The following is a 55,898-nucleotide window of genomic DNA, read 5'->3' as shown; positions in this document are numbered from 1 at the left end:
CCTCGATGGGGCCGGGGGATCAGAGGTGCTTCAGGGCCTCGCGTACGGACAGCGGCGAGAGACGGGAGGTGTTCGCGGTGACGAAGGCGCGGACCTCGCCGGGGTTGGTCCTGCCGTACTCGCGCAGGCTCCAGCCGATCGCCTTGCGGAGGAAGAAGTCGGTGTCGGCGGCACGGCGGAGGCAGTGGGCGAAGAGCCGGTCGGCGTCGGTCGCGTCCTTGAAGCGGAGCTGGTGGAGGATCGCCGTGCGGGCCACCCACAGGTCCTCGTCCTCGATCCACTCGTCCATCCGGGCCCCGAGGGCCGGGTCGGCGGCGACGAGGCCGCCGACGACATGGGCGGCGAGGTGGTCGACGGTGTCCCACCACGAGACGGTGGTGACGAGCCGGCGGGCGACGGGCAGGAAGCCGGAGGAGCAGCGCTTCACGTGGCGGCGGAGGTAGTCGACGGCGAAGTAGTGGTACTCGCGCTCCGGCAGGGCGAAGCAGCGCAGGGCGATCGCGGCGCAGTCGTCCTCGTCGGGGCGGGGGGTGCCGTCGAGCACCGTGCGGGACAGGGCGCGGCGCTCGGGGGTCCGGACGCCGAGGAAGGGGGCGACGCCCTTCATGTACGCGACCATCTCCTGGGCCCGGAAGGGGTTCCCCGCGGCCGGGTAGAGGGTCGTGAGCCGCTCCAGGACGGTGTCGGCGAGGACGCTGCCGGGGATGTCGCCGGTCGGCGCGGTCTCGGTCATGGGGCCTCTCGGTCACGGCGCGGTCCGGGTGCGGTCCGCGCGGCCGCACCCGGGCGGGTCCCGTGTGCGGCCCGTACGACTCCCGGGGCGCTGCCCGGCGGACATGACGCACATTACGGCGATCATACGGACGCGTCCGCTACTCTCCCCGAATGCTCGCTCCCGTGCCCCGGCCGCCGGGCTCCCTCGCAGTCCGCTGTTCCCAGGCCCTGCTCGCACCCCGTTCGCGGCTCTCGCTCCTCGCTCTGCTGCTGCTCTCCGCGGCGGGTCTCGTGCTGCTGTACGAACCCCAGCGGCTGCTGTCCTCGGGCTGGCCGCCGCAGACGAACGGCGCGGGCGCGGTCCTGCTCTTCGGCCTCGCGTACGGCGTGTGCACGGCGGCTTTCGTGCCGCGCCCGGTGCTCAATCTGGCCGCGGGGGCGCTGTTCGGCTCCGTGGCCGGTCTGACGGCGGCGGTGGCGGGGACGGTGCTCGGCGCCGGGATCGCCTTCGCCCTCGGCCGGGTCCTGGGGCAGGACGCGCTGCGGCCGTTCGTCCGGGGGCGCTGGCTGACGGCGGCGGACGGGCAGCTGAGCCGGCACGGTTTCCGCTCGATGCTGGCGATCCGGCTCTTCCCGGGCGTCCCCTTCGCGGCGGCCAACTACTGTGCGGCGGTCTCCCGGATGGGGTACGTGCCGTTCCTCCTGGCGACGGCGATCGGGACGGTGCCGAACACGGCGGCGTACGTGATCGCGGGCTCGCAGGCCGGTTCGCCGGGATCGCCGGCCTTCCTCTTCTCCGCGGGGTTCATCGTCCTGTCGGGCCTCGGCGCGGCGGTGGTGGCCTGGCGCAAGCGCCACGCCCTGCGTGCCACGTCCGGGGCGCCGGCCGCGGTCCCGGACCCGGCTCCCGCGCAGGAGCGGGAGCCGGCCGGCACGGTCTGACGGGCCGGCCCGTCCGTCGCTCAGAGCGCCTCGACGATCATCGCGTTGGCGAGACCGCCCGCCTCGCACATCGCCTGGAGGCCGTAGCGGGCGCCGCGGGCCCGCAGGGCGTGGACCAGGGTCGTCGCGATGCGCGTGCCGCTGGCACCGAGCGGGTGCCCGAGTGCGATGGCCCCGCCGTGGACGTTGACCCTGGCCGGGTCGGCGCCGGTCTCCTGCTGCCAGGCGAGCACGACGCTCGCGAAGGCCTCGTTGATCTCGAAGAGGTCGATGTCGGCGAGGGAGAGGCCCGCTCGGCGCAGGACCTTCTCGGTGGCCGGGATGACGCCGGTGAGCATCAGGAGCGGGTCGGAGCCGGTGACGGCGAAGCTGTGCAGCCGGGCGAGAGGGCGCAGGCCGAGGCTCCGGGCGGTGTCGGCGGCCATGACGAGGACGGCGGAGGCGCCGTCGTTGACGGGGCTGCTGTTGCCGGCGGTCACGGACCAGTCGATCTGCGGGAAGCGGGCGGCGAAGCCGGGGTCCTCGAAGGCGGGCCGGAGTCCGGCGAGGATCTCGGGGGTGGTCGCCGGGCGCACCGACTCGTCACGGCGGACGCCCTCGTACGGGACGGTCTCGGCGTCGAAGAGTCCGGCCTCCCAGGCGCGGGCCGCCTTGGCGTGCGATCCGGCGGCGAACTCGTCCATGGCCTCGCGGCGGATCGACCACTTGGCGGCGATGAGCTCGGCGCTGACGCCCTGCGGGACGAGTCCCTCGGGGTAGCGCTCGGCGACGCCGGGGCCGAAGGGGTCGGTGCCGGGCGGCACGTTCGACCACATGGGGACCCTGCTCATGGACTCGACCCCGCAGGCGACGGCGATGTCGTACGCCCCGGAGAGGACGCCCTGGGCCGCGAAGTGGACGGCCTGCTGGGAGGAGCCGCACTGCCGGTCGACGGTGGTGGCGGGCACGGACTCGGGGAATCCGGCGCCGAGCCAGGCGTAGCGGGTGGTGTTCATGGCCTGCTCGCCGACCTGGTCGACCGTTCCGCCGATCACGTCGTCGACGAGGGCGGGGTCGATGCCGCTGCGTTCGATCAGGGCGCGGAGGGTGTGGGAGAGAAGGGCGACGGGGTGGACGTGGGACAGGGCTCCCCCGGCCTTGCCCTTTCCCATCGGTGTACGGACGGCTTCGACGATGACGGCGTCACGCATGGCCAACTCCTGAGTTGGAAAACTGGACCTACACTCGCCGGTAACATATCCCAGTGGGTTGCCTTTTCAAACCCTCCTTCTCCGGCTGCCCTAGGCTGACCCCATGAAGGCCGCCCCCCGCCCTTGCTCGATCGCCGACACGCTTGCGCTCGTCGGCGAGAAATACGCACTCCTCGTGCTCCGCGAGGTCTCCCTCGGCGTGCACCGCTTCGACCGGATCGCGCGCAACACGGGCGCCCCGCGCGACATCCTCACCGCCCGCCTCAAGCGGCTCGTCGAGGCCGGGATCCTGGAGCGGGTGCCGTACAGCGAGCGCCCGCAGCGCTTCGAGTACCGGGCGACGGCCGCCGGCGAGGAGCTCCAGCCGGTGCTCCTGACCCTGATGGCCTGGGGCGACCGCCACCTCAACGAGGACGACCGCCCCGTCGTCCTGGAACACGACTGCGGCGAGATCCTCAGCCCCCGCGTCATCTGCGCCCACTGCGGCGGCGAGGCCGACCGGCGGAGCCTCAGTGCCCACGTCCGGGCCCCGGGATGGACGACCGCGGGCCCCGCGGGGCCCGACGAGGCGTCATGAGGCCTGATCACAGGAGCGTCACGGGCCTGATCACGAGCACGTCATCTTGGGACGGTACGCTGCGCTCGACCTTCTGACCGCACACGTACATAACGGGACGGCCTTAGCCCCATGAGTTGGTTCGAATCGTTCATCCTCGGACTCGTACAGGGGCTGACGGAGTTCCTTCCCATCTCCTCCAGCGCGCACCTCCGGCTGACCGCGGCCTTCGCCGGCTGGCACGATCCTGGTGCGGCCTTCACCGCGATCACCCAGATCGGCACGGAGACCGCCGTCCTGATCTACTTCCGCAAGGACATCGCGCGGATCGTCTCGGCCTGGTTCCGCTCCCTCACCGACAAGTCGATGCGCTCCGACCACGACGCCCAGATGGGCTGGCTGGTCATCGTCGGCTCCATCCCGATCGGTGTCCTCGGCATCACGCTCAAGGACCAGATCGAGGGCCCCTTCCGCGATCTGCGGCTGATCGCGACCACCCTGATCGTCATGGGCATCGTCCTCGGCATCGCCGACCGGCTGGCCGCGCGGGACGAGGCCGGCGGGCGTCACCGGGTCGTCCGCGAGCGCAAGACGCTCAAGGAACTGAGCGTGAAGGACGGCCTGATCTTCGGCTTCTGCCAGGCGATGGCGCTGATCCCGGGTGTCTCCCGCTCGGGCGCGACGATCTCCGGCGGTCTTCTCATGGGCTACACCCGCGAGGCCGCCGCCCGCTACTCCTTCCTCCTCGCGATCCCGGCGGTCCTCGCCTCCGGCGCGTACGAGCTCAAGGACGCGGGCGAGGGGCACGTCTCCTGGGGCCCGACGATCTTCGCCACGATCATCGCCTTCGCCGTCGGTTACGCGGTGATCGCGTGGTTCATGAAGTTCATCACCACCAAGAGCTTCATGCCCTTCGTGATCTACCGGATCCTGCTGGGCATCCTGCTGTTCATCCTGGTCGGCACGGACGTCCTCAGCCCGCACGCGGGCGAGTCCGCCGGCTGACCGAGCCGCGAGGCAATGCGCGAGCACGAAGTCGGGATCCGCAGACGGGCCCGCACAGCGTCAGCTGTGCGGGCCTTTCTGCGCGGCGGCCGAGCGCGAGCACGAGGGCGGACAGCTGCCATGACCCAACTTCCCCTGCAGTCACGGTCTTCACGTGTGGTTGCATGGTCTACAACTACGAACATGTTTAAGCTGGTTTGGGAGGGGATAAGGGCGGCTCCACGTGATGGGAGCAAGTGCCATGACCAGGCGAACCTACCAATCCTTCGAAATCTATACGGCCGTAGCGGACAGCGACCGCGCGGCGAGAATCGCCAAGACCACCTCTCCGTTTCAGATCGACGTGCGCTTCATCCAAGGACTGACGAACGGCCAGAAGGACGTCTTCGCCGAGGCCGCCGAGCGCTGGGCGCGTGTGATCGTCGGAGACCTGGAGACCGCGATCGTTCATGACTTCACCGGCACGGTCGTCGTCGACGACCTCCTGATCGATGCCGAAGGCGTGCCGATCGACGGCGTCGACAACGTTCCGAACATTCTCGGACAGGCCGGCCCCACGCGGTTCCGTCGGCACAACGCGGTCAGCGGAGCGGGACTCCCCGCCACGGGGCGCATGAGGTTCGACAGCGCCGACCTGGCCCAGATGGAAGAGGAGGGTTCCCTCCTCGACGTCATCACGCACGAGATGGGACACGTGCTGGGCATCGGCACCGTCTGGACCGACTTCGGCCTGCTGAAGGACTTCCCCGACGGCACCGACCCCACGTTCGTCGGCCCCGGAGCCATGAAGGAGTTCGGCACGCTCGCCGGAGAACCGCCCGGCCCCGTGCCGGTGGCGAACGTCGGCGGCTTGGGCAGCGCGGGCAGTCACTGGCGGGAGTCCGTCTTCGACAACGAGCTGATGTCGCCGAGCATCGACGGCAGCAACAACCCCTTGAGCAGGCTGACGGTCGCGAGCCTGGCAGACCTCGGGTACGTGGTCGACCTGGAAGCCGCGGAAGCGTACGAGCTTCCGGACCTCCTCAAGATCGCCCGCTCGGGCCGCGCTCCGTCCCCGGCGCCGGAGCGCGTCGTGCTCCCGACCATCCCGACACGCATCCCCGCGGAGGCGCCGTGACGGAAATCGACACCGCCCGCACTGCCGCGGCCGGTTGACGACCGCGACGGGGGCCGCCAGCCATCGTTCCTTCCTCCGCGCGCCTCAAGGAGCACATGATGGGCCGGGAAGACGTACGCAAGCAGAGAAACAGGTCGGGACCCAAGGCCGACGAGCCCCTGAGGCTGGTCCCTGACGTCGGAGAACGGAAGGACTCCGGCGGTGTACTGCGGAAGTTCGTCGATCCGGGGGCGACCCTGGGCCGCGCGTCGAACGCCCGCAAGGCCATCGACTCGTTCATGAAGGCCCGCTCGAAGGACCTCAAGGCCGACAGGATGGATCTGCGAGAGGTGGACTCCAGCGAAGGCGCGGCCACCCTGCGCGTGCGCTTCCAGCAGTTCCACAAGGGCCTTCCCGTCCTGGGCGCCACCGTCCAGGCCGTCGCCGACATCGAGCAGGCCAGCGTCGTCCAGGTCGACAACGGGGGTGAGCTCACGGTCGCCGACGCTCCCGACCCGAGCGAGGCCCGTGACGTCGAGGACGTCGAACGGGTCGCGCTCGCGCCCTTCCGGAAGGACTACGAGACCGCCACCATCTTCAAGGACGAACTCGCCTACCTCCGGGACACGACCAGGCCCGGGCTGCCGGACGAGGACTACCCCACGGCCTCGGTCGAGCTTCTGAAGAAGGGCAAGAGGAAGCCGGACGGGACGCTGCATCTCGTACACGACCTCTCCGTCGAGACGACCGGTCCCTTCGAGCACTTCCGTGTGGTCGTCGACGCCATCTCCGGCAAGCTGCTGTGGATCGAGCTCCTGGGCAAGTACGTGACGGCGAGCCTCAAGGTCTTCGTGCCCGATCCCGTCACCGAGTCGAACGACGGCACGCTGTCCAGTGCGTCGACCGCGGCCGACCTGAACCCCTTCCGGCACGATGTCCAGGCCGAGATCGCCACGGCCGTCAACGGCATCTTCCAACTCGACGGGGACTGGTTCCGCTGCAACGACTGGGACACCCCGGCGTTCGCGCAGCCCGCCGAGAACACCGCGACCTTCTCCTACGAGACCTACCCCAAGAACCGTGCCTTCCTGAGCGCGAACGCCTACTACTGGCTCGACGCCGTTGCCCGCTATCTCCGCACCCTGGGCAACACGGAGCTCAACGGGAACATGGAGAAGGTCGACGTCGACCCGCAGGCGTACGACTTCGAGGACCAGAGCGAGTGGATCGGCTCGGCGACGCCCCCGCGGATCCGCTTCGGCGAGGGCGGCGTGCCCGACGCCGCGGACCTCGGCGTCATCGCGCATGAGTACGTCCACGGCGTGTTCCAGTGGCTGGGCGCCGAGCACGGCGGTTCCGGGGCGTACGAGCACAGCGTCTGCGACGCCCTCCCCGCCATCTACCGCGACCGGTTCAACCTCAGCGGACACCGCCGCACCGAGACGTTCCCCTTCGACAACAACGCGTCCGACCAGTGGAGCACGGAGCGCAGGCTCGATCTGACCCAGCGGTTCGACGACCCGGGATTCAACAGCTACAGCCGCAACCTGCGCAACTCGATGCTGGGCACGGCGCTGTGGCGGTGCTACCTGGGCATGGGCGGCGACTCGCCCGATGCCGCCGTCCGGGTCGCGGCGGCCGACGCCATGATCAAGACGATGATGGAGATGCTGCTCATCGTGCCCGACGACATCACGAGCAGTGCCGCGCACGCCGTCAGCATGGCCCAGGGCTGCATCACCGCCGACGCCGCGCTCACCGGTGGCCTCTACAGCAAGGTGATGGACGAGGCCTTCGTCAATCAGGGACTGTGGGCACGGCGGCCGGTGGACCTCTACATCTCGGACAGCGCCACGGACCTCGGCGCCCAGCCGAGCGGTGTGCCGTTCTGGACCTCGCCCGACATCTGGGTCCGCAACAACCACATCAGTACGGGAGACAATCCCGAGCTCGGCCACGAGGCGCCGATCAACAACCAGCCGAACTACCTCTACGTACGCGTCCACAACCGCGGGATCCAGCAGGCCGCGGCCGGCGGGTTCCAGGTCGAGACGTACCGGTGCGACCCCGGCACGGGGATGATGTGGCCGACGCACTTCCAGTCGCTGGGTACGTTGGTGATCACCGCACCGATTCCGGCGGGCGGTTCGGTGCGCGTCGGTCCGTTCGCCTGGACGCCCCAGATCGTCGACCACGAATGCCTGGTGGCCGTCGTCCATGGCGCGCAGGACCCGGCCATCACCGCCACCGTCAACGGGCCGGTGCCGAACGACCGCATCGTGCGCTTCGACAACAACGTGGGGCAGCGGAACGTGGCTCCGCAGATGGCCGCGCCCGGCGGCAAGACACGGATGACGATCACGCTGCGGGGCGGCCTGAAGGCCACCGACGGCTCCTGGGAGCTCGACGCGAGCGCCCTGCCCGAGGACACACGCATCTCCGTCCGCACACTGAGCCGGATGATCGAACCCGCCACGCTGACGGACCTGGTGGTCAAGGAGACCGGGGCCGTACGCAGCACCATCGAAATGAACGGCGGCAAGGTCGCCCTCGTCGACGGATACCGACTCGACGCCGACGACCACGTGACGGCGGAGATCACGATCGACTTCTCCCACCAGGCCGAACACCTGCGGCGCTACCCCTTCGTCGCCACGCAGTACCAGGACGGAGCCGTCGTCGGACGCATGACCATTCAGATCACCGCCGTCAAAGAGCTGGACGACTTCTTCTTCGGCAACCCACGCAGCGGCGAGATCCACGTCAACACCTGCCCGTACTGGCCGAAACTCGGGCCCGGCAGCAAAGTGCCCTTCATGCGAGTCGAAGACGCCCTCGCCCGCGGATACAACGGCTGCGCCTACTGCCTCCCCGAACACAACACCGGCTGAGGCGGAACGATGGCTCGCGTGGAACGTGACCGCGACGCGGTGGCGGGGGCGGGCATACCGCTCGTCTCCCCCGAGAAGGGGCACCCGCCCAGCCCCGCCACACTCGTCGCACCGACCCGACGGAAGTGGACGGGCACACTGCCCGACAAGTTCGTCGCCGCGCTCGTCGAGCTGGTGTCGACGGACGCCCTGAGAGGGACGGTCGAGGCCCTCGCCGCCTTCCACACCCGGCACACGTTCTCACCGCTCGTCGAGCAGGCCGCGGAGGAGATCGCGAACCGGTTCAAGGCCGCGGGGTACACGGACGTCACCTTGCGTACCTGGTCCAACGCCGGTCACAGCGCCGACAACGTGATCTGCACCAAACCGGGCACGGACGCCGGAAGCCCCGTCATCATCCTGTGCGGCCACTACGACAGCCGGATGGAGAACCTGAACGACGCGACGGCACGCGCCCCCGGGGCCGACGACAACGCGAGCGGAGTCGCGGCGATCCTCGAGATCGCGCGCCTCCTGGAGCCCGTCGCGCTCACCTCCACCGTCCGCTTCGTGGCGTTCTCCGGCGAGGAACAGGGCCTGTGGGGAGCCACCGCGTACGCCGCGGAGCTCCACGCGGCAGGCACACAGGTCTTCCGGGTCGTGAACCTGGACATGGTGGGCAGACCGCCCGCGGACGGCTCCGTGACCGTGGAACGCGACATCGGGAACGCCGTGGCCGGCAACGACGCCGCGTCCCTGGCCTTCGGCGCGGTCATGGCACAGGCCGCGGCGGACTACACGACCCTGCCGGTCAAGCTCGGCCCCATCTACTCCAGCGACTACATGCCGTTCGAAGCACACGGAGACGTGACCATCGGCGCGTACGAGGGCGAGGGCAACCCGCACTACCATCGCACGACCGACGCGCCGGCCACGCTCGACTACGGGTACCTCGCCGACGTCACCAGGATCACCCTGGCGACCCTGCTCGCCGAGACGCTGGAGGCCGTCGACGAGGCGGGTTCGGCGGTGGACCTGTACATCCGGGACAACCCGACCGACACCGGGGACCAGCCGAGCGGTGTGCCGTTCTGGACCTCGCCCGACATCTGGGTCCGCAACACCGACATCAGTGCGGGTGACGACCCCGAGCTCGGCCATGAGGCGCCGATCAACGACCGGCCGAACTACCTCTACGTACGCGTCCACAACCGCGGCACCGCGCCCGCGGCGGCCGGCCTCGCCGAGGTGCGGACGTACCGGTGCGATCCGGGGACGGGGATGATCTGGCCGACGCACTTCCAGTCGCTGGGTACGCTGGTGGTCAACGAGCCGATTCCGGCGGGTGGTTCGGTGCGGGTCGGTCCGTTCGTCTGGACGCCCCAGATCGTCGACCACGAATGCCTCCTCGCGATCGTCTCGGCCGCCGGCGACCACGCCCTCCCCGACATCTACCCGGGGGAGCTCAACCACGGTCTGCTGGCCAGGTTCGACAACAACGTGGGGCAGCGGAACGTGGCTCCGCAGATGGCCGCGCCCGGCGGCAAGACACGGATGACGATCACGCTGCGGGGCGGCCTGAAGGCCACCGACGGCTCCTGGGAGCTCGACGCGAGCGCCCTGCCCGAGGACACACGCATCTCCGTCCGCACACTGAGCCGGATGATCGAACCCGCCACGCTGACGGACCTGGTGGTCAAGGAGACCGGGGCCGTACGCAGCACCATCGAAATGAACGGCGGCAAGGTCGCCCTCGTCGACGGATACCGACTCGACGCCGACGACCACGTGACGGCGGAGATCACGATCGACTTCTCCCACCAGGCCGAACACCTGCGGCGCTACCCCTTCGTCGCCACGCAGTACCAGGACGGAGCCGTCGTCGGACGCATGACCATTCAGATCACCGCCGTCAAAGAGCTGGACGACTTCTTCTTCGGCAACCCACGCAGCGGCGAGATCCACGTCAACACCTGCCCGTACTGGCCGAAACTCGGGCCCGGCAGCAAAGTGCCCTTCATGCGAGTCGAAGACGCCCTCGCCCGCGGATACAACGGCTGCGCCTACTGCCTCCCCGAACACAACACCGGCTAGGGCGCTCCCTGTCCACGGGTCCCCGGGATGCTGACGGGGCCGGGCCCGGTCGGTCCGGACCGGGTCAGTCCAGGCCGAGCCGGTCCAGCAGGCCCCGGACGCGGTCGGCCAGCGCCTTCTCCGGGTCCGGGCCGATCGTGGCCAGGGCCACCGCGGCGGTGACGATGACGTCGCTCAGCTCCTTCTCGACGTCCTGCCAGTCGTGACTCGCGCCCTTGCGCGGGTTGGCGCCGAGGGCGCCGGTGAGGGCCTCGACGGCCTCGCCGTACTCCTCCCCGATCTTGAGGACCCGCAGCAGCCTCACGTCACCGGCCGCGGCCTGGCCCTCCGCGTCGAGCCACTCGCGCAGCTTCCGCACGCCGTCCCACGTCGTCCCGTCCACGCTTCTCCTCTCGCGGGCACGGAATGCCCCGGATCCTCCGCAGGCCGGCCCTCAGGCCTGGTAGGGCACCCTGGCGATCTCCTTGATGCCGCCCAGGGTGCCCCACTCGTTCTTGCCGAGCCGGGTCAGCGGGCGCATCAGGGCCATCTCGGGGTGGCCGTCGACCATGACCGACTCGTCGACCGCCGCGTGCACGACCCGGCCGAAGACGACCGTCGAGTCGCCGATCCGCAGCGTGCTGTGCAGCACGCACTCGAGGGCCACCGACGACCGGGCCACGCGCGGCGGCTTCACCCGCAGGCTCCGCTCCCGCTCGACCCCGCAGGCGTCGAACTCGCTCACCCCGTGCGGGAAGTCGGTCGCCGTGGCGTTGATCTGCTCGAAGAGCCCTTCGGGGGCGAGGTTGACCACGAACTCCCCCGTCTCCTCCACGTTCCGCAGGGAGTCCTTGCGGCCCACGGACGTGAACTGCACGACCGGCGGCGTGACCGAGGAGATCGTGAAGAAGGAGTGCGGGGCCAGGTTGTCCGTCCCGTCCGCCGAGGACGTCGAGACCCAGGCGATCGGCCGGGGCACGACGGTGGCGGTGAGCAACCGGTAGAAGGACGTCCGGTCGGTCCGTTCGGGATCTATGTTCACGCGCATGCCGGACAGTATGACGGCGCCGTGACGGCCCCCGGGAACTCACCACCCGCACGACCCTTGGCCTGGGGACCCCGCTGCCCGAGACTGAACCGATGACGCAGCGCGTGGACCTCGCGACCGTGATGGACCGGCTCGCCATCGACGACCTCATCACCGGCTACGCGGCGGCCGTGGACGACGCCGACTGGACCGGCTACCGAGCCCTGTTCACCCCGGACGGCCGGGCCGACTACCGGGGCTCGGGCGGGATCGAGGGCCCCGCGGCCGAGGTCGCCGACTGGCTCGCCGACACCCTGCACCTCTTCCCCGTACGCCAGCACCTCATCGTGAACCGGCGGGTCCTCTTCCGGGAGGCGGGCGGTTACCAGGAGTCCGGGGACGGCGCGGACATCCGCGCCGACTACGTGAACCCGATGCGCTTCGCGACCGGCGAGGACTTCATCTGCGGCGGCCGCTACGCCTTCGCGGCGGTGCGCACCGGCGACGGCTGGCGGCTCTCCTCGGTCGTCGTCGACGAGCGCTGGCGGCGCCACTGACCCGGCGGCCGTAGGGGGTACCGGTCGGTACGGGCCGCCGTGCCGCGCCGGGACCGGTCACGTCCCACACTTGAGGCAAGGGCGGGAGGCCGCCATGCGCATGCCGTTCGGGAAGAGGGACCGGGAGGACCGGGCCGCGCGCCGGCGCGGGCTCGGCCGTTCCCTGCTCGCCGTCGGCTGCGGCGCGCTGCCCGCGCTCGCGTTCCCCGCGCCCGGGCTCTGGTGGTGGGCGTACCTGGCGCTCGTCCCGTGGCTGCTCCTGATCCGTACGGCTCCGGGGGCCCGCCGCGCGGCCCTGGACGGCTGGCTGGGCGGGGCCGGCTTCGTCCTCGCCGTCCACCACTGGCTGCTGCCGAGCCTGCACGTCTTCCTGCTGCCGCTCGCCGCGCTGCTCGGTCTGCTGTGGCTGCCGTGGGGGTGCCTCGTCCGCTCGCTGCTCGGCGGCGTGCCGTCGCTCGCCCGGGCCGCCGCCGCCCTGCTCGCGGTGCCCTCCGGCTGGCTGCTGATCGAGCTGGTCCGGTCCTGGGAGGGCCTCGGCGGGCCGTGGGGGCTGCTCGGCGCGAGCCAGTGGGAGGTGCCGGCGGCGCTGCGGCTCGCCTCGGTCGGCGGGGTGTGGCTGGTGACCCTGCTCGTGGTGGCGGCGAACACGGCCGTGACCCTGCTCGTGGCGGTGCCTGGGCTCCGTGCCGTCGGGGTCGCGGGGCTCGCCGCCTGCGCGCTGGTGGCGGGTGCGGCGGCCTGGGGCGTCGGGGTGCCGCGCGAGGACGGGACGGTGCGGGTGGCCCTCGTACAGCCGGGTGTCCTCGACGGTGCGGACGGGGCCGAGCGGCGGTTCGACCGCGCCGAGGAGCTGACGCGCTCGCTGGCGGGGCAGCGCCTCGACCTGGTGGTCTGGGGCGAGAGCGGTGTCGGCTCCGATCCGGCCGGGCGGCCCGAGCTCGCTGCCCGGCTCACCGCGCTGGCGCGGCTCGTCGACGCACCGCTCCTGGTGAACGTGGACGCGCGCGCCGCCGACCGCCCGGGCATCTTCAAGACCGCGGTCCTGATCGGTCCGGCGGGGCCGACGGGCGAGCGGTACGACAAGATGCGGCTCGTGCCGTTCGGCGAGTACGTCCCGGTGCGTGGCGCCCTGGGCTGGGTGACCTCTTTCGGGAAGGCCGCCGAGGAGGACCGGCGGCGGGGCAGCGCACCGGTCGTGATGACGCTGCCGGCCGAAGCGGGGGCCCGTGGCCTGACCGTCGGGCCGCTCATCTGCTTCGAGTCGGCGTTCCCCGACATGAGCCGGCGGCTGGTCCGGGACGGTGCCGGGCTCCTGGTCGTCCAGTCGGCGACCAGCACCTTCCAGGACAGCTGGGCGCCCGCCCAGCACGCTTCCCTGGCGGCGCTGCGGGCGGCGGAGACGGGGCGGCCGGTCGTGCACGCGACGCTCACCGGGGTCAGCGCCGTGTACGGTCCCGACGGCCGCCGGATCGGTCCCGTCCTCGGCACGGACGCGAGCGCCGCCGTCGTCCGCGAGCTGCCGCTCTCGACGGCGACGACGGGCTATGTCCGCTGGGGCGACTGGCCGTTGCACGGGGCGCTCGCCGTGGTGGGCGCCGTGTGCGCCGCCGAGGGCGCGGGCGCCCTCAGGAAGCCTGGATCAGGGCCTCGCGGACCACGCGCTCGCAGAGCTCGTGGGTCAGCAGGGCGTCGCGCGCGCTGAGCGTCCGGCCCTCTCGTACGGCGTCGAGGAAGAGCAGAACGGCCTGCTCGATCCCGCGCTGGCGGGCCACCGGCACCCAGTCGCCGCGCTTGCGCACGGTCGGCTGGCCCTTGTGGTCGACGACGTCGGAGAGGTTGAGGACCTGGCGCTTGGTGTCCTGGCCCGAGACCTCCAGGATCTCCTCGGTCGAGCCGTTCAGCCGGTTCATCATGCCGATGGCGGTGAAGCCGTCGCCGGAGAGCTGGAGCACGACGTGGTGCATGAGCCCCTCCCGGATCCGGGCGCGCACGTCGATGTGCTCGATCTCGCCGGGGGCGAGGAAGCGCAGGGTGTCGACGACGTGGATGAAGTCGTCGAGGACGAAGGTGCGGGGGTCCTCGGGCAGGCCGATCCGGTTCTTCTGCAGCAGGATCAGGTCGCGCGGGTGCTCGACGCACTGCGCGTAGGAGGGCGCGAGGCGCCGGTTGAAGCCGACGAACAGACTGACCGAGCGCTTCTCGGCGAGCTCCACGAGCCGCTCGGAGTCCGCGTACTCGTAGGCGAGGGGCTTGTCGACGTACGTGGGGACGCCGGCTTCGAGGAGGCGGCCGACGATCTCGGCGTGGACGGCGGTCGGCGCGTGGACGAAGGCCGCGTCGAGTCCGGCGGCGAGCAGCGAGTCGAGGTCGCGGTGGCGCTGCGACGCCGGCAGGTGGAAGGAGTCGGCGACCCGGTCCAGGGTCGCGGCGGTGCGGGTCTGGAGGTGGAGCTCGACCCCGGGGAGGGTGGCGAGGACGGGGAGGTACGCCTTCTGCGCGATGTCGCCGAGTCCGATGCAGCCAACCTTCACGGGGTCTCCCTTGTCGTGTCGCTCGTGTCGCTCGTGTCGCCATCGGCCGTGCTCGCGCGGGCCGTTCGCGCTGGTCAGCTTACGCGGGCCGCCGGGGCCACCGGCGGGTGCCAGTCGGCGATGCCGTCGAAGCCGCGCAGGACGAGGCCCGGACCGAAGCGGGAGACCGCGCCGACGAGCGCGGAGCGCAGGGCGACGGCGGGCCGGGCGGAGAGCAGGGTGACGGCTCCGGTGCGGGCGGCCTTGCGGACGATCGCGGTGGTACGCGGCAGGCGGTCGGCGGTGTAGGCGGCGAGCGCCCGGCCGGGGTCGAAGCCGTGCCCTGAGCGGGCGTGGTGGGCGAGGACCACGGCGTCCTCGATGGCCTGGTTCCCGCCCTGGCCGAGGCTCGGCATCATCGCGTGCGCGGCGTCGCCGAGGAGCGCGACCCGGCCCTGGTGGAAGGCGGGCAGCGGGTCGGGCAGGTGGTGGACGTCGTGGCGCAGGACCTGGTCGAGGGCGACGGCGGCGAGGATCTCGGGGACGGGGTGGTGCCAGTCGCCGAAGAGGCGGAGCAGCTCGGCCTTCTCGTCGTCGGGCGCGCGGCCGCCGGCGGGGGCGGCGGCCATGGCGTACGCGTAGATCCGGCCGTCCTTGAGGGGCTGGGTGCCCCAGAGGCGTCCGGCGCCCCAGGTCTCGTGCGGGGCGAAGGGCCGTGCGGGGGCGGGGACGACGACGCGCCAGGTGGTGCAGCCGGCGTACCGGGTTCCGGGGTGTTCGGGGAAGAGCGCGTGGCGGATCGCGGACCGGATGCCGTCGGCGGCGACGACGAGTTCGGCCTCGATCTCGCCCTCCGGGGTGGTCAGCCGGGCGGGGCGGTGGTCGTCGCCGGGGTCGGCGAGCGTGGCGGCCGCTCCGGTGCGGACGGTGCCTTCGGGGAGGGCCGAGGTGAGGATCTCGACGAGGGTGGCGCGGTGGAGGAGGACGAGCGGTCCGCCGAAGCGCGCGGCGGCGGCCTTGGCGTTCGTCCGGGCGAGCCAGCGGCCGTCGGGGGCGCGCATGCCGCCGTCGCCCTGCCAGGCGGCGAGTTCGCGGACGCGGTCGCCGAGACCGATGACGTCCAGGGCGCGCTGGGAGTTGGGGGCGAGGCCGATGCCCGCGCCGACGGGGGCGAGGTCGGCGGCGCGCTCCAGGACGGTGACCTGCCAGCCGTCGCGGTGGAGGGCGACGGCGGCGGTGAGTCCGCCGATTCCGGCTCCGACGACGACGGCGCGGTGCTGTTCCATGACTGCCCCCGAGATGCGACTACAGATGTAGTAAACCCGACACCGGGACCGTACTACAGATGTAGTCAGCCTGGTAGTGGCGGGTAGGTTGTCCCCATGAGCGCATCGACCGCCCCGGCCGAGGAGTCCCCCGCTTCCCCTGCCTCACCCGCCTCCCTGCCCTCCTCCGCCGCCTCCGCTTCGCGCGCCGAGCGGATCGGCGACGCCGCCCTCGACCTCCTCGTCGAGCGCGGCATGCGGGGCCTGACGCACCGAGCCGTGGACGAACGGGCCGGGCTGCCGCAGGGGTCGACCTCCAATCACGCCCGCACCCGGCAGGCGCTCCTGGAGACGGCCGTGCGCCGCCAGGTCCACTGGGAAGCGCGCGTGCTCACCCCGGACGAGCTGCCCGGCGGCGGCCCGGACGCCGAGCGCGGCGCCGGTACGCCCCCGACCGCCGACACCCTCGCCGAGGCGCTCACCCTCGCCCTGCACCGCTATCTCACGGACCACCGCGCGCTGCTCGTCTCCCGCTACGAACTGGCCCTCGAGGCGACCCGGCGCCCCGAGCTCCGCGCCTTCTTCGACGCCGCCGGCTCCGCCTTCCACGGACCGCTGATCGCGATGATGACGGCGGCCGGCTCCCCGGCGCCCGAGCGGCACGCGCTCTCGCTCGTCGCCTGGTGCGAGGGCCTGATGTTCTCCTGCGCCGCGGGCTCCTTCCACGCCGCCGTGCCCGGCCGCGCGGAGCTGCGCACCGGCTTCGACGAGCTGCTGCGAGGCATGCTCGGGGCCGACGGAAGGGGGTAGGCCCAGGGTTGTCCGTGGGTTCCGTGGACGCGGCACACGGAATCCGAAAGCACTGGCGAGGCCGGGCGATCTTGAGGGACGATGCCGCTCATGACCACCGAACGCATCGAAACCGTCCCCCGCGTCGACCCGTCCACCACCTCGGGCGAGCGCGAGGCGCTGGAGCAGTGGCTCGACTTCCACCGCGCGACCCTCGCGATGAAGTGCGAGGGGCTCGACGAGGCCCAGCTGCGCACCCTCTCCGCCCCGCCGTCCGACCTCAACCTGCTGGGTCTCGTCCGGCACATGGCCGAGGTCGAGCGCGGCTGGTTCCGCCGTGTGCTGACCGGCGAGGACCTGGGCTGGATCTACTCCACCGAGGAGGACATGGACCGGGACATCCACGTCACCGACGAGGACACCTTCGAGGAGGCCTACGCCACCTGGCAGGCCGAGATCGACCACGCGCGCGCCGTGGCCGCCCCGCACGGCCTCGACGACCTCGGCGTGGGCAAGCACCGCACCGGGAGGACCTTCAACCTCCGCTGGATCTACCTGCACATGATCGAGGAGTACGCCCGCCACAACGGCCACGCGGACCTGATCCGGGAGCGGATCGACGGCGCCACCGGCGACTGAGGACCGTCCCGCGGGTCAAGGGTCCCGTGGCACCTCACCCGTGCGGGGCATTCCCCGCCGGTAGGGGCGCGAAGATCGCCGCCGGACCAGCAGAGTGGCGCGGTGCATGGAACCCGAACCACAGCGAAGATCCTGGTCGGGGCGGCGGTCGCCGCCCTGGCGGGCTGCGCCTCGGTGGACGCGCCGCCACCGGCGGCGCCCTCCCCCGCGCCCGCCGCGGAGAGCTCCGTCCTCCCCGCCCAGGAAGTGGCGCCGCAGATCGTCGAGGGACCGGCCCGCGAGGCCCTCGAAGCGGCGCTCCCCGCTCCCCCGCCCTCCGCCGCTCCCCCGCCGTCCGCCGCCTCCCGCGCGACACCCGCACCCGCGCCCGTATCCGAGCGGCACCGGCGAACGGCGGCCACGCCGCAACCGCCGGCGCCACGCCCCGCGGCAACACCGTGGCACCGCGAGGTTCCGCGGCCGGCGCCCCGGCCCGCCGTACCGGACCTGCCGGGACTGGCGGACCTGCCGAAGGAACCGCCGCGCTCCCGGGCGGACGTCTGCGATCTGGGCGAGCGGTACGGAGGATGGGACCACCGCAGCGAGCAGGCCAGGATCTGCCACGGCGCGTACGGCCGGTGAGCGGCCGCCCCGTGTGCCTCGCCGCTCCCCGTCACATGGCCCTGAGCCGCAGCTCCAGGCGCTCGATCGCGGCCCGGACCCCGTTCCCGTAACCGTCGTCGTCGAGCGTGTCGGACGCCGCGCGGGCCCGGTCCAGATGGACCCGCGCGGCGTCCGGCTGCTGGAGCTTGACGTAGTCGGCGGCGAGGTTGAGGTGGAGCGACGGGTACAGCGCGCGCAGCGCCACGGCCGAGTCGTGCGCGGCGAGCCGCTCCTCCGCGAGCCCCTCGGCCGCGCTCAGGGCCCGCAGGTCCCAGGCCAGCTCGGTGTCGGGATCGTCCTGGGCGTCGGCCATGTAGTGGGCGAGGGTACAGCGGTGCAGCGGGTCCCCGTCGGGGCCGATCTGCTGCCACAGCACCCCGAAGCGGTTACGGGCCTCCTCCCGGTCGCCGCCGTGCAGCAGCATCATGGCCTGCCCGATCCTGGTCATGACCCCGTCGTCCGCCGCCTGCTGCTGCTCGGTCACGCCGACCTCCGCCCGATCACCCAATGGGAGAGCCGACGCTAGCCGCACCCGGCCCCGATCCGGCCGAGGCTCAGCCGAGGTCCGGCACGCGCCAGTCGATCGGCTCGTGTCCCTGGGCCGCGACGGCCGCGTCGATCTGGGTGAAGGGCTGCGATCCGAAGAACTTCTTCGCGGAGAGCGGCGAGGGGTGGGCGCCCTTCACCACCACGTGCCGCTCCTCGTCGATGAGCGGCAGCTTCTTCTGGGCGTAGTTGCCCCACAGGACGAAGACGGCGGGGTCGGGGCGCGAGGCGACGGCGGTGATCACGGCGTCGGTGAACTTCTCCCAGCCCTTGCCCTTGTGCGAGTTCGCCTCGCCGGAGCGGACCGTCAGCACGGCGTTGAGCAGCAGGACGCCCTGCTCGGCCCACGGCATCAGATAGCCGTTGTCCGGGATCGGGTGGCCGAGCTCGGCCTGCATCTCCTTGTAGATGTTCCGCAGGGACGGCGGGGTCTTCACGCCGGGGCGGACCGAGAAGCAGAGACCGTGTCCCTGCCCCTCGCCGTGGTACGGGTCCTGACCGAGGATCAGGACCTTCACCTTGTCGTACGGGGTGGCATCGAGGGCGGCGAAGACCTCGTCCTTCGGCGGGAAGACCGGTCCCTTCGCGCGCTCCTCCTCGACGAACTCGGTGAGCCGGGCGAAGTACGGCTTCTGCAGCTCCTCGCCGAGAACACCCCGCCAGGACTCGGGCAGCATGCTGGTGTCGGTCACGGTCAACAACCTCCGGTGGACGTTCCTGTCTACGGCGGAAAACCTACCGGGGGCCACTGACAGTGGCCCCCGGCAGGTCTGCTGACCTCATGATCCTCCGGCCCGTCCGACCTGCCGGTCGTGCGGCCGTCCGCGTTCTACCAGCTGGCCCGGCGGTGCAGCTCCCACAGCTGCATGACCGTCTGCGGGTCGAGCGCGCGCTCACCGCCTCCGATGTCCTCGCCGGCCGCGATGTACAGCTTGCCCTGCCACAGGGGGAGCAGCCGGACGTCCTGGACCATGATCTCCTGGGCCTCGACGAACTCGTCCGCGACGGTCCCGCGGTCGCTCTCGCGGCGGGACTTCGGGAGGAGCTCGCCGGTGATCCTGGGGCTCACGTACGGCGTACCGAGGACGTTCTCCTCGCCGATGAACGGCGCCACGAAGTTGTCCGGGTCCGGGAAGTCGGGGAACCAGCCACGCCCGAAGACCGGGTACTCGCCCTTCTGGTAGCCCGCCTGGAACTCCTTCCAGGGCTTGCCGTTCAGCGTGACGGTGAAGAGCCCGGACGAGTCCAGCTGCCGCTTGAGCTCCGCGAACTCGGCGGCCGTCGAGGAGCCGTACCGGTCCGTGGTGTACCAGAAGGTCAGCTCGACCGGCTCGTCGATGCCCGCGTCGCGGAGGATCTTCTTGGCCTTCTTGACGCTCGGCGTGCCGAAGCGGTCGAAGAACTTGGTGGTGTGAGCACCGATGCCCTTGGGCACCATGGAGTACAGGGGCTCGGCCGTGCCCTGGTAGACCTTGTTGACCAGTTCGTCACGGTCGACGAGCTGGGCGATGGCCTTGCGGACGGGGAGCTTGGCGACCGTCGGGTCCTGGGTGTTGAAGACCAGGTAGCGGATGTCGGCGCCGGTCGACTCGACGAGCTGGAGACCCTTGTTCTCCGGCTTGTCCTCCTGGAGGGCGACGACCTCCTCGGCGGTGAGGCCGCGGTAGGTGGCGTCGATCTCGTCCTTCCGGAGCGCGGCGACCATGTCGTCGGACCGGTCGAAGTACTTGATCGTCACGCCGCCGTTCTTGCGGGCGGCGAAGCCCTTGTAGCTCTGGTTCTTGGTCAGCTCGGCCGTCTTGCGCTCGTCGTACGAGTCGAGGACGTACGGGCCGGAGCCGACGAGCTTGCCGTCCGTGCGGAGCTTGTCCGCCGGGTACTCGGCGGGGTCCACGAGCGACATCGCGGGGGTCGCGAGGACGAAGGGGAAGGTGGCGTCCGGCTTGTTCAGGCGGAAGACGATCGTGCGGTCGCCCACGGTCTCGATCTTGCCGAGCGAGCCGAGCATCCCGTTGGGACCGCCCTTGTGGTTGATCGTGCGGATGCGCTCGATCGAGTACCGCACGGCCTCGGCGTCCAGATTGTGACCGTTCGAGAACTTCAGGCCCTCCAGGAGCTTGCACTCGAAGACCCGGCTCGACGTGTCGGTGAACTTGCAGTCGGCGGCGTCCGACTGGGGCGCCGTACTGCCGGTCGGGAAGCTCACCAGGGTCTGGAACACGTTCCGGAAGAGCTCCCAGGAATTGTCCCAGGCCGCGGCCGGATCGAGCGTGGTGGGAGAACTCGTCGTACCGATGACGATTCTCTGCTCCCCGGCGGATTCACTGTCCGAAAATACACCGCATCCGGACACCAGGGATATGGACGCAAGGGCTGCAGCGGCCTGCAGACTGGTCCGGTTGAACACGTGCACGCTCCTCGTTCAGCCACGGGTCGGCCGACGATACCGCAGCACCCCGTCAGGTCAATCTTCGAGTCTGACGGGGCACTTGCGTCATTCGACGTATAACCGGGTCCAATCCGGACACGAAATCCGGAAAGTGTCCGATTATCGGTCAGCCGACTCCGGCGTTCAGGAAAATCCCACCGTCGACGACGAGGGTCTGGCCGGTGATCCACTCCGACTGCGAGGAGGTCAGGAAGGCGGCGGCGCCTCCGATGTCCGAGGGGACGCCGAGCCGGCCGAGCGGGTAGGCGGCGGCCGCCTCCGCCTCACGGCCCTCGTACAGCGCCTGCGCGAACTTCGTCTTCACGACGGCGGGGGCGATGGCGTTGACCCTCACGAGTGGCGCGAATTCATGGGCGAGCTGAAGGGTCAGATTCACCATCGCGGCTTTGCTCATGCCGTACGCGCCGATGAAAGGAGAGGCGGACACGCCGGCGATCGAGGCGATGTTCACGATCGCACCGCCGTGATCCTTCTGCCAGGCGTGCCAGCTCCGCTGGGCGAAACCGAGCGCGGAGATCACATTGGTCTCGAAGACCTTGCGGGCCACTCCGAGGTCCAGATCGGCGATGGGACCGAAGACCGGATTCGTGCCGGCGTTGTTGACCAGGAAGTCCAGTCGGCCGAACCCGTCCATGGCCGCCTCGACGGCCGCGGCCTGGTGGGCCAGGTCGTGGGCCTTGCCGGGGACGCCGATGACCCGGTCCGCGCCGAGCCGGTCGACGGCCTCCTTGAGGGCCTCCTCGCCGCGCCCGGTGATGACGACCCGGTCGCCGCGGGCGACGAGCGCCTCGGCGATGCCGTAGCCGATGCCCCGGCTCGCGCCGGTGACGAGTGCGACCTTGCCGGAGAGCTCCGGCTGTTCGTTCGCGGTCATGACCGCCTCCTCTCCTTGCGTCCGGTAGGTCAGTTGAGGGGGCCGCCGGCCACGTACATGACCTGGCCGGAGACGAAGCCGGCGTCGTCGCCGGTGAAGAAGGCGATCGCGTTCGCGACGTCCTCGGGGCGGCCGACCCGCTGGACCGGGATCATGGAGGCGGCGGCGGCCTGGAAGTCCTCGAATCCCATGCCGACGCGCTCGGCGGTCTGCGCGGTCATCTCGGTGACGATGAAGCCGGGGGCGACGGCGTTGGCGGTGATGCCGAACTTGCCGAGCTCCTTGGCGAGCGTCTTGGTGAGGCCCTGCAGACCGGCCTTGACGGCCGAGTAGTTGGCCTGGCCGCGGTTGCCGAGCGCCGAGGAGGAGGAGAGCGAGACGATCCGGCCGAAGCCCGCGTCCACCATGTGCTTCTGACAGGCCTTCGACATCAGGAAGGCACCCTTGAGGTGCACGTTCATGACGAGGTCCCAGTCGGACTCGGACATCTTGAAGAGCAGGTTGTCGCGGAGCACGCCGGCGTTGTTGACGAGGATCGTCGGCGCGCCGAGCTCGGCGGCGATCCGCGCGACGGCGGCCTCCACCTGGGCGCCGTCGGAGACGTCGCAGCCGACCGCGAGGGCGGTGCCGCCCGCGGCGGTGATCTTCTCGACGGTGTCCTTGCAGGCCGCCTCGTCGAGGTCGAGTACGGCGACGGCGCGGCCCTCGGCCGCGAGGCGGAGCGCGGTGGCGGCGCCGATGCCTCGTGCGGCACCCGTGACGACGGCTACGCGCTGCTCGGTGGTGGACATGCTTGGTTCTCCTCGCCCTTGGATCGTCCCTGATCGCGGACGGACCGAGCGCGCCGCTCAGGCGTCCCGCACATGAGCGACCGCTTAGTATCGTCCGCAGAACGAGACGCTAGAAGCGATGGCACCCGGTGTCAACGGCCCACCGGGTGCCCCAGGTCACGCCCTGTGGTGAAACGGCGACGCACGCCCGCGCCGCGGGCTCAGCGCACCAGCAGATCGAGGAGGCGCTCCACCTCGGCCTCCGGGTCGGCGGTGAGACCCGTGTGCACGGGGCCCGGCTGCACGACCGTGGAACGCGGCGCGATCAGCCAGCGGAAGCGCCGGCCCGCGTCGTCGCGCGCGGCCTGCCCGGCGTCGTCGCCGCCCAGGCAGACCCCCTCGACGGCGCGCAGTGCGGCCCGGACGCCCATGACGTCCGCCGCCGGGTCGAGGACCGCCAGTTTGGCCTCGTCCAGATGGGTGCGGGCGGCCACGTAGGACCGGGCGCGGCAGTAGACGACCACGCCCGCGTTGAAGCACTCGCCGCGCTCGACCCGCGGCACCACGCGCAGCAGCGCGTACTCGAACACATCGCGCTGGGTCACGTGGTGCTGTCCTTCTCGGTGGAGTGCGTCCGGGGCGCGAGGCGCTCGGCCAGCCAGCCGGGCGGCTGCTGGGGCCGGTTCTCGGTACGGGGGCCGAGCGTGATCCGCTCGTGGATGGTGGCGGCGCGGGGCAGGAGCGCGTCGACGTAGGCCGCGCGCACCTCGTCGGTGCGGGAGAACCCGGGCTCGTCGACGAGCCACTCGTCGGGTACGTCTGCGGCGACCTCTTCGAGCAGCTCGCGGGTGACGAGCGGCGCGAGTTCGGCGGCCGCGGCGGCGACGTCCGGCGCGAAGGGCGCGAGCGCGTGGTCGGAGGCGTCGTACGGCTTGGCCGCGGAGGCCTGCGCGCCCGGCCAGTTGTGGTGCCAGATCATCGTGGCGCCGTGGTCGATGAGCCACAGGTCGCCGTGCCACACCAGCATGTTCGGGTTCCGCCAGGACCGGTCCACGTTGTTGATCACGGCGTCGAACCAGACGACCTTGCCGGCCTCCTTGGGGTCGACCTCGTACGCCAGCGGGTCGAAGCCCAGCGAGCCGGGGAGGAAGTCCATGCCCAGGTTGAGCCCGCCGCTCGCCTTGAGCAGCTCCTGCACCTCCTGGTCGGGCTCGGAGAGACCGATGACCGGGTCGAGCTGGATGGTGACGAGCTCGGGCACGCGGAGCCCGAGCCTGCGCGCGAGCTGTCCGCAGACGACCTCGGCGACGAGGGTCTTGCGGCCCTGGCCCGCGCCCGTGAACTTCATGACGTAGGTGCCGAGGTCGTCGGCCTCGACGATCCCGGGAAGCGAGCCGCCCTCACGCAAGGGGGTGACATAGCGGGTCGCTGTCACTTCTGTAAGCATTTCCCCAGGCTATCCATTCATTCAGCCGGTCCTGGTCCTCCTCGGCCAGGAGGCGCCGGGGAGCGTCCGCGCTGCTCCGGGAGCCGGGATCCACCGATGACGGGGCTGGCCGTTTCGGCCATGTCATACGTATTACCCCGTTATATCCGCCAGGTCGCACATGCGGCGCTCGCACCGGCAGCGTTCCGCTTCCTCCGCGCCTTCCCAGGTCAGCGAAGCACCGGCCGTCCGGCGCAGCCCTCCGACGCCGACGCCGTCCGCGCGGGGCGGCCCTGTCGGGGAAGGGCAACATCTGAGCCACTTCCCACGGGTGAACTGGTGTGAATAAGCCAGTGTCTTCCATTGGTGCAGGCCACGGTGAGAGCCTGGTAAGAGACAGCAGCACTTGCACCTGTGACTCGGTCGGGAATTGAGGCCCTCTTGACATCGGATCGCCCTTGAAGGAAAACCGCTTGGCCCCTTCCTGGCCCTCTGCCTATCACCCATGAGACTGCCGGGCATTTCACCGTCCGTGACGCTCGCGATTTCCGTTTGATTCGGTATCCCGTCGACCGAGACCATCATTCCAGGGAAAGGGGGCAGTCGTCGTGGAGAAAAGCGGCATGCCGTCACCGTTCGTCGAGGAACTGCAGCGTCTGCTGACTCAGCGACACATGTCCTGGCGTCGCCTCGCCGATCTCATCAGCTACCACCCCAGCTGGCTGAGCAAGGTCCGGCACGGCGCCCCTCCTTCGGCCAGTCTGGTCAGACGCTGCGACGACGCACTCGAAGCCGGCGGAAAGCTCATCGCACTCGCCGCGGTGAAGTCCGCGCAACGGCCGGCCCATCTGCCACCGCCGCTGGCCGGTTTCGTCGGCCGGGGAGTCGAGCGCCGGCGAATCCGTGACGTTCTGCGCCAGGCCGGCACGGCGCAAAGCACCCCCGTCGTCTCGATCGACGGACCGCCCGGGGTCGGCAAGACCGCACTGGCGCTCCGCTGCGCCGACGACATCATCAGGTCGGAACCCGACGCCTTTCCCGACGGCCAGCTCTACGCGGACCTCAAAGGGTATTCAAAAACAGGACTCTCTGCGCTTCCCGCGGAAATCCTCGAAGAGTTCCTGACCTCCCTCGGAGTTCCGGTCCAGGAGATCCCGGCGAGGACCGAGCGAAGGGAGAAGCTTTACAGACTACTGACGTTGCGTCAAGTGCATAGTGGCTGACCTGCACTTGAACGACTCAGGCACTCCTGCCGAGAAGCTGTCGTCCATGCACCGTCCAGGCAGCCCCCAGACTCTGGTCGAGGCGTCCCTACGCGCCCACTACCTTTCGACGGCGCAATGCGCTGAGATGGCGCGTCATGAGACTACGCACACGCCTCCGGGGGCGCTTGCAGAGACGGCCTCGCCAGTCCCACCGCTCGCCAGTGACCATGGCCGTAGTTCTAGGAGTTCCAGCAGCACTCGGCCTAGTCCTTCTACTACTGGGCCCTCTCACTTGGGTAATAGCTGGCGATTCCGTCAGGAATCTTGACGGTAAAGAGCAAGTCGACGCGTTGAACGCCACACGCCAAACGGTGCTAGCAGCCACAGGAGGAATAGTTCTTGCACTTGGCTTGGCATACACTGCCCAGACTTATCACCTCTCCCAAAGGGGACAAGTGACCCAGAGATTCAGCACAGGGGTCACTCAACTTTCTTCCGAAAAGCTCGAAGAACGACTGGGAGGGGTTTTCGCTCTGGAGCACATCGCAGCAGAGTCGCCACAAGAGCACCTCACAGTCATCACCACACTTGCAACTTACGTTCGGGAGCACACACGCCGCAGCGGTCGCTCATATCCGTCACCCCCCGATACCACTGAGGACTGGGAAAGCCTGCTTCCAGAATGGGGCACCGAGCTCCCATCAGACATTCAGGCAGCCATGGAAGTACTCGCCCGCCGACCGGAAAGAACCGAACCTCGCCGCATTGATCTACGGCACACGAACCTTTCCGGACTGATGATGCGAGAGTTCGAGTTCGAGTCGCGGCCCCGGCTCACCCGAATGTTCTTGACCTGGTGCGACCTGCGCCGCGCCGACATGCGGGGGGTCGACCTGAGGGGTTCAATCCTCAACACATCCGACTTGAGCGCTGCGTGGCTAGATCGCGCCCAACTTGCGGGCGTGCAATTTTCTTCAGCCAGACTATGTGGTGCGAGACTAGGTGGCGCCGACATTCTCGGAGCTGATTTCTGCTTGGCCGACCTGAGAGATGTTTCGGGGCTAACAGCGGCACAGCTCTCAGGCGCAGTAATAGATGAAGCAACCAAGCTACCCGAAGAGCTCGAAAGGGATCCATGGGTAATTGCTCGGCGATCGTTCTGTCGCACTTGGCGCGAAACTCATGGTGCGTTTTCAACGCCCCCGCCCACCCCTGCCCCGGCAGGGTGCTAGCCGCCACCCGCTACGCGCAGACCCCGGGTAGGAGTCGGCAGGCTACCTGACCCTAAAATCTATTAGGCACGCATACAGCGGTTGCCGGCCACCTTGAACGCTGCCGTCCAGCGCCTGCGGGTGCGGAACTCAAGAGGAGACCCACGTGGCAAATTCCAGCCCGCGCGGAACCTACCTGCTCATCGCGGCAGCGCTGCGTAAGAGGATCGAAGACGGTGAGGTGCGCTCTGCCCTGCCATCCGAGACTCAACTTATGGCAGAGCACTCCGTGTCCAGGAACACGATCCGCCGCGCTCTCAAGGTCCTGGCAGACGATCGCGTGATCAGGTCCACGCCCGGCGTCGGCTGGCAGGTGGGGGAGGCAACGAGCAGCGGCCGCTTGCTGAACGCCTGATCGATCTCATCACCGAAGACTCTCTGGCGATCGGTGACGCCTACCCATCGGAGTCAAAGCTGTGCGAACGATTCCAGGTGTCCCGGACTGCCGTTCGCCGTGCCCTAGGCCAGTTGGAGGGGAGCGGTCTGCTTGAGACCACTCATGGAAAGGGACGCAAGGTACGCGGTCTCCCAACCTCGCCTGAGCAGCCGTAGCCTTGGCGACCATGGGGTCTACTGCGTGGGCGTACTCACTCTCCGAATCGCTGCTGTCCGAGCCGTTGCCGCGCCGCTGGGCGCATTCCCTCGGCGTCGCCAAGCGGGCCCGGTCCCTGAGTCCGATCCTGGGGCGGGACGCTGAGCTGCTGGAGGCCGCTGCCGTACTGCATGACATCGGCTACTCCCCCTCCATCGCCGCCACCGGCTTTCACCCGCTCGACGGGGCCCGGTTCCTCCGGGACCAGGAGGGCGCCGACGAACGGGTCGTCCGGCTTGTCGCCCATCACTCCTGCGCGCTCCTGGAAGCCGAAGAGCGAGGGCTCCGGCAGGAGCTGGAGACAGAGTTCGCGCTGGAGCGGCCCGAGCTGGTGGACGCGCTCATCGTGTCCGACATGACGACGACGCCAGACGGCGAGCACACGACGCCGGCAGCCCGGCTGGACGAGATCGTGCAGCGGTACGGCCCGGACACGATCGTCGGCCGGTTCATTCAGCGGGCGGCTCCGGAGATCCACGCCGCCAACGAGCGGGTGGAAGGGCGGATGGCCGCAGCCGCGGCGAACGCTCAGCCGATGTAGGGCTCCCGGTGTGCCCGGTCCAGGCCGTGCCGCATGCGCAGCCGCATGGACGGGTGGATGTCCAGGTCATCGAGGTCCGCCGGGTCCACCCAGCGGACCTCTTTCGACTCGCTGCTCGTACGGAGAGAGCCACCAACCGGGTGGGCCCGGAAACAGATCGAGAACTGCTGCCGCACCTCGCCGTCGTCGTACGCGAGCACGTGCTCAGGGTCGGTGTAGAGCCCGACGATGCCGTCCACCACCACCTTGACCCCGGTCTCTTCCTCCACCTCGCGCACGGCTGTGTCGGAGATCCGTTCGCCGATGTCGTGGCCGCCGCCAGGAAGCGCCCACAGGTCGTTGTCGGTCTTGTGGATGACCAGGAGTCGCCCAGCGCCGTCACGGACGACCACCGTCACCGAAGGCACCACCGAGTTGGCCTTCGGGGCCTTGGGGTCACGGAAGTAGTCGATCCGGCTCATGCGCTTGAACCTCCCAGGTCGGTGGGCGAGGAGATGGGCCGCGCGGTCTCCCAGACCCGCTCGATGCTCTCAGCGTAGGCATCGAACAGTTCGCCCCCGGGGATGCGCTGAATGTGCAGGACCGGAGCCATGTACGCGCCCACGCCGTACAGGTGCCCGTTGGCCAGCATCTCGTCGTCGGCCCGGTAGATGGAGTTGTAGAGCGTCGTGGAGTGGAGCCGGAACTCCACGCCGGGGAGCCCGAACAACGGCGCGTAGTTGACCAGCGCGTTGCGAATCTTGCTCGCCATCGCGCCCCCGATCCCCTCGTCGCCGCCTCGTACCGCGACCGCGGCCGAGTCGGGGTCTCCGAGCATGAACCGCACCGGGACGCCGGCCGCCGACTTCTCCTTGACGACCTGGTGAAAGGCAGCGTCCTCCGTGAGCCAGAAGCCCGAGTAGACCAGCACGTCGAAGTGCCGCGTGGCCCTGGCGTAGAGCTGCGGCCAGAGCCGGTTCGGCACGACGGAGCGGTGCGGGTACAGCTGCACCAACTCCGCGTTGCCCGCTTCGGTGACCTCAGCAGACGTCCGCTCCTCCGGCCACAGGTAGGACATCTCGCACTGCAGGAGCGAGGCCGCGGCGTACTTGAAGCGACGGTACGGCTGACGCTTGGGCTCATTGATCCAGCGCTCGACAGTCTTCGCCGAGACCCCCAGTCGCTCTGCGACTTGATCGAGCGTCATACCGCTCTCGATGATCGCGCCGCGTAGTCGCTCATTGGCCATGTCGTGCTCTCCCCCCGACGGGACGACTTGGGACGACTTTCACCGTAGCGAGTCGTCTCGGAGCCGTACATGCGCGGAGTCCAGCGTCTGCCCTGATCAAGCCAAGCTGGACACATCGAACGGGACGGACTCGCAAACCCCGAAGAACCAAGGGACTTGACGATGCGAATCCTTCTCAGCATGATGAGGAACAGGTAGTACATGTACCTCATGGGGCTTCGGTCCGGTGAGGTGTGCTGCCCACGAGTTCAGGGCGGGGACGCTGCAATCCCGCTAAAGGCCAGGTAGGACGCAATGGGCTTCGGCCCGACTGGCGAGGTGGCCCGGCGACCGCGAGCAACGGCCGGAGAGTGGGGACACAGGTCCCCCTTGCAGTGCTTCATCCCGTCCGACCCAACCCGAGGGGGCCTCGATGTACCGACGAACGCTCTGGGCGCCGACCGTGCTGGACCGGCACGACGGCCACGCCCACACCGCGTCCTCCTGATCCGCCGCCGCTTCGGCGCACCGGGCTATCCGGTGATTCGCGGACGTCATGCCACCCGCGCAGCGGTTGCTGCGGCCGGTTGCCTCCTCCGCCCGTCCGGACCCCGAACGCGGGGCGCCGTACGGACGGGGTCGAGGGGAGCCGGAGATTCCTGGCTCTAACGGCGAGACCCCCCGGTGTTCGAGCACCGGGGGGTCGTTTCGGGCCGTTCCTGTCTGAGAGGAACACACCCAATGCTGTCCATCGCTGCACTTCAGGCCGCTGTTACGGCCACTCCGTTCGACGGTGAGCCGTCAGACGCGGAGCTGGACGCGATCGAGACCGAGATGCCGCTGATCCTGGCGGACGTCGAGCTGCTCGACGCGGTGATCAAGACGCTGGACCGTCCGGCCACCAAGCTGGACGAGCGGCGGATCCGCCGGGCCCGTCACCGGGTCGTGGCGGCCCGGCGGGACCTCACCAACCGCGCGGGCATGGTGCGGACGGGCGGTGCCGCGTGAGCCCGCTGACGCTGGCGGATCTGTCCGCCCCGCTGATGACCCTGCGGATGCTGGGAGCGGAGTTCCCGCACCTGCCGGCGCCGTGCGTGACCGTCTCGACGGTCTACCCGGAGCGGTTGGAGCTGTCGTTCCACGATGACTTCGCCGGTTTCGAGGCGTGGCGCGAGGCCTTGAACATCGCTCCCGAGAGCGTCGTTCATCGTGTTCAGGTCGGCGGTCAGACCGGCGTGCTGCGCGTTCGCGCGACGTTCGCCGGGGCCGAGCTGGAGCTGACCGGCTACGCGAAGGTCCCGGCCCTGGAGCCGGTGCTTTCGGGGGCGGGGGCCGTGTCGTGAACGGTGTTCAGATCCGTTCAGCGGAGCGGGCCCTGTCGGTGGGCACGTGGCTGATCGTGTCCGGAGCGATGCTCTACTCGGTCCTCACGGTCACGCCGCTGATGGCCGCCCACACCGCTGACGAGTGGGACTGGACATCGCCGATTCTGCCGCTCGTGGTGGACGCGGCGGTCGTGATCGTGGTCCGCCTCGACTCCGTCCTCGCCCGCCTCGACGGGCACGGCGGCAGGTGGCCCATCGCGCTTCGCTGGATGACCGGCTGCATGACCCTGGCGCTGAACGTCGCAGACTCCGCCCTGAAGAAAGACCTGGTCGGGGTGGCAGTGCACGCGGTGGCGCCACTGCTGCTGATCGTTACGGCTGAGACCGGCCTCGCCTACCGCCGGGCCATCACGAACGCGCTCACAGCCGTACAGGAGCGTGAACGGGCCGAGCGTGAGGCGCGCGAGAGGGCGGCTGTCGAGCGGGCCGAGGCCGTCGAGAAGCGGGCCCGTGAGGCGCGGGAGTTCGAGGCTCGGATGGCGCGTGAACAGCGTGAGCACGAAGCCGCCCTTGCCCGTGAACAGTCCGATCGGGAAGAGCGCGCACGGCGTGAGGAGCGCGAGCGGGTCGAGGCCGTCGAGAGGGCGGAGCAGGCCGAGCGTGAACGCCGTGAGCGCGAGCGTGAACAGCAGCAGATCGAGCGTGAACGCCTTGAACGCGAGGCCGCCGCACGCGCCGAGCGGGAGCGCCGGGAGCGGGAGGCGGCCCGGCTGCGTGAACAGCGCGAGCAGGCCGAGCGCGCCGAGCGTGAACGCGCTGAACTCCTCGCCGCCGGCGCCGCGAGCGGGAAGCAGTCGGAGGAGCTGGCCCGCAAGACCGTGGTCGCCGCCTTCCACGCAGGGGTGCCGGTGCGGCAGGCCGCCGAGCTGTGCGGCTGGTCCGTCGGCTGGGTCTCCACCCGCTACCAGGAACTCCGCGACAACGCCCCCGCCCGGTCCCTGGAAGGAGCCGCGCAGTGAAGCTCTCCCCGAACACCGCCCCGCCCGAGCCCGCCAACCTGCTGATCCGGTTCCACAACCAGACCGGGGCCGCCGTCGACGTCACCGGCAACCACAGCTCCTACTCCTGCCGGTGGTACTGCCACGGCTGCGGCGAGAAGTCCGGCGGCGACTACGTGAAGTACACCCGCAGCGCGGCGAACGAGCACGCCGTGGCCTGCCGGGCGTCCTACCACCGGCTTTCCTGATGGCGGGCCTGCCCGTCTACCGCTGGCGTCTGGCGCCGGAGGGGCTGGCGACGTTCCGGCAGCTCCGTGCGCTCGGGCTGCGGCCGGCCGGTCAGCCGGTCGTGGCCCAGCTCGAACGCCCCCGCCGTCGGCGCGACCCTCTGGTCGCGTTCCTGTACCGGGTCGACCTGGCGCTTCCGGTCCGGCCGATGACGCCCGCGCGGTGGGCGGCGCTGGAGCGGGCGAACGCGGCGCGGCGGGTCTGCCCGGAGTGTGGGCGGGACGCCGGATACCGGATCCCGTCCTCGCTCGGCATGTGCGTCCCGTGTGCGGACGCTCCCCACATCGCTGCCTGACCTGGAGGTTTGCCATGCAGAACACTCAGCGCCAGGGATCGCACATGTACGTGCTGACCTTGCAGAACAGGCACGGTGCGACGTGCACGTTCACCGGTACCCACACCCCGCCTGAGGGGTGGACCCGGTTCGACGTGCACGACCAGCTCCGGGCCGAATCGGTCCGCAGCTACCCCTCCATGGAGGGCGCGACGGTCCTGTTCTTCTCCCTGGAGCCCAACACCCTCTGACCGGCACCGCCCCGTGGCCGCCTCGCCAATCGGCGCGGCGTCCACGTCCATCTCTCCGCACTTGTAAGGGAGTTGAGTCGTGTCCCGACGTTCCCGCCCTCGCACGGTGAAGGTGCCCCAGGGTGCCACGACCGTGCATATCCCGAGGCAGCGCGGCCGCCAGGCCGCCGCCCCGGTCGTCGTTCTCGTCCCCGAGCAGCCCCGCTCGCTCTCCGCCCGCGCCGCGCGGGTGGTCGGCGGCTGGGCGTGGCGCCACCGCGCCGCGTGGGCCCCATCCGGTTTCGCCGTTCTCGCCTTCGCGGTCACGGCCGTCGTGCACATGATCGCGCCGTGGATGGCCTGGGTCCTGGCCGCCGCGACACTCGCGCCCGCCGCCGGCCTGTGGTGGGCCCGCCGCAAGCGCCCCGAGGTCCTCGGTGAGCGGCCCGCCCGCCTCCTCGCGCTCGCCGGGCTGACCACGGCCGCGCTCGGCTGGGCCGCCGGCATCGTGCACTTCGGCCCGCTCGCGGAGCTGCTGGCGTGGCTGTGGCTGCTGCTCGCCGCTGCCGCGCAGGTCTTCTGGATCGTCGTCCGTCGCTCGAACTGACCTGAGGAGATCCCGTCATGGCTCAGATCCCCAACGGGCGGCGCACCGCCCGACCCCAGCAGCCCCGGACCAATACCAACCGCTCGAACGGAAATAAGTCGGACAAGTTCGCCAACGCCGGCGCCGCCGTCGGCGGGTTCGTCGGCGCGATGGGCGGCTCGTTCGTCCCGCCGGTGAACGTCAACGTCAGCCGCACCACCGTCAACGGCAACGGCGGCCGTCGGCCGCACTCGCAGGCGCTGATGCCGGAGCCGGACTTCAGCTCTCCTTCGCAGGTACGGGCCTACTGCAACCACCTGCGCGCCACCGCCGTCGCGCTGTCGATCGAGGTCGCGATGGGCGCGGAAATCCTCAAGAGCGTTCTCGCGGCTGTCCCGGACCCCGACGGCCGGATCGGCGGCTCGCGGATCCGGGCCGCGAAGGTCGCACGCAAGCTCCAGAAGTCCGCCGACGAGCTGCGCAACGCCGCCAAGCTCGCCGCCTCCACCTACGCGGTGTTCCAGCAGGAGTACCAGGAGGAGATCAACCGCGTCCGCCACCACGCCCGCCCCCGCCCGCAGCAGCGCATGAACTGGACACAGCAGTAGAGCAGTTGAAAGGAGGTCCGGTCATGGCCGGACGCAACACGACCATAGACGTGCTGGACGACGACGCCCGCGGCTCCGGCGGCGGCACGATCGCCCGCTACCTGCTCCACCGTGCCAAGCCCCACCTGCCGCCGTGGCTCGGCGTCGCCGGAACCGGCGTGGCCGGACTCCTCGGCAACCTGCGGTGGGCGGACAGCGCCGCCGCCGGCGTCGGCCTCACCGCCGTCTCCGTCGCCCTGACCGGCGCCACGTGGTGGATCGGCCGGTCCAGCTCGCAGCAGCGCCGCCTGCACTCCGCCATCACGGTGGCAGCCGGATCGGCGTGGCTGACCGGCGCCTGCCTGGCCGGACCGACGGCGGGGCCGCTGGACGACCTGTACCTGATGGGCGGCGCGGCACTCGCGCTGTCGTGGAACGTGCGCATGGTCATGCGCCGCACCGACGAGACCCCGACCGCGACGGGCGGAGACAAGGGGCTGCTGGAGAAGGTCGGTCTGGCCAGGGCCGCGATCGGGTCGACGAAGGTCGAGCCGAACCGGGTGACCGCTCAGATCGCGCTGGAGCCGGGCGAGCAGACCACCGAAGACGTGGCCAAGGTGCTACCCCGGCTCGCCTCCGCGCTCGACCTGCCGACGACCGCGCTGCGGTTCATGCCGAACGCGGACTCCGCCCGCCGGGGCGAACTGGTCATCGTCCCCGAGGACATGCTCGCCGAGGTCCTGGAGTACGACGGCCCGACCCGGCTCGGCGGGTCAATCGCGGACCCGCTGGTCATCGGCCGGTACGACGACGGCTCCCCGCTCGTGCTGTGGCTCCCGGGCGACCCGGAGGTGGGCCGCAACGCGACTCACCTGCTGATCGCGGGCGGGACCGGCTCCGGCAAGGGCGACGGCGCCCTGAACGTCCTGACCGAGATCGTCTCCCGCACGGACGTCAACGTACTGCTCTCGGACCCCAAGTCCTTCCAGGACTTCCGGCCCCTCCTCCCCGCCTTCGACTGGGCAGAGGAGGGCGGGCCCGGTACGGAGGCGATGGTGGAAGCGCTCCAGGCCGCCATCCCCGCCCGGACCCGCTGGCTCGGTGCCCACCGCTACCGCCAGTGGACCGTCCAGGCGGCCGGCAAGCAGACAGACCCAGCGCACTCCTGCCGCACCGACGGCACCGCGTGCGGCTGCGAGGGCATGGCCTACCTGGTCGCGTGGTTCGAGGAGGCCGCGAACACCCTGCGAGCCCTCGGAGACGACGCGTTCACCGGCATCGCCCAGGAGGCCCGCGCCGCCGGCGTCTCCCTGATCGTCTCCCTCCAGCGCCCCAGCTACGACCAGATGAGCACCAGCACCCGCGCCTCCCTGCCGTCCGTGCTCGCGTTCGGCTGCGACCCCCGCGACGAGGGATTCGCGCTCCCCGAGACCGTCCTCGACGCCGGGGCCCACCCCGGCGCGTGGGGCAACCGCCGCCCCGGCTACTGCTACCTCGTCTCGGCGGGCATCCCCGAGGACCGCTACCCCGCCCCGGGCCGCACGCGACGCTTCACCACCCGCTCCATGGACGTCATGGAACAGCTCGCGGACTGGGCCGCCGCCAACGGCGCCCCGATGGACCTGGTCACCGCCCGGGCCTTCGAGGCGACCGTCGGCAACGCCTACACCCACCGCACCCGCCACACACCCGACACCGCCCCGCAGCCGCGGGCGGTGGACGCCGAGGAAGTGAACGCGGGCATGCTGCTCGACCCCGAGGACGATGGCATCGACCCCGACGCCGACCTCCCCGGCGACGAACTCGGCGATGATGCACCGCTGTTCGGCGCGGACCCGGGCCGCAAGCCCACCCCGGAGGAAGCGCGGCTCCTGTTCGAGGAGGCGCTGGAGGAGTTCGAGGAGGAGGGCCGGATGATCGTCGGCCCGAAGGACTTCTCCGACTGGTGCGAGACCCACGGCTACAGCCGCCCCTGGATCTCCGCCCGCTTGAAGGACGCCGCCCTCGACGGCCGCCTGGAACCGACGAACCAGTCCGGCCGCTGGCGGATCGTCCCCGCCCTCGCCGCCGCCTGACACCCCGCGTGACGCCTGACACCGTCACGGGCCCCTGACACCCAAACCCTTAGGCGGGAACGGGTGTCACGCGCCCTGACACCGGCGCCTGACACCCTCTGACACCTGCCCTGACACCCGGCACACGGGCCCGTGACACCCACCCGTCACGGGCCCGTGCCATACCCCCGAGGAGACGCCATGCCCTACCCCGAGCAGCCCCCCGGGCCCACCGCCGTCCACTACCCCGTCCCCCTCCACCCGGCCGCGAGCGCCCCGCTCGCCACGGTCACGCCGACCGGTCTCCCGGCGGTCCAGAGTGTCCAGCTCCCCGACGGCCGCATCGTCACCGGCTACACCCTCACCCCCGCCCCGCCCGTCCCCGCGATCACCCCCGGAGCGGTGCCCGCGTGGGCCAAGACCACGGCCCTGCTCGCCCCCACCGTCGGCGGCGGGATCACCGCCGCCGGCATCGGACTCTCCTACGCCGCCCCGGGACTCATCGCCATGAGCCACGCCCTCTGGTCCGCCGCCGCCCTCGTCGTCGCAGCCGTCATCGCCGTCCCCGTCCTCCTCCGGACCGCCCGCCGAGCCACCGGCAGCAACCGCGGGGGCGGGTCGACGCACATCACGCAGAACGTCACCGCGACCGGCCTGTTCGGCCGCGCCAACGGCACCATCAACCACCACTGAGGAGCCCCACCGATGGCCAGCATCCGCATCACCTCCTACGGCACCGGACACAACGACGCCCCCACCGCCCCCGACCCCGTCGTCGTCGACACCACCGCCCTGCGCAACCCGCCCGACGACCCCGCCGTCCGCGCCCGACTGACGCAGCTCACCGGACGGCACGCCGACGTCGCCGCCTACGTGCTGGCCACCCCCGGCGCACACGACCTCATCGACAACGCCCGCCGCAGCATCGAGCAGCGCATCGAGGGCGGCGAGCAGCGCATCGACGTCCACGTCCACTGCTACGGCGGCCGACACCGCTCCGTCGCCATCGCCGAACTCCTCGCCGTCGACCTCTCCGTCCTCGACGACTACGTCCACATCCACCACCGCCACATCGACCAGCCGATCCTCCCCGCCCGCACCACCGCCTAGCAGCACGAAGGGCGGCCCCCGTCTCGCCAAAGCCGGGGCCGCCCTCGTCTACCAGCACCGCTCAGAGAACTGGAGATACCAAGCATGACCCATGCCATCCCGATCCGGCGAGACGCCCGGACCGGTCACCTCAATGTGGCCCTGCGGCTGGCCGCCGACGGACTGCCGGTCCTGCCACTGCGCGCCGGGAAGGGCCCGTTCGGCAACTGCCGGAACTGCGCCAACAACGCGTGCGGCGGACGGCCGAACATGAAGACCCCCGGCCCCTGCCAGTGCCCGTGGCCGTGCCACGCCTGGGCCGCCGCCACCTCCGACCCCACCACCATCACCTCCCCGGCCTGGAAGACCGCGTGGAGGTACGCCGGGACCGTCGGCTATCACCCCGGCGGCGCCGGGGTGACCGTGGTCGACCTCGACAACACCGAGGCCGTCGACTGGGCCCGGGAGAACCTGCCCCCGACCCGGACCGTTGGCACGACGCGCGGCGAGCACTGGATCTACCAGGGCACCATGCGCTCCGTGAACGGCGTCCGCGAGGGCGTCGACCTCAAGTCCACGATGTCCTACGCCCGGTGGCTCGGCCCCGGCACCGGCACCATGACGCCGCTGCCGGAGGTCGTGCTCGCGCTCGCCGAGAAGGAGCCCACCGCCATCCGGCCGACGCCACATGCCGTGACCGTGCCCCTGCCTACCGGAGGCGGGGAGTGCCGTCACCGCTCGCCCTCCTACCTGGAGCGTGGCATCGCCATGGCGGAGCAGCGCATCACCGATGCCACCAGCGCGGTCCACGCCACCGTGTACCGGACGTTCCTCGCGGTGCTGTCCGCCCATGGCCGGTGCGGCTGCCTCACCGAGACCCACATCGGCCGGCTGTTCACCGCCGCGCAGGCCAAGGGGGAGTCTCCCCGGCACTGCACGGACGCCTGGACCAACGCCCGTTCCGCTCTGGGCATGTGACATGGCCGAGGACGAGAAGAATCCGGCCCGCGAGGTCATCACCGACTACGCGCAGGAGCATTTCCGGTACTTCCGGACCGTCGACGGGACCGTATACGCGCAGAAGAACGGTCACCCCGTGGCCCGTCCGATCCGCTCCCAGGGAACGACGGGCAGCCACCGGCAGGAACTCATGGTCGGACTCTTCAAAGACGGGTTCGGCGTATTCAACGGCACCGCACTCAAGGAGGCGTTGGACTTGATCGAAGCACTTGCTCTGACCGAGGACGTACAGCCCACCCACATCCGCGTCGCCCCCGGATTCGACGGCGCAACCTGGCTCGACCTGGGCCGCGACGACGGCAAGTCCGTCCGCATCCACCCCACCGGCTGGGAGATCCTCACCCCCGACCCGCGCGAGGTCTGCTGGCGCCGCACCCAACTCACCGGGGAGCTGCCCCTGCCGGTCGAGAAGACCAACGGCAAGGGAATCGACTTCCTGATGCGGCTGTGCAACTTCGCCAGCGCCCAGGCCGAGAGCCTGGCCCTCGCCTGGCTGATCGGCTGCCTCGGGCCGTCCGCGCCCGTCCCCGCCCCCTTCCTCACCGGGCCCCAGGGTGCGGGCAAGTCCACCGCCGGCCGGATGCTCGTGCGGATCATCGAGGGCATGAGCGGCGACCTGCGCCGCGCCCCGAAGGACGAGGAAAACCTGATCACGGCCGTCGCCGCCGGATGGGTCACCGCCCTGGACAACCTCTCCCACCTCGGCCCGGACCTGTCCGACCTCATGTGCTGCATCGTCACCGGAGCCGAGACCATCAAGCGCGCCCTGTTCACCGACGGCGACGTGGTGCGCTCCCGCTACCGCCGCCCCCTGCTGCTGACCGGCATCGACGTCGGCGTCATCCGCCCCGACCTCGCCGAACGCCTCCTCCCGCTGCGTCTGGAACGCCCCCTCGTGCGGCGGACGGAGGCGGAGCTGTGGGCGGAGTTCGAAGAGGTCCTGCCGATCATCCTCGGGTCCGTGCTCGACCTCGCCGTCAAGGTCCGCGCCACCGAGGCCGACATCCCCACCGACCTGCGCATGGCCGACTTCGCCCATCTCTGCGCGCAGCTCGACGCGGCCACCAGCATGGGCGCGCTGGACGCCTACCGGGCCAGCCTCGACGACCTCAACGACGACGTCATCGAAGGCGACCTGCTCGCCCAGACCGTCCTCAAGCACGCGGCCGGCATCGAGCCCGGCACGGAAGTCCGGATGACGTCCGCCGAGTGGCTCCACGGCCTCACGCAGCTCTACAGCGGCGAGGACTTCCGTCCCCTGCCCAAGGGCTGGCCCACCACCGGCAAGGTCCTCTCCGACCGCCTCAAGCGGCTTCAGCCCGTCCTGGCTGCACGGGGAGTCCTCGTCGACTGGGGCCGTACCCGGGCCGCCCGCTACATCGAGATGACCCGCCAGACGCCCCCGGCCGACGAGCAGTCCCCGATGTTCTAGCCCAGCGCGACCGCGACCGCTCGCGCACAAGCAAGAGGAGCACCCCCGCCCGGCACGGCGTGCTCCTCTTGCTGTTCCGGCGGCTTGCCGCCGCTGCAAAGGACGTGCCGCTTTGCGGCTCCTTCTTCGCGTTCTAAGGCACGCACCACAACGAAGGCCCCTCTCTCTTTTCCTAAGAGGAGAGACGCTGCGTCACCTACGTCACCAACGGCTAAAAAACCGCCCGTGAGCTGCGCCGACAGCGGTGACGCAGAGCCCCGGATCCTGCGTCACCCCGCGTCACCCGCGTCACCGGTGACGGAGACGTGCGTCACCGGTGACACAGCCCGCTAACGCCTGCGTCACCGAAAACCGCAGGTCAGGCCCGTAAATGACGCGGATGACGCCGTGACGCAGAAATCCCCACCTCGGACACACGCGGGCCACCACGAAGCCGCCCAGCCCACTGCCGCGGCTCGCTTCAGCCCGCGCACCGCCACGGAGACCACGCCGCCCGACCACGCCCCAAGGAGGGGACCCGATGGCCCGCACCGCCCGCCGCCGTCAGCCCGCCGACGAACTGGTGTCGCTGACCGACGCGCTCGACGAGCTCCGCATCACCCGAGCCACCTACTACCGCTGGCGCAACCGCGGCTACGCCCCCGAGATGCAGCGCCTCCCCAACGGACACCTGCGGATCAGCCGCAGCAAGCTCGACGCCTTCAAGAACGAACTGGAGATCGCGTGACCGACTGGAGCTACACCGTGCGGATCTGGAGCATCCGCAAGCGGCCGTACCGCAAGCCGTACCAACTCCGCTGGCAGGTCGGCACGAAGCCGCACTCCGAGTCCTTCCTGACGCTCGGGCTCGCGGAAAGCCGGCGCGCGCAGTTCATCACCGCGACCCGCGAGGGCGAGCCCTGGGACATCGACAGCGGCCTGCCGAAGTCGATGGTCCAGAAGGCGAAGGACATCTCCTGGTACCAGCACGCCAGGAACTACGTGGAGATGAAGTGGGACCACTCCCCCGCCTCCACGCGCCGGAACCTCGCTGAGGCCATGGCGACCGTGACCATGGCGCTGCTCAAGGACACGAAGGGCATGGCGGACCACAAGGCCGTACGCCGCGCGCTCTATACCTGGGGCTTCAACGTGAACCGGTGGAAGGAGGAGACCCCGGAGGACGTGGCCTCGCTGCTCTCGTGGGTGGAGCGGAAGTCCGTCCCCACGTCCAACCTGGCGGATCGGATCCTCGTTCGCCGGGCCCTGGACGCCTGCACCCGGCGGCTGGACGGCAAGACGTCGGCCGGCACCGTCATCGCCCGGAAGCGGGCCATCTTCCACCAGGCCCTCGGGCTCGCCGTCGAAGCCGAGCTGCTGAGCGAGAACCCGATCCCGGCGATCAAGTGGAAGGCGCCCGAGAAGGTGGAGGAGGAAGTGGACCCCGAAGCCGTGCCGGACCCCGAGCAGGCCGCCGCGCTCCTGGCCGCTGTGGGAAAGCAGGGCGCCCGAGGGCGGCATATGGAGGCATTCTTCGGGTGCATGTACTACTCCGCCGCCCGGCCAGGCGAGCTGGTCGGGCTCCGGCTCCAGGAGTGCGACCTCCCCCGACGCGGCTGGGGGCTCATCCGGCTTCGGGAGAGCAGGGCGCGCTCCGGAAGCTCCTGGACGGACACGGGCGAGGCTCATGACCGGCGCGGGCTCAAGCACCGCACCCGGAAGGCCGTCCGGCACGTGCCGATCCCGCCCGAGCTCGTGGCGATGCTCCGGTGGCACGTCACGCTGTACGGCACCCACGCCGACGGCCGGCTGTTCCGGACCGCCCGCGGCGGCATGGTCCAGGAGAGCGGATACGGGGAGGTCTGGGCGGGCGCCCGCGGGGACGTCCTCACGCCCGCCGAGCAGGAGACCAAGCTGGCCAAGCGGCCGTATGACCTTCGTCACGCGGCCGTCTCCACCTGGCTCAGCTCGGGAGTCGAGCCGCAGCTCGTCGCCCAGCGGGCCGGCCACTCGACGGGGGTCCTGTTCCGGGTCTACGCGAAGTTCCTGAAGGGTGGCGACGAGGCTGCCAACGCCAAGATCTCCGCCCGGTTGAATCAGCACCGCGCGAGCGGTCCCGCGACCGCCTGAATGGCCTACGGCCGCAGCCCAGGGTGTGACCCTGAATCCCGTCCACGGCCCGTCCAGACACCCTGGTAGACCCCGGGATTCAGCGAGACACAGCGAGACAGTCGACCCCTTGTCTCACTTACACACGCAAACGGCCCCTGATCGCGTTTCCGCAGATCAGGGGCCGTTCTTATCGCGTGGCGACGCCAGGATTCGAACCTGGGTAGGCTAAGCCGACGGATTTACCGCTCGCTCCTCTCCTCTCGGCGCATGTTGATTGTGCTCGACAATGTGGCCTCGTCGGAGCAGGTGGAACCCCTGCTGCCGGGGGCGGCCGGATGCGCGGTCGTCCTGACGAGCCGCCGGAGGCTCGGTGGACTCGCCATGCGCGTGGGGGTGGAGCGGATCCTCCTGCGCCATCTCTCCCAGCCGGAGAGCGTGGAGGTCCTGTCCTCGGTCATCGGCACCGTCCGCACGACCGCCGAGGCCGAGGCCGTCACGGCCCTGACGGAGCTGTGCGGGCGTCTCCCGCTGGCCCTGCGGATCGCCGCCGACCGGGTGGCGGCCCACCCCCATCACCCGATCGGCGAGCTCGTGGAGGAGCTGGCGGCCGAACGGCACCGCCTCGACGGTCTCGCCGTCCACGACTCGGTGACCGTCCGCTCGGCCTTCGAGTGGTCCTATTGCGACCTGAAGCCCGAGGAGGCCCGGACGTTCCGCTTCCTCAGCCTGCACCCCGGCCCGCACACCAGCGTGGCGGCCACCGCGGCGCTCATCGGCCGGCCGGTCCTGAAGACCCAGCAGCTCCTGCAACGGCTGCACGAGGTCCACCTCCTGGAGGGGGTGACGTTCAGCCGCTACCGCTTCCACGACTTACTCCGGCTCTACGCCGCGGAGCGCCTCGCGTCCGACGAGGAGGACCACGACCGTGCCGCGGCGGTGGGCCGGCTCGCCGACTGGTACCTGCACTCCAGCCTCGCGGGCGTACGGACACTGGCGCCGTTCCGCCACACCATCCTGGAACTCCGGGCATCCACCAGCCGCGCCACCCCGCTCGGGTTCGACGACGACGAGGCCGCGCTGCAGTGGTTCGACACCGAGGCCGCCAACTTCGCCCGGGTCGTCCGGCTCGCCATCGACCACGGCTTCCACGACACGGCCTGGAAGCTGGCCGTCAGCCTCTACGACTACTTCTGTCTGCTCCGTAAGCCCGGAAGCATCTGGCTGGGCATCATGAAGGTGGGGCTGGAGGCGGCACGGGCCTCCGGTGACCGGTTCGCCGAGGGCTGGCTGGAGACCGGGACGGCCGAAGGGTACCGGTGGCAGCGCCAGTACAAACGGGCCCAGCAGCACTTCGAGCGTTCCCTGTCGGTGTGGCGGCAGGTCCGGAACCGGCACGGTCAGGCGTGGACGCTCGGCGGGATGGGCTTCCTCGCCGCCGACCAGAGGGACTGGGACGAGGCCCACGCACGTGCCCAGGAGGCGAGGTCCCTGTTCGCCGGGCTCGACGACCACGACGGATCCGCCTCCGTCCTCCTCACGCTCGCCGACTCCTACCACGGCTGGCACGACGACGAGCAGGCGCTGCACACGCTGGGCAAGGCCCTGGACATCTTCACGGAGATCCGGAACCACGACGGGCAGGGCCGGGCACTGACCAAGATGGCGGGGATCCACACCGCCCAGGGACACCACGAAGCGGCGCTCGCCTGCCTGGAGCGAGCCCTGGAGACCCTCAGGGCGGCCGGGGCCCACGGCGGCGAGGCGGACTGCCTGTACCGGCGCGGGCAGGCGCTGGAGAGCCTGGGCCACAGGAACCGGGCCATCGCCTCCTGGAAGGCCGCGCTGAGCCTGTACGAGGAGCTCGCCGACGGCCGGGTGGCCGAGCTCCGCGCGCGCATCGAGTGGGCCCGCCGCGCCCCCGAGGCGGCGGGGGAAGCGAGCCGGCCGGACGGGCTGCAGCGGTACTCCACGTGCCCGCCGCTGTCGCGGGACGAGGCCTGCGGGAGGCTCCCGCTGCGGACCGAGGCGCACTGCGCGTTCTGACGAGATCCCGCCCGCCCGGCGGTCACGTGCCACCCACGTGACCGCCGGGCCTTTTCGTGATGCCCGCGAGAATCCGCAGAACGCGGCCGTGCGTCCCTTTTCGGCGCGGGCCCTTCGAATCCCGGTACTCGACCGCCCGCTGCACGTGCACGCACACCTTCGCCTGCACGTGCACACGCCATTGCATCGGCAAAGGACTCGACATGGGCATCGGCATCTGCATCAACATCCACGCCGGAGCGGCGGGCACCGGACGGTGTTTCCCGGAACCCTCAACGGGCCAACTCTTGTTGGCGGTCCTCCCCCTCATGTCGCATGGAGTCGCAGGTGATTCGTGATTCCCGTGGTGACCGCCTATTCGGAGGAGCGCTGTTCCGCTGATGACCGATTCGTCGTCCCTCGCCTATGGGGCCGGGACCCCAGCACCGCCCAGAAGTCTCCGGTCCCGCCTCGGAACGGCCTATGGATTCCTGGGGTCCGCGTTCGTCGTCGCGGTCGCCTACATCGACCCCGGGAACTTCGCCACGAACATGACCGGCGGCGCCCGCTACGGGTACCTCCTGCTGTGGGTCATCGCGTCGGCCAGTGTCGCCGCGGTGTTCGTCCAGTACCTCGCCGCGAAGCTGGGCATCGCCACCGGACGCAGCCTTCCCGAGCTGTGCCGGGAGCACTACCCGCGGCCGGTCACCTACGGCCTGTGGATCCAGGCCGAACTGGTGAGCATGGCCACCGATCTGGCGGAGTTCGTCGGCGCGGCGGTGGCCCTCAACCTGCTGTTCGGCGTGCCGCTGCTGCCCGCGGCGCTCATCACGGCCGCGGTGTCGCTGGTGATCCTGATGCTCGCGCCACTGCGCCGACGGCGCTTCGAGACCGTCATCCTCGCGCTGATCCTCCTGGTGTCCGCCGGCTTCGCCTACCAGGTGTTCCGCTCGGGTCCGCCGGCCGCCGCGGGAGCGGGCCTGATCCCCGGCTTCGCGGGCACGGACAGCATCCTGCTGGCCACGGGCATGCTCGGCGCGACGGTGATGCCGCACGCCATCTACCTGCACTCGGCCCTCACCCAGGAGTACCACGGAGGCTCGACCGCGGCTCGCAGGAAGGCGCTGCGCTCCATGCTGAAGGGGCTCGTCTGCGCCCTCGGCATCGCCGCCGTGATCAACGCTTCCATGCTGATCGTCGCGGCGGCCTCCCTGCACGGGACGGCCCTGCCGCACGAATCCCTGGGCGACATGCATTCCGGGCTCGGCGAGGTCCTCGGCAGCGACACCGCCCTGGCCTTCGCCCTGGCCCTGCTGGCCTCGGGCATCGCCTCGTCCAGCGTCGGCACCTACGCGGGCCAGGTCATCCTGTCGGGGTTCCTGCGGGCGCAGATTCCTCTGCTCCTGCGCAGACTGCTGACGATGGCGCCGCCCCTCGCTATTCTCGCGGTCGGTACGGATCCCACCCGGGCCCTCATCATCAGTCAGGTCGTGCTGTCCTTCGGGATCCCCTTCGCACTGATACCGCTCGTCCTGTTCGGCCGCCGCAGCGATGTGATGGGCTCGCTGACCAACCGGCGGCTGACCACCGCGACCGGCATGGTGGTGTCCCTGGCGATCTCCTGCCTGAACGTGTTCCTCCTCCACCAACTGCTGCTGGCCTGAGCCGTTCCCGCCGGCGTCGGACCGCGGCCCGCACGGTGAGCCGGCTCGCTGTTGCCCGAAACAGTCAACAGGTCAACACTTGGCCCGCCCCTCGTCACCGTGCCAGGTTCGACAGAAAGCATGTGAGGGTCCGCCACCGCTCGGTGCGCGGTGCTCACCTCTGGAACCCTCGTACGGTGGAGGTCTTCTGTCCGTGGTCGCACCCCGTCACCTTCAGGTCTACCGCCGGAGCCGGTGCGAGGGCGGCGTCCCGCCGAATCCCCTCGCCCACGAGCCGATCCGTCCGGAGGGCGGAAGACAGGCGGTCCGCGGCGAACGCGTCGCCTCCCTGCCCGTGCTGTCCCCGTCCTTCGGCGCCGGCCGGATCCTCGGCCACAGCCACGACGGGGTCAAGGAGCTGCTGAGCCTCGACTCGGCATGCGACCGCATGCACGAGGTGGCGGCCGAGAGCAAGGACGAGGTCGTCGCCATGCTGCCCGGTGGCGGCCGGCCGATCCTGGAGCTGCTGGAGTGCGAACCTCCGCTGCTCGCCCCGGGACTCCCGACCCGGCTCCTCTTCCAGCACACCGCCCGGTTCGACAGCGCCGCACGGGAGCAGGCCGAGGTGCTGATCGGGACGGGGGCCCTGATCCGTACGGTCGCGCCGCCGTTCGGTCAGCTGATCGTCTTCGACGCCGCCACCGCCTTCATCCCCGTCACCGAGGACGAGGGGAGTGCGGTGGCGGTGATCCAGGACGCCACCGTCGTCTCCTTCCTGTACTCCTGCTTCGGACGCTCCTGGGCCGGCGCCCGGGACTTCGCTCCGGGCCTCGGCGAACTCGACCTGATCAGCGACGACCTCAAGGGCGAGATCCTCCAGATGCTGATCAACGGCGCCAAGGACGAGACGATCGCCCGCAGGCTCGGCCTGTCCGTGCGCACCTGCCGGAAATACATCGCGCAGCTCATGCAGAAATTCGGAGCCGTCACCAGGTTCCAGCTCGGATATGCCGTGAGCCAGGGGACGGTGCCGACCGAGGGCTGACGGATCCGACGACAGAGTCCAGGCGTGCAAGAGTGCGTGCCTGGACTTTGTCATGTCCGCCCGGACTCCGTCATGTCCGCACACTTACGGCCCAGTTGCTGAGACGGATGTGCAGCTTCATGAACGATTCCGATGTGGACTGCGCCAAATTCCCCACGCATAATTTCAAGTGCGAACTACGAGGAGTTGACTATGCCTCAGTATTTCAACTGGTTCTCTTGCGTCGGGAAATTCCACCCCATCGAGGTGGGTCATGCGGTTTGAAGTGTTGGGCTCGGTGCAGATCCGTGACGGTGACCGCACCGTGCCGTTGGGCGGAGTACGGCACAGCGCGACGCTGGCCTTTCTCCTGCTGCACAGCAACGAAGTGGTCTCCATCAGCAAGCTGATGTCCGCCGTGTGGCCGGCCAGAGTGCCTCCCACGGGACGTCAGATGCTGTACAACGCGATCTTCCGGCTCCGTACGATCCTCTCCTCGTACGGTGGTGGGGCTGAACTGCTGCACGAGGGGCCTGGTTACGTGCTCCACGTGCGGGACGACAGCCTCGACGTGCGGCAGTTCCAGGCCCGGGTGGCCCGGGGTCGGAGCGAGCTCGCGGCGGGGCTGTGGGGCGAGGCCTCCGACACCTTCCGTGACGCGCTGGGTCTGTGGCGGGGTCCGGCGCTGGCGGACCTGGCCGAGCACGGCTACTCGTGGCCGGAGTCCACGGCCCTCGACAACGCCCGTACGGCAGCGCTGGAGAGCCGTATCGAGGCCGACATCGCCCTGGGGCGCTACCGGGACGTCATCGGCGACCTGGAGGGGCTCGTCGCGGCCGAGCCGCTGTGGGAGCAGGCCTGCGGGTGGCTGATGCAGGCGCTGTACCACTCCGGCCGACAGGCCGACGCGCTGAGTCTCTACCGGCGCACCCGGGCGGCGCTCGTCAGCCAGCTGGGTCTCGAACCCAGCCCGCAGCTCCGGGCGCTGGAGCGGGCGGTGCTCAGTCACGACCTGGAGTACGCGAGCACCGCGCCGGTGCTCCACGGGGGTTGCGCGCGTCCCTGAACCGGCCCGCCGCCGGCTCCGCCCGTCCGCACGACCCCGTACGCACCATCGCGTACGCACCACCGATCGCCCACGGCCGCTTACGCATGCCCGCGTACGCCCGCGTACGGCTGCCCACGACTCCGCGCCGGTGCGGCGCACCCCTCCGCATCCGTCGCGACGCAAGGTTCGATCCGTCACCACACGAGGAAACCGGAGAGATATCCGATGGCCCCTATGGACCCATCGCTCGTCACGTCCGTCGAGCAGTCCTCCCTCAGCGAGCTGGGGGAGATCAACATCGACGACATGATCGACTACGTGCACAAGGACCTGAAGAAGCTTCCCGAGTACATCGATCTCTACAAGCGGTACTTCAAGCACCGTTGGAACGCCTACGACCTCGACTTCACCCAGGACGCCGTCGACTGGCGCACCAAGATGACGGAGGAGGAGCGGGCCGCCTTCAAGGAGATCGCCGCGGCGTTCCACCACGCCGAGCGCCAGGTCGAGATCGAGCTGCCCGTCTTCATGCTCTCGGGCAGCGAGGACGCGAAGCTCTACCTGTCCACGCAGATCGAGGACGAGGCGCGGCACACGCTCTTCTTCGACCGGTTCTACCGGGAGGTCGTGGGGCTGCCCGGGGACTCGGTGGCAGAGCTCCTCGCCGCCTCGTTCGACTACGTCCCCGAGTCCTTCGTCGGATCGTTCGGGCTGATGGCCCACCTCTCGGACGACCTGCGCAAGGATCCGGAGAACCAGAAGCTGCGCGTGCGGTACGCCACCGCGTACTTCCTGTGGATCGAGGGCGTCCTCGCGCTGAGCATCATGAAGATCACGCTCACCTACTGCCGGACCCGCGGCTATCTGCCCGGCTACTACACCGGATTCATCGCCTCCTGCCGCGACGAGGCCCGTCATGTGCAGTTCGGGATGCGGTTCCTGCGCGACGCGATCCAGGAGGACCCCCGTCTCGTGCACGAGGTGTACGAGACCCTGCGGACCGAACTGGCCATGAACGGCGGCGTCAGCCAGCCGGCGCCGCTGGAACCCCTCGGCTGGGACGCCGAGGCGGTCACGGAGTTCATGATCCGGCAGGTCCAGAACAAGCTGTCCGACGTCGGTATCGATCTGCCGCCGGACATCGCTGCCATGGTGCAGAACATCCAGCCCGAGATCGCGGGAGGTTGAGTCATGGGGACGACGATCGACACGCAGACGGTGCGGTTCCTCTCCGCCGAATGGGCGGAGGCGTCCCGGGTACGGGTGGACAGCGGCCCGGACGCGGACGTGGTGGCGACCAAGCAGGAGAGCTACTGGGAGTGGATCGCGGCGACGCGCGCGGCCTGCTCCCAGACGTGGGCGCTCGGGGTGCGGGAGCCGGACGGCGCGACCTCGTACCTGCGGCTCGACTGGCAGGACGGCAAGTGTGCGGAGGCGACGGTGATCCCGCCTGGCGAGCCGGTGGACGCCGACTTCGTGCTCGTGGGCACCACGGACACATGGCACCGCATCTACTCGGGTGAGGCGAACCTGCAGCGGACCGTGGTGGACCGGAAGCTCTCGTTGGAGCGCGGGGACACCCTGATCTTCTTCCGCGGCATCTTCTTCTTCGTCGAGTCGCTGGCGGCTCTGCGCCAGGTGCCCACCAGCTTCGCCTGAACGAACGGCTGCCCGCGCCCCTCCCGGTGGGGGGCGCGGGCAGCCGGGCGGAGCCGCCGCGTCAGGCGCGCGGGCCGGCGACCGGAGCGAGGGAGCCGGCGAACGAGCCGTACCGGCCGCGATGGAAGACCAGCGGATCCGTCTCCGCTCCGGCGTCGGTGAGCCCGACCACCCGGGAGACCACAATGGCGTGGTCCCCCGCCGGATGCTCCGTGTCGAGGACGCACGCGACACGGGCGACGGCGCCCGCCAGCTCGGGGCCGTACTCCGAGGGCTTCCACCGCACACCCGCGAACCGGTCGCCGGAGCGCCCCGAGAACTGCCGGCTCAGCCCTTCGCCCTCGCGGTCGAGGATGTTCACGCAGAACCGCCCGTTCTTCCGTATGAGCGGCCAGGTGGCCGACGACCACGCCGCGCAGAAGAGCACCAGGGGCGGGTCGAGCGACACCGAGGTGAACGAGTTGCAGACCATTCCGACGGGCTCGCCCCGGGGGCCCGTCGAGGTGACGACGGTGATTCCGGTGGGAAAGTTTCCGAGGGTGCGCCGAAAATGTGCTGCATCAATGACGGTCATGGCACTCCTTAACCGGTGATTTCCCACCCGACACTAGTGGAACGACGTCCGTCGAGGATTGGGCCCGACAGCAGAGAGTCGATGCGGTTTTGGTCCGGTGGCGCATTCATTAAATACGCTTCCTGGTCTTCACTGAAGCTGCGCGAGGCGGCGCCCCGGTGAAGTCAGGGGCGATTCCGGAAGAACTGAACTCCCGCACGGAAACCAACCAAGGAGAATTGCGTGTCCACAGACCTTGAATTCCGTTACGAGCCCGAGGTCCAGCAGGTCGTCGACCGGGCCCGCGCGCTGGTGCCCCTCCTGCGGGAGCACTCGGCCCGCAGCGAGCGGGACCGGAAGCTCGCCGACGAGTCCGTGGAGGCGCTGCGCGCGGCCGGGTTCTTCCGGATGAGCGTGCCGCGTGCCCACGGAGGCGACCAGCTCAGCATCCGTACCCAGGCCGCGGCCCTCGCCGAGATCGGCCGTGGCTGCGCGTCGGCCGGCTGGCTGGCAGCGATCACCGGCGCGGCCGAGACGCTCGCGAACCTCATCCCGGAGAAGGGCGCCAAGGAGATCTTCGGCCCCAGCCCCGACGTGTTCGTGTGCGCGAACGGCGGCCACCACTCCGCCACCGCGACCCGGGTGGACGGCGGGTACCGCGTCACCGGCAGGTTCCCCACGATCTCCGGCGTCGAGATCGGCGACTGGATGATCCTGCCCTTCATCCCGCTCGTCGCCGACGGCGAGCCCACGGGCGCCCTCATCTCCCTGGCGGCGCCGCCGAAGGAGGGCGTGGTCCACCACACCTGGAACGTGGCCGGCATGCTCGGCACGGGCAGCCACACGGTGGAGTTCGACGGGCTCTTCGTGCCGGAGAGCCGGAGCATCGACCACCCGATCGACCCGGAGCTCGGGCCGCTGAACCTGCCCAAGCTGGAGACCTTCGCCGCGGTCGCGCACCGGACGATCGCGGCCCTGGTCGGCGCCTCCCACGGAGCCCTCGACACGGTGCGGGCCATGCTGGACAAGGGGAAGCCGCTGGTCGACACCGTCTACGAGTCCTCGCTCGACTCCCCGATCGTGCGCCAGTGGCTCGCCGAGGCCACGCACGACGTCGACACGGCGTACCACTACCTGCTCGCCTCCGCCGACATGTTCGACGTCGCCTTCGAGGAGGGGACCATGTCGCGCGGCGACCGCACGCGGGCCCGGCTGCACATGACGTCCGCGGTGCAGAGCGCGCGGCAGGCCATGGGGAAGCTGCTCGACCTCGGCGGCACCAGCGGCTTCGCCTCGTCCCACCCGCTCCAGCGGTACTGGCGGGACTTCGAGACCGGCAGCCACCACATCCACTTCAACCGCCTGGTGAGCTGGGAGGACTACAGCCGCTCCCTGCTGGGCATCGAGCCCGCGGTGTCCGTGATCCACTGATCCTCGGCCGCGCGTCCGGTACGAGAGAGAAACGCCCCGCTTCCCGAAGCTTCCGGGAGGCGGGGCGTTCTCGTGCGGCCACGGTCAGGAGGAGCCGAAGCGGTTGTCGATCGCGAAGCGCCACCCGCCGGGCTCGCGGACCAGGACGTCGGTCGCCCGGCCCTTCGTGCTCGTACGGCCTCCGTCCGGGGCGTTCTCCTCCAGGGTCCATTCCGTGATCACCAGCGCCACGTCGCCGGCGACGTAGGTGTGCTCGTACGCGAACTCGACATGCGGCCGGGCCGTCCGGAAGTAGCCGGCCAGCGCCTCCCGCAGGTCGCCGCTCCTGCCGAGCGCGAGCCCTCGCTCGACCACCGTCACGCCCTCGGGCGTGTAGTTCGCCAGGACCGCGTCCACGTCTCCCGAGTTGAACGCTTCCGTGTATTTCCGGTTGAGTTCACTGAAGCCCTTCTCGTGTTCCGTTCCGTTCGCACTGGGCACGGGCAACTCCTGTTCGCTCAACGGCCGGCATGTGTCGACCTGATCGATTCCCACTTTCGGAGGCTACCGATTCACCCTAACTTCCGAATAACCGGTCACCGGTTTCCGCGGCGTACCTATACGGGGATTAGAGGGCAGTTATTCACGCCTTGCCATGATGGCTTTCATGTGTGGCGATCAAAACGGCCCGCCGCACACTTCGAGCCGGGAAGCGGACCTGCGGAGGTAACGCCGAATGACACTCCACGCGAACGACCTCGTGGACACCGAACTGCACCGAGCCGTTTCCCAGGTGGGCCTCGACGTCGAGTACACCCGCTCCCGCGGGAACACGATGTGGGCGCGCGGCAAGGACGGCGGCGAGATCCCGGTCACCGACTTCATCAGCGGCTACGGCTCGCTGATACTCGGCCACAACAACCCCGAGGTCGTCGCCCGGGCCAGGGATCTCCTCGACCGGGACACCCCCGTCCACGCGCAGGTGTCGCTGCGCCCGGAGGCGGCCTCCGTCGCCGCCGCCCTCAACCGCATCGTCCACCGGGAGTTCGCCACCGCCGAGCCCCACCACGCCGTCTTCGCGAACTCCGGCGCCGAGGCCGTCGAGGTCGCCGTCAAGCACGCCGAGATGGACCGGCGCCTGCGGCTGGCCGAACTGGCCGGGGCGGTCGAGGAGCACATCGCGGAGGCGCGGAGCGCGATCGCACAGGGCACCGCCGTCCTCGCCCCCGCCGTCCTCACCGCCCTCGGCCTGCCGGCCACGACGGCGCCCGAGACCGCCCTCGACGCCCTCGAAGCCCGCGTCCACGCCTTCGAGGACTCGCACCCGGCGAGCGCGCCGCGCCTGCTGAGCCTGGTGGGCGGCTTCCACGGCAAGCTCATGGGAAGCATCCAGCTCACGCACAACCCGCAGTTCAGGACGCCGTTCACGGAACTCGCCGCGCAGCCCCGCTTCGTCCCCGTCAACCGGCCGGACGCCCTCCGTGCGGTGTTCGAGGCCGAACGCACCCCGCTGCTCGACGTGTCGGTCGCGGACGGCATCGTGGACGTCGTCGAGCGCGACGCCCCGGTCTTCTGCGCGCTGCTGGTCGAGCCCGTGCAGGGCGAGGGCGGCATCGTCCCGATCTCCGCCGAGTTCGCCAAGGAAATCCAGGCGCTGTGCGCGGAGTTCGACTGCCCCATCGTCATCGACGAGGTGCAGACGGGGGCCGGACGGTCCGGCGCCTTCTTCGCCAGCTCGCTGCTCCCGCTCCGCGGCGACTACTACACCCTCGCCAAGAGCCTGGGCGGCGGACTCGCGAAGATCTCGGTGACCCTCGTCCGGGAGGCGCGCTACCGCCCCCAGTTCGAGCTGGTGCACAGCTCCACCTTCGCCAAGGACGCCTTCTCCAGCGGCATCGCCCTCAAGGTCCTGGAACTCCTGGAGGCCGACGGCGGAGCCGCCTACGGTGTCGCCGCGGAGCGCGGCGCCCGCCTCCTCGCGGAGCTTGAGGCGGTGCGCGCCGAGTACGACGACATCATCGCCGACGTCCGTGGCCTCGGTCTGCTCGTCGGGGTGGAGTTCGCCGACCGGTCCGCCGTCGGCTCGCCCATGGTCAGGCAGACCCAGCCCGCCGGCCTCTTCGGCTTCCTCGTCAGCGGGTTCCTGCTGCACGAGCACCGGATCCGGGTGATGCCGACCGGCAGCGCCCCCAACACCCTCCGCCTGGAGCCGTCGATCGCGCTGACCGACGACGAGATCACCCGCCTCGCCGACGGACTGCGCGAGGTGTGCGCGGTCCTGCGCGCCGACGACGACGCGCGTCTCACCGCTTTCGTCGGAGCCCGCGCCTTCTAGTGCGCGGCCGGCCCTCCTGATCCATCACCCCCCACTGTGTTCCCGGAACGGAGAGGAAGCCATGCCCATCCATGGTGACGCGCGCCGGCTCGGTCGGCTGCTGCTGGTACCGGGCGACGAGCGCTCGCCATCACACGCGGTCTGCCGGGCCGAGGTGCTCGACGAGGTCGTCGCCCGGTTCGGTCCCGACGCCGCCGCGTGGGCCGCCGAGACCGGCCGCTGCCTGCTCGACGTCACCGCCCGTGAGCTCGCCGGCTGCGAGACCGCCGTCCTGACGCCCAAGGACCACGAACTGCTCGAACTCGTCGCGGCGTGGGTCGCCCTCCGCATCGGCGGGGACACCGCCCTGCCCGACGCGCTCACCACCGACGTGGAGGACGTGGTGCGGACCCACGTCGAGCGGGGCTTCGAGCTGGACAGCGTACTGACGCTGATCCGCATCGCCCACGGTCGGATCACCGCGGATCTGCTCCGGGCGTGCGAGCGGGCCGTGCCCGCACAGGACCTGCCCTCCACCATGCGGGACCTGTCCACGACGGTCTTCGACGCGGTCGAGATCCTGTGCAGGCTGGTCTCGCGCCGGTTCTCCGTGGAGCGCGAACAGTGGCTCACCGGCCAGGACGCCCAGCGGCGGAGCATCGTGTGGGACATCCTGCGCGGCGCCCACGTCGACACGGACAAGGCGAGCCGCCGGCTGAGCTACGACCTCCGGCAGAACCACCTCGGCCTCGTGCTGTGGTCCGACGACTCCACCCGCGGCGACGGCCTGGAGCGGACCGCCGCGCGGATACTCGAACGCGCCGGCGCCACCTCCACCCTGCTCGTCGCCGCGGGCGCCGGACGCCTCTGGGCCTGGGGCGCCGTACCCGCGACCCGGCCCCAGGACCTGTCGGGCCAGCCGCTGCCCCTCCACGTACGGGTCGCGGCCGGGCTGCCGGCGCCGGGGCCCGCCGGGCTGCGCCTGACGCACGACCAGGCGGCCACGGCGGCCCGCATCGGCGGCGCCACGCGGACCGCCCACCGCATCCACGAGTACCGCACCCTCGAACTGGTGGCCCTGCTGATGGCGGACGAGTCGGCGGCCGCCGACTTCGTACGCCGTGAACTGGGCGCGCTCGCCGAGGCCTCGCCCTCGGCGGCGACCCTGCGCACCACGCTGAAGTGCTACCTGGACGAGGACCGGAGCCTGGCGGCGGCCGCCCGGCACCTCCACGTCGCCAAGAACACCGTCCTGTACCGGGCCCGCAAGGCCGCGCAGCTGCGCGGGCGGCCCCTCGACGAGAACCGGCTGCACCTGCACGCCGCTCTCTGCCTCGCCGAGGCGCTGGGCCCCGTGCTGCTGCGGCCCCAGGACGAAAGCGGCCCGGCTCGGCTCCACGCGACGGCCTGACCGAGAGACAGCCCGACCAGAGCGAGAACAGGGAAGCTGATGAGCACTGTCACCACTGGATCCGGCCCCGACCTCAACGCCATCGCGATCGTGGGCGTGGCCTGCCGACTGCCCGGGTCCGACGGCCCGGACGCCTTCTGGGAGCTGCTGCGCACGGGACGCAGCGCCGTCACCGACGTACCCCCCGAGCGGCGCCGGCACCTCGGCAGCGCGCGACGGGCCGGGCTCCTGACCGATGTCGACCGGTTCGACGCGGAGTTCTTCGGCATCTCGCCGAAGGAGGCCGCGGCGATGGACCCCCAGCAGCGGCTCATGCTGGAGCTGGGCTGGGAAGCACTGGAGGAAGCGGGCGTACGGCCGCCGGACCTGCGCGGCTCCGCCACCGGCGTCTTCGTCGGTGCGATGGCCGACGACTACGCCCTGCTCGGTGCGCAGGCCGGCGGGCGGGCCACCACCCGGCACACCCTGACCGGTGTGGGCCGGGGCATCCTGGCCAACCGGCTCTCGTACGTCCTCGGCATCCACGGCACCAGCCTGACCGTCGACACCGGCCAGTCCTCCTCGCTCGTCGCGGTCCACCTGGCGTGCGAGGCACTGCGGCGCGGCGAGGTCGGCCTGGCCATCGCCGGAGGCGTCAGCCTCGACCTGGCTCCTGAGAGCACCCTGCGGGCGGAGCGGCTCGGCGCGCTCTCCCCCGACGGCCGCAGCCACACCTTCGACGCCCGCGCCAACGGATACGTCCGGGGCGAGGGAGGCGCCGCCCTCGTCCTGAAGCCGCTGGCCGCCGCACTCGCCGACGGCGACACCGTCCACGGCTGCATCATCGGCGGGGCCGTCAACAACGACGGTGCCGGCGCCACCCTGACCGCGCCGAACAGCGCCGCGCACGCCGCCGTCCTCACCGCCGCGTACGAGCGGAGCGGCGTGGACCCGGCGGAGGTGGCCTACGTCGAACTCCACGGCACCGGAACCAAGGTGGGCGACCCGGCCGAGGCCGCGGGTCTCGGCGCGGTCTTCGGTCCGGAACGGCCCGTGCGAGTCGGCTCGGTGAAGACGAACATCGGCCACCTCGAAGGCGCGGCGGGCATCGCGGGGCTGCTCAAGGTCGTTCTGTCGCTGCGCCACCGAGGGCTCCCGGCCAGCCTGAACTACGACACGCCGAACCCTGACATCCCCCTGGCGGAGCTGGGTGTCGAGGTCCAGCGCACCTTCGAACCGCTTCCCTCGCGGGGCCGTCTGGTCGCGGGCGTCTCGTCGTTCGGCGTGGGCGGCACCAACTGCCATCTGGTCGTCAGCACCGCACCGGAGCCGGCCGACGCCGAACCAGGAGCGTTCACCGAGTCACCGGCCACCGCGGTGGCCTGGCCCGTGTCGGCCCGGTCGGCGACGGCACTGCGCGGACAGGCCGCCCGGCTGCACGCGTTCGTGACCGCGCGCCCCGAACTCGGCCTCGCCGACATCGGCTTCTCCCTCGCCACGTCCCGCACCTCCTTCCGCCACCGCGCGGTCCTGTCCGGCACCACGCGCGAGGACATGCTCGACGGCCTCCGCGCTCTCGGCGAGGGCAGGCAGGCCGCCCACCTGGTCCGCGGCGAGAGCCGCGCCACCACCGGCGGCACCGTCTTCGTCTTCCCGGGCCAGGGCAGTCAGTGGCCCGCGATGGCCCGGGACCTCATCGCCGTGTCACCGGTCTTCGCCGACGCCGTGGAGCGCTGCGCCCAGGCCCTCGACCCGTACGTCGACTGGTCGTTGGCCGACGTACTCCGGCAGGTGCCGGGCAGCGCCTCCTTGGACCGGGTCGACGTCGTCCAGCCCGCGCTCTTCGCCGTGATGGTCTCGCTGGCGGAGCTGTGGCGCTCCGTCGGCGTCCACCCCGACGCCGTCGTCGGCCACTCCCAGGGCGAGATCGCCGCCGCGTACGTCGCGGGCGCCCTGTCCCTGGACGACGCGGCGGCGGTGGTGGCCCTGCGCAGCCGGGCCATCACCGCGATCGGCGGGGCCGGCGCGATGGCCTCGGTGCCGCGGCCCGTCGCCGAGGTCCGCGCCCGACTCGCCGAGCACGCCGAAGCGGTGAGCGTCGCGGC

At 70.6% G+C, this 55,898-nt stretch carries 58 protein-coding genes (1 of these 58 running past the window's edge); 41 read left to right on the top strand and 17 right to left on the bottom strand.

Annotated elements, in window-relative coordinates:
- Positions 1-19: 19 nt before the first annotated feature.
- Entirely contained in the window at positions 20-733 is a 714-nt protein-coding gene (locus DEJ46_RS33885) for a DNA alkylation repair protein (RefSeq protein WP_150272475.1), read from the bottom strand.
- Positions 734-885: 152 nt separating this feature from the next.
- On the opposite strand from DEJ46_RS33885, the gene DEJ46_RS33880 reads away from it, so the two are divergent.
- Positions 886-1,656, top strand: a complete 771-nt coding sequence (locus tag DEJ46_RS33880; RefSeq protein WP_150272474.1) for a TVP38/TMEM64 family protein — start codon at positions 886-888, stop codon at positions 1,654-1,656.
- A gap of 20 nt (positions 1,657-1,676) precedes the next feature.
- Here DEJ46_RS33880 and DEJ46_RS33875 read toward each other — a convergent pair whose 3' ends face one another.
- Positions 1,677-2,846, bottom strand: a complete 1,170-nt coding sequence (locus tag DEJ46_RS33875; RefSeq protein WP_150272472.1) for a thiolase family protein — start codon at positions 2,844-2,846, stop codon at positions 1,677-1,679.
- Positions 2,847-2,949: 103 nt separating this feature from the next.
- Between DEJ46_RS33875 and DEJ46_RS33870 the strand changes: the two genes are divergently transcribed.
- The 5 genes from DEJ46_RS33870 to DEJ46_RS33850 all read left to right on the top strand — a co-directional run bounded on the left by DEJ46_RS33870 (position 2,950) and on the right by DEJ46_RS33850 (position 10,467).
- Positions 2,950-3,423 (top strand): winged helix-turn-helix transcriptional regulator, encoded by a 474-nt coding sequence (locus tag DEJ46_RS33870; protein WP_150272470.1) that lies wholly within the window; start codon positions 2,950-2,952, stop codon positions 3,421-3,423.
- 111 nt (positions 3,424-3,534) lie between these two features.
- Positions 3,535-4,407: an undecaprenyl-diphosphate phosphatase gene (locus DEJ46_RS33865; RefSeq protein WP_150272468.1), complete on the top strand. Its 873-nt coding sequence runs from the start codon at positions 3,535-3,537 to the stop codon at positions 4,405-4,407.
- A gap of 343 nt (positions 4,408-4,750) precedes the next feature.
- On the top strand, positions 4,751-5,524 hold the full coding sequence (locus DEJ46_RS33860) for a leishmanolysin-related zinc metalloendopeptidase (RefSeq protein ID WP_223835314.1): 774 nt from the start codon (positions 4,751-4,753) through the stop codon (positions 5,522-5,524).
- Between the two features lie 95 nt (positions 5,525-5,619).
- The gene (locus DEJ46_RS33855; protein ID WP_223835313.1) at positions 5,620-8,394 is read left to right on the top strand and encodes a hypothetical protein; all 2,775 of its coding nucleotides are present in this window, start codon (positions 5,620-5,622) and stop codon (positions 8,392-8,394) included.
- Positions 8,395-8,412: 18 nt separating this feature from the next.
- The gene (locus tag DEJ46_RS33850) at positions 8,413-10,467 is read left to right on the top strand and encodes a M28 family metallopeptidase (protein WP_190623028.1); all 2,055 of its coding nucleotides are present in this window, start codon (positions 8,413-8,415) and stop codon (positions 10,465-10,467) included.
- A 64-nt stretch (positions 10,468-10,531) separates the two neighbouring features.
- On the opposite strand, the gene DEJ46_RS33845 is transcribed toward DEJ46_RS33850, so the two are convergent.
- Complete coding sequence (locus DEJ46_RS33845) at positions 10,532-10,849, bottom strand: MazG-like family protein (RefSeq protein ID WP_150272463.1); 318 nt, start codon at positions 10,847-10,849, stop codon at positions 10,532-10,534.
- A gap of 51 nt (positions 10,850-10,900) precedes the next feature.
- Positions 10,901-11,494, bottom strand: a complete 594-nt coding sequence (locus DEJ46_RS33840; RefSeq protein ID WP_150272461.1) for a flavin reductase family protein — start codon at positions 11,492-11,494, stop codon at positions 10,901-10,903.
- Between the two features lie 92 nt (positions 11,495-11,586).
- Between DEJ46_RS33840 and DEJ46_RS33835 the strand changes: the two genes are divergently transcribed.
- Positions 11,587-12,030, top strand: coding sequence for a nuclear transport factor 2 family protein (locus DEJ46_RS33835; RefSeq protein WP_150272460.1), 444 nt, complete (start codon positions 11,587-11,589; stop codon positions 12,028-12,030).
- Positions 12,031-12,124: 94 nt separating this feature from the next.
- Positions 12,125-13,732: an apolipoprotein N-acyltransferase gene (lnt, locus tag DEJ46_RS33830; RefSeq protein WP_150272458.1), complete on the top strand. Its 1,608-nt coding sequence runs from the start codon at positions 12,125-12,127 to the stop codon at positions 13,730-13,732.
- On the opposite strand, the gene DEJ46_RS33825 is transcribed toward lnt, so the two are convergent.
- A complete protein-coding gene (locus tag DEJ46_RS33825) occupies positions 13,656-14,561 on the bottom strand; it encodes a Gfo/Idh/MocA family protein (RefSeq protein WP_150272456.1) in 906 nt (301 codons plus the stop codon). The genes lnt and DEJ46_RS33825 overlap by 77 nt on opposite strands.
- Before the next feature lie 74 nt (positions 14,562-14,635).
- Positions 14,636-15,826 carry an FAD-dependent monooxygenase gene (locus DEJ46_RS33820; RefSeq protein ID WP_150272454.1) on the bottom strand — a complete coding sequence of 397 codons (1,191 nt, stop codon included), beginning with the start codon at positions 15,824-15,826 and terminating at the stop codon, positions 14,636-14,638.
- Between the two features lie 96 nt (positions 15,827-15,922).
- Between DEJ46_RS33820 and DEJ46_RS33815 the strand changes: the two genes are divergently transcribed.
- From DEJ46_RS33815 to DEJ46_RS33805, 3 genes are all read left to right on the top strand, one after another.
- The gene (locus tag DEJ46_RS33815) at positions 15,923-16,615 is read left to right on the top strand and encodes a TetR/AcrR family transcriptional regulator (RefSeq protein ID WP_150272452.1); all 693 of its coding nucleotides are present in this window, start codon (positions 15,923-15,925) and stop codon (positions 16,613-16,615) included.
- A 90-nt stretch (positions 16,616-16,705) separates the two neighbouring features.
- Positions 16,706-17,233, top strand: coding sequence for a DinB family protein (locus DEJ46_RS33810; protein ID WP_150272451.1), 528 nt, complete (start codon positions 16,706-16,708; stop codon positions 17,231-17,233).
- A gap of 102 nt (positions 17,234-17,335) precedes the next feature.
- Complete coding sequence (locus DEJ46_RS33805) at positions 17,336-17,854, top strand: hypothetical protein (protein WP_150272449.1); 519 nt, start codon at positions 17,336-17,338, stop codon at positions 17,852-17,854.
- A gap of 31 nt (positions 17,855-17,885) precedes the next feature.
- Here DEJ46_RS33805 and DEJ46_RS33800 read toward each other — a convergent pair whose 3' ends face one another.
- From DEJ46_RS33800 to DEJ46_RS33770, 7 genes are all read right to left on the bottom strand, one after another.
- Positions 17,886-18,359 carry a hypothetical protein gene (locus DEJ46_RS33800; RefSeq protein ID WP_150272447.1) on the bottom strand — a complete coding sequence of 158 codons (474 nt, stop codon included), beginning with the start codon at positions 18,357-18,359 and terminating at the stop codon, positions 17,886-17,888.
- Between the two features lie 70 nt (positions 18,360-18,429).
- Positions 18,430-19,113 carry a uracil-DNA glycosylase gene (gene ung, locus DEJ46_RS33795; protein WP_150272445.1) on the bottom strand — a complete coding sequence of 228 codons (684 nt, stop codon included), beginning with the start codon at positions 19,111-19,113 and terminating at the stop codon, positions 18,430-18,432.
- A gap of 137 nt (positions 19,114-19,250) precedes the next feature.
- The gene (locus tag DEJ46_RS33790) at positions 19,251-20,828 is read right to left on the bottom strand and encodes an ABC transporter substrate-binding protein (RefSeq protein ID WP_150272442.1); all 1,578 of its coding nucleotides are present in this window, start codon (positions 20,826-20,828) and stop codon (positions 19,251-19,253) included.
- A gap of 148 nt (positions 20,829-20,976) precedes the next feature.
- The gene (locus DEJ46_RS33785; protein WP_150272440.1) at positions 20,977-21,744 is read right to left on the bottom strand and encodes an SDR family oxidoreductase; all 768 of its coding nucleotides are present in this window, start codon (positions 21,742-21,744) and stop codon (positions 20,977-20,979) included.
- A 29-nt stretch (positions 21,745-21,773) separates the two neighbouring features.
- A complete protein-coding gene (gene fabG, locus DEJ46_RS33780; RefSeq protein ID WP_150272438.1) occupies positions 21,774-22,535 on the bottom strand; it encodes a 3-oxoacyl-ACP reductase FabG in 762 nt (253 codons plus the stop codon).
- 200 nt (positions 22,536-22,735) lie between these two features.
- Positions 22,736-23,119 carry a DUF3037 domain-containing protein gene (locus tag DEJ46_RS33775; RefSeq protein ID WP_055644711.1) on the bottom strand — a complete coding sequence of 128 codons (384 nt, stop codon included), beginning with the start codon at positions 23,117-23,119 and terminating at the stop codon, positions 22,736-22,738.
- The gene (locus DEJ46_RS33770; RefSeq protein WP_150272436.1) at positions 23,116-23,961 is read right to left on the bottom strand and encodes a HipA family kinase; all 846 of its coding nucleotides are present in this window, start codon (positions 23,959-23,961) and stop codon (positions 23,116-23,118) included. Before DEJ46_RS33770 ends, DEJ46_RS33775 begins: the two co-directional genes overlap by 4 nt.
- Before the next feature lie 587 nt (positions 23,962-24,548).
- Here DEJ46_RS33770 and DEJ46_RS33765 point away from each other — a divergent pair.
- The 5 genes from DEJ46_RS33765 (at position 24,549) to DEJ46_RS33750 (ending at position 27,549) form a co-directional block, all read left to right on the top strand.
- Complete coding sequence (locus DEJ46_RS33765) at positions 24,549-25,163, top strand: AAA family ATPase (protein ID WP_150272434.1); 615 nt, start codon at positions 24,549-24,551, stop codon at positions 25,161-25,163.
- A gap of 137 nt (positions 25,164-25,300) precedes the next feature.
- Entirely contained in the window at positions 25,301-26,377 is a 1,077-nt protein-coding gene (locus tag DEJ46_RS40985) for a pentapeptide repeat-containing protein (protein WP_150267088.1), read from the top strand.
- 145 nt (positions 26,378-26,522) lie between these two features.
- Positions 26,523-26,771 carry a winged helix-turn-helix domain-containing protein gene (locus DEJ46_RS40805; RefSeq protein ID WP_317852203.1) on the top strand — a complete coding sequence of 83 codons (249 nt, stop codon included), beginning with the start codon at positions 26,523-26,525 and terminating at the stop codon, positions 26,769-26,771.
- On the top strand, positions 26,723-26,968 hold the full coding sequence (locus tag DEJ46_RS40800) for a winged helix-turn-helix domain-containing protein (protein ID WP_317852221.1): 246 nt from the start codon (positions 26,723-26,725) through the stop codon (positions 26,966-26,968). Before DEJ46_RS40805 ends, DEJ46_RS40800 begins: the two co-directional genes overlap by 49 nt.
- Before the next feature lie 11 nt (positions 26,969-26,979).
- Positions 26,980-27,549, top strand: coding sequence for an HD domain-containing protein (locus tag DEJ46_RS33750; protein WP_190622676.1), 570 nt, complete (start codon positions 26,980-26,982; stop codon positions 27,547-27,549).
- Here DEJ46_RS33750 and DEJ46_RS33745 read toward each other — a convergent pair.
- Both DEJ46_RS33745 and DEJ46_RS33740 read right to left on the bottom strand, forming a co-directional pair.
- Entirely contained in the window at positions 27,537-28,010 is a 474-nt protein-coding gene (locus DEJ46_RS33745; protein ID WP_150267092.1) for an NUDIX hydrolase, read from the bottom strand. The two genes, DEJ46_RS33750 and DEJ46_RS33745, sit on opposite strands and share 13 nt — an antisense overlap.
- On the bottom strand, positions 28,007-28,777 hold the full coding sequence (locus tag DEJ46_RS33740; protein WP_150267094.1) for a helix-turn-helix domain-containing protein: 771 nt from the start codon (positions 28,775-28,777) through the stop codon (positions 28,007-28,009). Before DEJ46_RS33740 ends, DEJ46_RS33745 begins: the two co-directional genes overlap by 4 nt.
- Positions 28,778-29,497: 720 nt before the next feature.
- Here DEJ46_RS33740 and DEJ46_RS33735 point away from each other — a divergent pair.
- From DEJ46_RS33735 to DEJ46_RS33635, 21 genes are all read left to right on the top strand, one after another.
- Positions 29,498-29,764: a DUF6284 family protein gene (locus tag DEJ46_RS33735; RefSeq protein ID WP_150267096.1), complete on the top strand. Its 267-nt coding sequence runs from the start codon at positions 29,498-29,500 to the stop codon at positions 29,762-29,764.
- Positions 29,761-30,099 (top strand): hypothetical protein, encoded by a 339-nt coding sequence (locus DEJ46_RS33730; RefSeq protein WP_150267098.1) that lies wholly within the window; start codon positions 29,761-29,763, stop codon positions 30,097-30,099. The genes DEJ46_RS33735 and DEJ46_RS33730 overlap by 4 nt, the downstream gene beginning before the upstream one ends.
- On the top strand, positions 30,096-31,100 hold the full coding sequence (locus tag DEJ46_RS33725; protein ID WP_150267100.1) for a DUF2637 domain-containing protein: 1,005 nt from the start codon (positions 30,096-30,098) through the stop codon (positions 31,098-31,100). The genes DEJ46_RS33730 and DEJ46_RS33725 overlap by 4 nt, the downstream gene beginning before the upstream one ends.
- Entirely contained in the window at positions 31,097-31,327 is a 231-nt protein-coding gene (locus DEJ46_RS33720) for a hypothetical protein (RefSeq protein ID WP_150267102.1), read from the top strand. Before DEJ46_RS33725 ends, DEJ46_RS33720 begins: the two co-directional genes overlap by 4 nt.
- Entirely contained in the window at positions 31,327-31,662 is a 336-nt protein-coding gene (locus tag DEJ46_RS33715) for an RRQRL motif-containing zinc-binding protein (RefSeq protein ID WP_150267103.1), read from the top strand. Before DEJ46_RS33720 ends, DEJ46_RS33715 begins: the two co-directional genes overlap by 1 nt.
- A 14-nt stretch (positions 31,663-31,676) precedes the next feature.
- The gene (locus tag DEJ46_RS33710; protein ID WP_150267105.1) at positions 31,677-31,892 is read left to right on the top strand and encodes a hypothetical protein; all 216 of its coding nucleotides are present in this window, start codon (positions 31,677-31,679) and stop codon (positions 31,890-31,892) included.
- Between the two features lie 133 nt (positions 31,893-32,025).
- The gene (locus DEJ46_RS33705) at positions 32,026-32,478 is read left to right on the top strand and encodes a hypothetical protein (RefSeq protein WP_150267107.1); all 453 of its coding nucleotides are present in this window, start codon (positions 32,026-32,028) and stop codon (positions 32,476-32,478) included.
- 17 nt (positions 32,479-32,495) lie between these two features.
- Positions 32,496-33,065 (top strand): plasmid transfer protein TraA, encoded by a 570-nt coding sequence (gene traA, locus DEJ46_RS33700; RefSeq protein ID WP_150267109.1) that lies wholly within the window; start codon positions 32,496-32,498, stop codon positions 33,063-33,065.
- Positions 33,066-33,088: 23 nt separating this feature from the next.
- Positions 33,089-35,119, top strand: a complete 2,031-nt coding sequence (gene traB / locus DEJ46_RS33695) for a plasmid transfer protein TraB (protein WP_150267111.1) — start codon at positions 33,089-33,091, stop codon at positions 35,117-35,119.
- 180 nt (positions 35,120-35,299) lie between these two features.
- Positions 35,300-35,791, top strand: a complete 492-nt coding sequence (locus DEJ46_RS40200; protein ID WP_223834649.1) for a hypothetical protein — start codon at positions 35,300-35,302, stop codon at positions 35,789-35,791.
- A gap of 12 nt (positions 35,792-35,803) precedes the next feature.
- Positions 35,804-36,208: an RNase adapter RapZ gene (locus DEJ46_RS33685; protein ID WP_150267113.1), complete on the top strand. Its 405-nt coding sequence runs from the start codon at positions 35,804-35,806 to the stop codon at positions 36,206-36,208.
- 84 nt (positions 36,209-36,292) lie between these two features.
- A complete protein-coding gene (locus DEJ46_RS33680; RefSeq protein ID WP_150267114.1) occupies positions 36,293-37,165 on the top strand; it encodes a bifunctional DNA primase/polymerase in 873 nt (290 codons plus the stop codon).
- A gap of 1 nt (position 37,166) precedes the next feature.
- Complete coding sequence (locus tag DEJ46_RS33675; RefSeq protein ID WP_150267116.1) at positions 37,167-38,639, top strand: ATP-binding protein; 1,473 nt, start codon at positions 37,167-37,169, stop codon at positions 38,637-38,639.
- A gap of 520 nt (positions 38,640-39,159) precedes the next feature.
- Positions 39,160-39,366: a helix-turn-helix transcriptional regulator gene (locus DEJ46_RS33670; protein ID WP_150267118.1), complete on the top strand. Its 207-nt coding sequence runs from the start codon at positions 39,160-39,162 to the stop codon at positions 39,364-39,366.
- A complete protein-coding gene (locus DEJ46_RS33665) occupies positions 39,363-40,748 on the top strand; it encodes a tyrosine-type recombinase/integrase (RefSeq protein WP_150267120.1) in 1,386 nt (461 codons plus the stop codon). The genes DEJ46_RS33670 and DEJ46_RS33665 overlap by 4 nt, the downstream gene beginning before the upstream one ends.
- Positions 40,749-40,919: 171 nt before the next feature.
- Positions 40,920-42,773 (top strand): tetratricopeptide repeat protein, encoded by a 1,854-nt coding sequence (locus DEJ46_RS33660; RefSeq protein WP_317852220.1) that lies wholly within the window; start codon positions 40,920-40,922, stop codon positions 42,771-42,773.
- A gap of 380 nt (positions 42,774-43,153) precedes the next feature.
- The gene (locus tag DEJ46_RS33655; protein ID WP_150272430.1) at positions 43,154-44,416 is read left to right on the top strand and encodes an Nramp family divalent metal transporter; all 1,263 of its coding nucleotides are present in this window, start codon (positions 43,154-43,156) and stop codon (positions 44,414-44,416) included.
- A 193-nt stretch (positions 44,417-44,609) separates the two neighbouring features.
- Complete coding sequence (locus tag DEJ46_RS33650; protein ID WP_150272429.1) at positions 44,610-45,440, top strand: helix-turn-helix domain-containing protein; 831 nt, start codon at positions 44,610-44,612, stop codon at positions 45,438-45,440.
- 253 nt (positions 45,441-45,693) lie between these two features.
- Positions 45,694-46,485, top strand: a complete 792-nt coding sequence (locus DEJ46_RS33645) for a BTAD domain-containing putative transcriptional regulator (protein WP_150272427.1) — start codon at positions 45,694-45,696, stop codon at positions 46,483-46,485.
- 216 nt (positions 46,486-46,701) lie between these two features.
- A complete protein-coding gene (locus tag DEJ46_RS33640) occupies positions 46,702-47,655 on the top strand; it encodes a ribonucleotide-diphosphate reductase subunit beta (RefSeq protein ID WP_223835312.1) in 954 nt (317 codons plus the stop codon).
- A 3-nt stretch (positions 47,656-47,658) separates the two neighbouring features.
- Positions 47,659-48,126: an SCP2 sterol-binding domain-containing protein gene (locus DEJ46_RS33635; protein WP_150272423.1), complete on the top strand. Its 468-nt coding sequence runs from the start codon at positions 47,659-47,661 to the stop codon at positions 48,124-48,126.
- 61 nt (positions 48,127-48,187) lie between these two features.
- Here DEJ46_RS33635 and DEJ46_RS33630 read toward each other — a convergent pair whose 3' ends face one another.
- Positions 48,188-48,700 carry a flavin reductase family protein gene (locus tag DEJ46_RS33630; protein ID WP_150272421.1) on the bottom strand — a complete coding sequence of 171 codons (513 nt, stop codon included), beginning with the start codon at positions 48,698-48,700 and terminating at the stop codon, positions 48,188-48,190.
- A 222-nt stretch (positions 48,701-48,922) separates the two neighbouring features.
- On the opposite strand from DEJ46_RS33630, the gene DEJ46_RS33625 reads away from it, so the two are divergent.
- A complete protein-coding gene (locus tag DEJ46_RS33625) occupies positions 48,923-50,110 on the top strand; it encodes an acyl-CoA dehydrogenase family protein (RefSeq protein WP_150272419.1) in 1,188 nt (395 codons plus the stop codon).
- Between the two features lie 84 nt (positions 50,111-50,194).
- On the opposite strand, the gene DEJ46_RS33620 is transcribed toward DEJ46_RS33625, so the two are convergent.
- Positions 50,195-50,590, bottom strand: a complete 396-nt coding sequence (locus DEJ46_RS33620; protein ID WP_190623026.1) for a YybH family protein — start codon at positions 50,588-50,590, stop codon at positions 50,195-50,197.
- Positions 50,591-50,825: 235 nt separating this feature from the next.
- Here DEJ46_RS33620 and DEJ46_RS33615 point away from each other — a divergent pair, with 235 nt between their 5' ends.
- The 3 genes from DEJ46_RS33615 to DEJ46_RS33605 all read left to right on the top strand — a co-directional run.
- On the top strand, positions 50,826-52,424 hold the full coding sequence (locus tag DEJ46_RS33615; protein WP_150272413.1) for an aspartate aminotransferase family protein: 1,599 nt from the start codon (positions 50,826-50,828) through the stop codon (positions 52,422-52,424).
- Between the two features lie 61 nt (positions 52,425-52,485).
- Positions 52,486-53,814: a PucR family transcriptional regulator gene (locus tag DEJ46_RS33610; protein WP_150272411.1), complete on the top strand. Its 1,329-nt coding sequence runs from the start codon at positions 52,486-52,488 to the stop codon at positions 53,812-53,814.
- Between the two features lie 39 nt (positions 53,815-53,853).
- Positions 53,854-55,898 carry the 5' portion of a type I polyketide synthase gene (locus DEJ46_RS33605; RefSeq protein WP_150272409.1) on the top strand. It continues 6,448 nt past the right edge of the window, so the window shows 2,045 of its 8,493 coding nt (coding positions 1-2,045); the start codon lies at positions 53,854-53,856; its stop codon lies beyond the right edge, outside the window.

Origin of the sequence: Streptomyces venezuelae (assembly GCF_008642375.1) — a bacterium.
Lineage (GTDB): Bacteria > Actinomycetota > Actinomycetes > Streptomycetales > Streptomycetaceae > Streptomyces > Streptomyces venezuelae_G.
This window is presented reverse-complemented; position numbering and strand designations above follow the sequence as displayed.

Excerpts from the sequence above, each read along its gene's own strand:
- DEJ46_RS33885 (WP_150272475.1), bottom strand. The coding sequence starts at position 733 with ATGACCGAGACCGCGCCGACCGGCGACATCCCCGGCAGCGTCCTCGCC.
- DEJ46_RS33880 (WP_150272474.1), top strand. The coding sequence starts at position 886 with ATGCTCGCTCCCGTGCCCCGGCCGCCGGGCTCCCTCGCAGTCCGCTGT.
- DEJ46_RS33875 (WP_150272472.1), bottom strand. The coding sequence starts at position 2,846 with ATGCGTGACGCCGTCATCGTCGAAGCCGTCCGTACACCGATGGGAAAG.
- DEJ46_RS33870 (WP_150272470.1), top strand. The coding sequence starts at position 2,950 with ATGAAGGCCGCCCCCCGCCCTTGCTCGATCGCCGACACGCTTGCGCTC.
- DEJ46_RS33865 (WP_150272468.1), top strand. The coding sequence starts at position 3,535 with ATGAGTTGGTTCGAATCGTTCATCCTCGGACTCGTACAGGGGCTGACG.
- DEJ46_RS33855 (WP_223835313.1), top strand. The coding sequence starts at position 5,620 with ATGATGGGCCGGGAAGACGTACGCAAGCAGAGAAACAGGTCGGGACCC.
- DEJ46_RS33840 (WP_150272461.1), bottom strand. The coding sequence starts at position 11,494 with ATGCGCGTGAACATAGATCCCGAACGGACCGACCGGACGTCCTTCTAC.
- DEJ46_RS33835 (WP_150272460.1), top strand. The coding sequence starts at position 11,587 with ATGACGCAGCGCGTGGACCTCGCGACCGTGATGGACCGGCTCGCCATC.
- lnt (WP_150272458.1), top strand. The coding sequence starts at position 12,125 with ATGCGCATGCCGTTCGGGAAGAGGGACCGGGAGGACCGGGCCGCGCGC.
- DEJ46_RS33820 (WP_150272454.1), bottom strand. The coding sequence starts at position 15,826 with ATGGAACAGCACCGCGCCGTCGTCGTCGGAGCCGGAATCGGCGGACTC.
- DEJ46_RS33815 (WP_150272452.1), top strand. The coding sequence starts at position 15,923 with ATGAGCGCATCGACCGCCCCGGCCGAGGAGTCCCCCGCTTCCCCTGCC.
- DEJ46_RS33810 (WP_150272451.1), top strand. The coding sequence starts at position 16,706 with ATGACCACCGAACGCATCGAAACCGTCCCCCGCGTCGACCCGTCCACC.
- DEJ46_RS33785 (WP_150272440.1), bottom strand. The coding sequence starts at position 21,744 with ATGACCGCGAACGAACAGCCGGAGCTCTCCGGCAAGGTCGCACTCGTC.
- fabG (WP_150272438.1), bottom strand. The coding sequence starts at position 22,535 with ATGTCCACCACCGAGCAGCGCGTAGCCGTCGTCACGGGTGCCGCACGA.
- DEJ46_RS33770 (WP_150272436.1), bottom strand. The coding sequence starts at position 23,961 with ATGCTTACAGAAGTGACAGCGACCCGCTATGTCACCCCCTTGCGTGAG.
- DEJ46_RS40985 (WP_150267088.1), top strand. The coding sequence starts at position 25,301 with ATGAGACTACGCACACGCCTCCGGGGGCGCTTGCAGAGACGGCCTCGC.
- DEJ46_RS33750 (WP_190622676.1), top strand. The coding sequence starts at position 26,980 with ATGGGGTCTACTGCGTGGGCGTACTCACTCTCCGAATCGCTGCTGTCC.
- DEJ46_RS33745 (WP_150267092.1), bottom strand. The coding sequence starts at position 28,010 with ATGAGCCGGATCGACTACTTCCGTGACCCCAAGGCCCCGAAGGCCAAC.
- DEJ46_RS33740 (WP_150267094.1), bottom strand. The coding sequence starts at position 28,777 with ATGGCCAATGAGCGACTACGCGGCGCGATCATCGAGAGCGGTATGACG.
- DEJ46_RS33735 (WP_150267096.1), top strand. The coding sequence starts at position 29,498 with ATGCTGTCCATCGCTGCACTTCAGGCCGCTGTTACGGCCACTCCGTTC.
- DEJ46_RS33715 (WP_150267103.1), top strand. The coding sequence starts at position 31,327 with ATGGCGGGCCTGCCCGTCTACCGCTGGCGTCTGGCGCCGGAGGGGCTG.
- DEJ46_RS33710 (WP_150267105.1), top strand. The coding sequence starts at position 31,677 with ATGCAGAACACTCAGCGCCAGGGATCGCACATGTACGTGCTGACCTTG.
- traA (WP_150267109.1), top strand. The coding sequence starts at position 32,496 with ATGGCTCAGATCCCCAACGGGCGGCGCACCGCCCGACCCCAGCAGCCC.
- traB (WP_150267111.1), top strand. The coding sequence starts at position 33,089 with ATGGCCGGACGCAACACGACCATAGACGTGCTGGACGACGACGCCCGC.
- DEJ46_RS40200 (WP_223834649.1), top strand. The coding sequence starts at position 35,300 with ATGCCCTACCCCGAGCAGCCCCCCGGGCCCACCGCCGTCCACTACCCC.
- DEJ46_RS33685 (WP_150267113.1), top strand. The coding sequence starts at position 35,804 with ATGGCCAGCATCCGCATCACCTCCTACGGCACCGGACACAACGACGCC.
- DEJ46_RS33680 (WP_150267114.1), top strand. The coding sequence starts at position 36,293 with ATGACCCATGCCATCCCGATCCGGCGAGACGCCCGGACCGGTCACCTC.
- DEJ46_RS33675 (WP_150267116.1), top strand. The coding sequence starts at position 37,167 with ATGGCCGAGGACGAGAAGAATCCGGCCCGCGAGGTCATCACCGACTAC.
- DEJ46_RS33670 (WP_150267118.1), top strand. The coding sequence starts at position 39,160 with ATGGCCCGCACCGCCCGCCGCCGTCAGCCCGCCGACGAACTGGTGTCG.
- DEJ46_RS33655 (WP_150272430.1), top strand. The coding sequence starts at position 43,154 with ATGACCGATTCGTCGTCCCTCGCCTATGGGGCCGGGACCCCAGCACCG.
- DEJ46_RS33645 (WP_150272427.1), top strand. The coding sequence starts at position 45,694 with ATGCGGTTTGAAGTGTTGGGCTCGGTGCAGATCCGTGACGGTGACCGC.
- DEJ46_RS33640 (WP_223835312.1), top strand. The coding sequence starts at position 46,702 with ATGGACCCATCGCTCGTCACGTCCGTCGAGCAGTCCTCCCTCAGCGAG.
- DEJ46_RS33635 (WP_150272423.1), top strand. The coding sequence starts at position 47,659 with ATGGGGACGACGATCGACACGCAGACGGTGCGGTTCCTCTCCGCCGAA.
- DEJ46_RS33630 (WP_150272421.1), bottom strand. The coding sequence starts at position 48,700 with ATGACCGTCATTGATGCAGCACATTTTCGGCGCACCCTCGGAAACTTT.
- DEJ46_RS33615 (WP_150272413.1), top strand. The coding sequence starts at position 50,826 with ATGACACTCCACGCGAACGACCTCGTGGACACCGAACTGCACCGAGCC.
- DEJ46_RS33610 (WP_150272411.1), top strand. The coding sequence starts at position 52,486 with ATGCCCATCCATGGTGACGCGCGCCGGCTCGGTCGGCTGCTGCTGGTA.